At 64.4% G+C, this 54,612-nt stretch carries 58 protein-coding genes (2 of these 58 running past the window's edge); 35 read left to right on the top strand and 23 right to left on the bottom strand.

The genetic code is table 11. The features are described from left to right. Together Q9K02_RS06370 and Q9K02_RS06365 are read left to right on the top strand one after the other, a co-directional pair. A protein-coding gene (locus Q9K02_RS06370) for a hypothetical protein (protein ID WP_305932137.1) crosses the window boundary here: on the top strand, positions 1–318 show its 3' portion. It extends 201 nt beyond the left edge of the window; the window shows 318 of its 519 coding nt (coding positions 202–519); its start codon lies off the left edge, out of view; its stop codon occupies positions 316–318. After that, complete coding sequence (locus Q9K02_RS06365; protein WP_305932136.1) at positions 315–995, top strand: Crp/Fnr family transcriptional regulator; 681 nt, start codon at positions 315–317, stop codon at positions 993–995. The genes Q9K02_RS06370 and Q9K02_RS06365 overlap by 4 nt, the downstream gene beginning before the upstream one ends. Before the next feature lie 6 nt (positions 996–1,001). Here Q9K02_RS06365 and Q9K02_RS06360 read toward each other — a convergent pair whose 3' ends face one another. The 14 genes from Q9K02_RS06360 to coxB form a co-directional block, all read right to left on the bottom strand. Beyond that, entirely contained in the window at positions 1,002–1,427 is a 426-nt protein-coding gene (locus tag Q9K02_RS06360; protein WP_305932135.1) for a hypothetical protein, read from the bottom strand. A 74-nt stretch (positions 1,428–1,501) separates the two neighbouring features. Then, positions 1,502–1,969 carry a molybdenum cofactor biosynthesis protein MoaE gene (locus Q9K02_RS06355; protein WP_305932134.1) on the bottom strand — a complete coding sequence of 156 codons (468 nt, stop codon included), beginning with the start codon at positions 1,967–1,969 and terminating at the stop codon, positions 1,502–1,504. Beyond that, positions 1,962–2,204, bottom strand: coding sequence for a MoaD/ThiS family protein (locus Q9K02_RS06350; protein ID WP_305932133.1), 243 nt, complete (start codon positions 2,202–2,204; stop codon positions 1,962–1,964). Before Q9K02_RS06350 ends, Q9K02_RS06355 begins: the two co-directional genes overlap by 8 nt. A 3-nt stretch (positions 2,205–2,207) precedes the next feature. Beyond that, a complete protein-coding gene (locus Q9K02_RS06345; RefSeq protein ID WP_305932132.1) occupies positions 2,208–2,507 on the bottom strand; it encodes a Rossmann fold domain-containing protein in 300 nt (99 codons plus the stop codon). After that, on the bottom strand, positions 2,504–2,878 hold the full coding sequence (locus Q9K02_RS06340; protein WP_305932131.1) for a dihydroneopterin aldolase: 375 nt from the start codon (positions 2,876–2,878) through the stop codon (positions 2,504–2,506). The genes Q9K02_RS06345 and Q9K02_RS06340 overlap by 4 nt, the downstream gene beginning before the upstream one ends. 10 nt (positions 2,879–2,888) lie before the next feature. Further along, positions 2,889–3,779 carry an RsmD family RNA methyltransferase gene (locus tag Q9K02_RS06335; protein WP_305932130.1) on the bottom strand — a complete coding sequence of 297 codons (891 nt, stop codon included), beginning with the start codon at positions 3,777–3,779 and terminating at the stop codon, positions 2,889–2,891. Then, complete coding sequence (thrC, locus tag Q9K02_RS06330) at positions 3,779–5,170, bottom strand: threonine synthase (protein ID WP_305932129.1); 1,392 nt, start codon at positions 5,168–5,170, stop codon at positions 3,779–3,781. Before thrC ends, Q9K02_RS06335 begins: the two co-directional genes overlap by 1 nt. Before the next feature lie 50 nt (positions 5,171–5,220). After that, positions 5,221–5,856, bottom strand: coding sequence for an SURF1 family cytochrome oxidase biogenesis protein (locus Q9K02_RS06325; RefSeq protein ID WP_305932128.1), 636 nt, complete (start codon positions 5,854–5,856; stop codon positions 5,221–5,223). 78 nt (positions 5,857–5,934) lie between these two features. Further along, a complete protein-coding gene (locus tag Q9K02_RS06320; protein WP_305932127.1) occupies positions 5,935–6,756 on the bottom strand; it encodes a cytochrome c oxidase subunit 3 in 822 nt (273 codons plus the stop codon). A 67-nt stretch (positions 6,757–6,823) separates the two neighbouring features. Further along, positions 6,824–7,396 (bottom strand): cytochrome c oxidase assembly protein, encoded by a 573-nt coding sequence (locus Q9K02_RS06315; RefSeq protein ID WP_305932126.1) that lies wholly within the window; start codon positions 7,394–7,396, stop codon positions 6,824–6,826. A 123-nt stretch (positions 7,397–7,519) separates the two neighbouring features. Continuing rightward, positions 7,520–8,452, bottom strand: a complete 933-nt coding sequence (locus Q9K02_RS06310) for a heme o synthase (RefSeq protein ID WP_305932125.1) — start codon at positions 8,450–8,452, stop codon at positions 7,520–7,522. Between the two features lie 8 nt (positions 8,453–8,460). Then, positions 8,461–9,420 (bottom strand): alpha/beta fold hydrolase, encoded by a 960-nt coding sequence (locus Q9K02_RS06305; RefSeq protein ID WP_305932124.1) that lies wholly within the window; start codon positions 9,418–9,420, stop codon positions 8,461–8,463. Between the two features lie 76 nt (positions 9,421–9,496). Beyond that, the gene (gene ctaD / locus Q9K02_RS06300) at positions 9,497–11,221 is read right to left on the bottom strand and encodes a cytochrome c oxidase subunit I (protein WP_305932123.1); all 1,725 of its coding nucleotides are present in this window, start codon (positions 11,219–11,221) and stop codon (positions 9,497–9,499) included. 35 nt (positions 11,222–11,256) lie between these two features. After that, complete coding sequence (gene coxB / locus Q9K02_RS06295; RefSeq protein WP_305932122.1) at positions 11,257–12,354, bottom strand: cytochrome c oxidase subunit II; 1,098 nt, start codon at positions 12,352–12,354, stop codon at positions 11,257–11,259. A gap of 222 nt (positions 12,355–12,576) precedes the next feature. Between coxB and pyrE the strand changes: the two genes are divergently transcribed. The 10 genes from pyrE to Q9K02_RS06245 are packed head-to-tail and all read left to right on the top strand — an operon-like array spanning position 12,577 to position 20,038. Beyond that, positions 12,577–13,158, top strand: coding sequence for an orotate phosphoribosyltransferase (pyrE, locus tag Q9K02_RS06290; RefSeq protein WP_305932121.1), 582 nt, complete (start codon positions 12,577–12,579; stop codon positions 13,156–13,158). A gap of 17 nt (positions 13,159–13,175) precedes the next feature. Then, positions 13,176–14,237: a serine hydrolase domain-containing protein gene (locus tag Q9K02_RS06285; RefSeq protein WP_305932120.1), complete on the top strand. Its 1,062-nt coding sequence runs from the start codon at positions 13,176–13,178 to the stop codon at positions 14,235–14,237. Then, the gene (locus tag Q9K02_RS06280; protein ID WP_305932119.1) at positions 14,234–14,992 is read left to right on the top strand and encodes a pyridoxine 5'-phosphate synthase; all 759 of its coding nucleotides are present in this window, start codon (positions 14,234–14,236) and stop codon (positions 14,990–14,992) included. Before Q9K02_RS06285 ends, Q9K02_RS06280 begins: the two co-directional genes overlap by 4 nt. Next, the gene (acpS, locus tag Q9K02_RS06275; RefSeq protein ID WP_305932118.1) at positions 14,989–15,390 is read left to right on the top strand and encodes a holo-ACP synthase; all 402 of its coding nucleotides are present in this window, start codon (positions 14,989–14,991) and stop codon (positions 15,388–15,390) included. The genes Q9K02_RS06280 and acpS overlap by 4 nt, the downstream gene beginning before the upstream one ends. Next, positions 15,387–16,271 carry a signal peptidase I gene (gene lepB, locus Q9K02_RS06270; protein WP_305932117.1) on the top strand — a complete coding sequence of 295 codons (885 nt, stop codon included), beginning with the start codon at positions 15,387–15,389 and terminating at the stop codon, positions 16,269–16,271. Before acpS ends, lepB begins: the two co-directional genes overlap by 4 nt. A gap of 26 nt (positions 16,272–16,297) precedes the next feature. Further along, complete coding sequence (locus Q9K02_RS06265; protein ID WP_305932116.1) at positions 16,298–17,401, top strand: AI-2E family transporter; 1,104 nt, start codon at positions 16,298–16,300, stop codon at positions 17,399–17,401. 4 nt (positions 17,402–17,405) lie between these two features. Continuing rightward, complete coding sequence (locus tag Q9K02_RS06260) at positions 17,406–18,647, top strand: DUF3089 domain-containing protein (protein WP_305932115.1); 1,242 nt, start codon at positions 17,406–17,408, stop codon at positions 18,645–18,647. Further along, entirely contained in the window at positions 18,626–19,111 is a 486-nt protein-coding gene (gene ruvX, locus Q9K02_RS06255; protein WP_305932114.1) for a Holliday junction resolvase RuvX, read from the top strand. The genes Q9K02_RS06260 and ruvX overlap by 22 nt, the downstream gene beginning before the upstream one ends. 59 nt (positions 19,112–19,170) lie before the next feature. Beyond that, entirely contained in the window at positions 19,171–19,629 is a 459-nt protein-coding gene (locus Q9K02_RS06250; protein ID WP_305932113.1) for a PaaI family thioesterase, read from the top strand. Continuing rightward, a complete protein-coding gene (locus Q9K02_RS06245) occupies positions 19,622–20,038 on the top strand; it encodes a PaaI family thioesterase (protein ID WP_305932112.1) in 417 nt (138 codons plus the stop codon). Before Q9K02_RS06250 ends, Q9K02_RS06245 begins: the two co-directional genes overlap by 8 nt. Here Q9K02_RS06245 and Q9K02_RS06240 read toward each other — a convergent pair. Next, positions 20,035–22,260 (bottom strand): transglycosylase domain-containing protein, encoded by a 2,226-nt coding sequence (locus tag Q9K02_RS06240; protein ID WP_305932111.1) that lies wholly within the window; start codon positions 22,258–22,260, stop codon positions 20,035–20,037. The genes Q9K02_RS06245 and Q9K02_RS06240 overlap by 4 nt on opposite strands. A 49-nt stretch (positions 22,261–22,309) precedes the next feature. Then, positions 22,310–23,302: an AAA family ATPase gene (locus Q9K02_RS06235; protein ID WP_305932110.1), complete on the bottom strand. Its 993-nt coding sequence runs from the start codon at positions 23,300–23,302 to the stop codon at positions 22,310–22,312. A gap of 55 nt (positions 23,303–23,357) precedes the next feature. On the opposite strand from Q9K02_RS06235, the gene Q9K02_RS06230 reads away from it, so the two are divergent. After that, positions 23,358–24,203: an oxygenase MpaB family protein gene (locus Q9K02_RS06230; RefSeq protein ID WP_305932109.1), complete on the top strand. Its 846-nt coding sequence runs from the start codon at positions 23,358–23,360 to the stop codon at positions 24,201–24,203. Here Q9K02_RS06230 and Q9K02_RS06225 read toward each other — a convergent pair. Then, complete coding sequence (locus Q9K02_RS06225; protein ID WP_305932108.1) at positions 24,200–24,895, bottom strand: winged helix-turn-helix transcriptional regulator; 696 nt, start codon at positions 24,893–24,895, stop codon at positions 24,200–24,202. The genes Q9K02_RS06230 and Q9K02_RS06225 overlap by 4 nt on opposite strands. 82 nt (positions 24,896–24,977) lie before the next feature. Between Q9K02_RS06225 and Q9K02_RS06220 the strand changes: the two genes are divergently transcribed. From Q9K02_RS06220 to Q9K02_RS06210, 3 genes are read left to right on the top strand one after another with little or no spacing between them, the layout of a single operon-like run. Then, positions 24,978–25,340 (top strand): DUF1428 domain-containing protein, encoded by a 363-nt coding sequence (locus Q9K02_RS06220; RefSeq protein ID WP_305932107.1) that lies wholly within the window; start codon positions 24,978–24,980, stop codon positions 25,338–25,340. A 3-nt stretch (positions 25,341–25,343) separates the two neighbouring features. After that, on the top strand, positions 25,344–25,976 hold the full coding sequence (locus Q9K02_RS06215) for a glutathione S-transferase family protein (RefSeq protein ID WP_305932106.1): 633 nt from the start codon (positions 25,344–25,346) through the stop codon (positions 25,974–25,976). 17 nt (positions 25,977–25,993) lie between these two features. After that, positions 25,994–26,434 (top strand): SRPBCC family protein, encoded by a 441-nt coding sequence (locus Q9K02_RS06210; RefSeq protein WP_305932105.1) that lies wholly within the window; start codon positions 25,994–25,996, stop codon positions 26,432–26,434. Here the strand turns inward: Q9K02_RS06210 and Q9K02_RS06205 are convergent, their stop codons facing one another. Continuing rightward, positions 26,435–27,028, bottom strand: a complete 594-nt coding sequence (locus tag Q9K02_RS06205) for a J domain-containing protein (protein WP_278327238.1) — start codon at positions 27,026–27,028, stop codon at positions 26,435–26,437. A gap of 60 nt (positions 27,029–27,088) precedes the next feature. Here Q9K02_RS06205 and Q9K02_RS06200 point away from each other — a divergent pair, with 60 nt between their 5' ends. From Q9K02_RS06200 to Q9K02_RS06180, 5 genes are read left to right on the top strand one after another with little or no spacing between them, the layout of a single operon-like run. Further along, positions 27,089–27,361, top strand: coding sequence for a BolA family protein (locus Q9K02_RS06200; protein WP_305932104.1), 273 nt, complete (start codon positions 27,089–27,091; stop codon positions 27,359–27,361). Then, complete coding sequence (locus Q9K02_RS06195; RefSeq protein ID WP_305932103.1) at positions 27,358–28,089, top strand: glutathione S-transferase; 732 nt, start codon at positions 27,358–27,360, stop codon at positions 28,087–28,089. The genes Q9K02_RS06200 and Q9K02_RS06195 overlap by 4 nt, the downstream gene beginning before the upstream one ends. After that, positions 28,086–28,976, top strand: coding sequence for a pirin family protein (locus tag Q9K02_RS06190; protein ID WP_305932102.1), 891 nt, complete (start codon positions 28,086–28,088; stop codon positions 28,974–28,976). The genes Q9K02_RS06195 and Q9K02_RS06190 overlap by 4 nt, the downstream gene beginning before the upstream one ends. A gap of 10 nt (positions 28,977–28,986) precedes the next feature. Next, a complete protein-coding gene (locus tag Q9K02_RS06185; protein ID WP_305932101.1) occupies positions 28,987–29,799 on the top strand; it encodes an SDR family NAD(P)-dependent oxidoreductase in 813 nt (270 codons plus the stop codon). After that, on the top strand, positions 29,799–30,707 hold the full coding sequence (locus Q9K02_RS06180) for an alpha/beta fold hydrolase (RefSeq protein WP_305932100.1): 909 nt from the start codon (positions 29,799–29,801) through the stop codon (positions 30,705–30,707). The genes Q9K02_RS06185 and Q9K02_RS06180 overlap by 1 nt, the downstream gene beginning before the upstream one ends. Here Q9K02_RS06180 and Q9K02_RS06175 read toward each other — a convergent pair. Next, positions 30,704–31,768 (bottom strand): DUF2332 domain-containing protein, encoded by a 1,065-nt coding sequence (locus tag Q9K02_RS06175; protein WP_305932099.1) that lies wholly within the window; start codon positions 31,766–31,768, stop codon positions 30,704–30,706. The two genes, Q9K02_RS06180 and Q9K02_RS06175, sit on opposite strands and share 4 nt — an antisense overlap. A 41-nt stretch (positions 31,769–31,809) precedes the next feature. Between Q9K02_RS06175 and hisG the strand changes: the two genes are divergently transcribed. The 11 genes from hisG to Q9K02_RS06120 all read left to right on the top strand — a co-directional run bounded on the left by hisG (position 31,810) and on the right by Q9K02_RS06120 (position 46,607). After that, on the top strand, positions 31,810–32,466 hold the full coding sequence (gene hisG, locus Q9K02_RS06170; protein ID WP_305932098.1) for an ATP phosphoribosyltransferase: 657 nt from the start codon (positions 31,810–31,812) through the stop codon (positions 32,464–32,466). Then, positions 32,466–33,758 (top strand): histidinol dehydrogenase, encoded by a 1,293-nt coding sequence (hisD, locus tag Q9K02_RS06165; protein WP_305932097.1) that lies wholly within the window; start codon positions 32,466–32,468, stop codon positions 33,756–33,758. Before hisG ends, hisD begins: the two co-directional genes overlap by 1 nt. Further along, complete coding sequence (gene nusB, locus Q9K02_RS06160) at positions 33,755–34,207, top strand: transcription antitermination factor NusB (protein WP_305932096.1); 453 nt, start codon at positions 33,755–33,757, stop codon at positions 34,205–34,207. The genes hisD and nusB overlap by 4 nt, the downstream gene beginning before the upstream one ends. 61 nt (positions 34,208–34,268) lie before the next feature. After that, positions 34,269–34,769 (top strand): tetratricopeptide repeat protein, encoded by a 501-nt coding sequence (locus tag Q9K02_RS06155; RefSeq protein WP_305932095.1) that lies wholly within the window; start codon positions 34,269–34,271, stop codon positions 34,767–34,769. Positions 34,770–34,822: 53 nt separating this feature from the next. After that, on the top strand, positions 34,823–35,680 hold the full coding sequence (thiL, locus tag Q9K02_RS06150) for a thiamine-phosphate kinase (RefSeq protein ID WP_305932094.1): 858 nt from the start codon (positions 34,823–34,825) through the stop codon (positions 35,678–35,680). Between the two features lie 151 nt (positions 35,681–35,831). Then, positions 35,832–37,988, top strand: coding sequence for a sodium-translocating pyrophosphatase (locus tag Q9K02_RS06145; RefSeq protein ID WP_305932093.1), 2,157 nt, complete (start codon positions 35,832–35,834; stop codon positions 37,986–37,988). Positions 37,989–38,169: 181 nt separating this feature from the next. Then, positions 38,170–40,236, top strand: coding sequence for an alpha/beta hydrolase family protein (locus Q9K02_RS06140; protein WP_305932092.1), 2,067 nt, complete (start codon positions 38,170–38,172; stop codon positions 40,234–40,236). A gap of 181 nt (positions 40,237–40,417) precedes the next feature. Further along, positions 40,418–41,587 carry a GNAT family N-acetyltransferase gene (locus Q9K02_RS06135; RefSeq protein ID WP_305932091.1) on the top strand — a complete coding sequence of 390 codons (1,170 nt, stop codon included), beginning with the start codon at positions 40,418–40,420 and terminating at the stop codon, positions 41,585–41,587. Further along, positions 41,584–42,459, top strand: a complete 876-nt coding sequence (locus Q9K02_RS06130) for a cupin domain-containing protein (protein ID WP_305932090.1) — start codon at positions 41,584–41,586, stop codon at positions 42,457–42,459. The genes Q9K02_RS06135 and Q9K02_RS06130 overlap by 4 nt, the downstream gene beginning before the upstream one ends. 21 nt (positions 42,460–42,480) lie before the next feature. Beyond that, on the top strand, positions 42,481–43,386 hold the full coding sequence (locus Q9K02_RS06125; protein WP_305932089.1) for an acyl-CoA thioesterase: 906 nt from the start codon (positions 42,481–42,483) through the stop codon (positions 43,384–43,386). A 338-nt stretch (positions 43,387–43,724) separates the two neighbouring features. Next, on the top strand, positions 43,725–46,607 hold the full coding sequence (locus Q9K02_RS06120) for an Ig-like domain-containing protein (protein WP_305932088.1): 2,883 nt from the start codon (positions 43,725–43,727) through the stop codon (positions 46,605–46,607). Between the two features lie 107 nt (positions 46,608–46,714). On the opposite strand, the gene Q9K02_RS06115 is transcribed toward Q9K02_RS06120, so the two are convergent. The 3 genes from Q9K02_RS06115 to Q9K02_RS06105 all read right to left on the bottom strand — a co-directional run bounded on the left by Q9K02_RS06115 (position 46,715) and on the right by Q9K02_RS06105 (position 50,364). Further along, entirely contained in the window at positions 46,715–48,880 is a 2,166-nt protein-coding gene (locus Q9K02_RS06115; RefSeq protein WP_305932087.1) for a hypothetical protein, read from the bottom strand. Positions 48,881–49,109: 229 nt separating this feature from the next. Continuing rightward, entirely contained in the window at positions 49,110–49,853 is a 744-nt protein-coding gene (locus Q9K02_RS06110; RefSeq protein ID WP_305932086.1) for an anti-sigma factor, read from the bottom strand. Next, on the bottom strand, positions 49,846–50,364 hold the full coding sequence (locus Q9K02_RS06105) for a sigma-70 family RNA polymerase sigma factor (protein WP_305932085.1): 519 nt from the start codon (positions 50,362–50,364) through the stop codon (positions 49,846–49,848). Before Q9K02_RS06105 ends, Q9K02_RS06110 begins: the two co-directional genes overlap by 8 nt. Before the next feature lie 221 nt (positions 50,365–50,585). On the opposite strand from Q9K02_RS06105, the gene Q9K02_RS06100 reads away from it, so the two are divergent. Further along, positions 50,586–52,373, top strand: coding sequence for a DEAD/DEAH box helicase (locus tag Q9K02_RS06100; protein WP_305932084.1), 1,788 nt, complete (start codon positions 50,586–50,588; stop codon positions 52,371–52,373). Positions 52,374–52,388: 15 nt separating this feature from the next. Here the strand turns inward: Q9K02_RS06100 and Q9K02_RS06095 are convergent, their stop codons facing one another. Beyond that, entirely contained in the window at positions 52,389–53,216 is an 828-nt protein-coding gene (locus Q9K02_RS06095; protein WP_305932083.1) for a universal stress protein, read from the bottom strand. A 120-nt stretch (positions 53,217–53,336) separates the two neighbouring features. Between Q9K02_RS06095 and Q9K02_RS06090 the strand changes: the two genes are divergently transcribed. Beyond that, complete coding sequence (locus tag Q9K02_RS06090; protein WP_305932082.1) at positions 53,337–54,041, top strand: CDGSH iron-sulfur domain-containing protein; 705 nt, start codon at positions 53,337–53,339, stop codon at positions 54,039–54,041. A 46-nt stretch (positions 54,042–54,087) separates the two neighbouring features. Further along, positions 54,088–54,612, top strand: the 5' portion of a protein-coding gene (locus Q9K02_RS06085; RefSeq protein ID WP_305932081.1) for an EcsC family protein. It continues 213 nt past the right edge of the window; only the first 525 of its 738 coding nucleotides appear in the window; the start codon lies at positions 54,088–54,090; its stop codon lies beyond the right edge, outside the window.

The raw sequence follows: 54,612 nt of genomic DNA, 5'->3' as shown, positions 1-54,612 counted from the left end.
GCAGCGCTGGTCGCCCGGGCGACCGAAGCCCATCGCGCTTTCACGAGCGCCCTGCCGACAGCCGAGCGCCGGGTGGCGGCAGCTTCGGGCGCCGGAATCGGCAGCGATAGCTGGGCCGCCGCACAGGTCGCCCTCGCCGATCTCGATTCGAGTAGGAGCCTAGCCTCGGTGCCGCTGGGCGATCTCGACATATTGTACGCCGCAGCATCGGTGCAGGCGGACGACACGGCAGCGATCGAGGCCGCGCGCTCGCAAGTCATCGCGCTGGTCGCGGAAGAGGACGCTGCGCTGGAGCGACTGCGCGCGCGCGTTCAATGAGCCTCGCCTGTGCGACATGTCCGGTGCGCGATCGCGCAGCCTGTGCCGTACTCGACGAGGCTGAACGCGACGAGCTGGCAAGAGCCGGGCGCACGCGCAGGCTGGCAAAGGGCGAGACTCTGTTTTCGGCAGGCCTGAGCGATGCAGCCTGCGCCACGCTGGTTAGCGGCGCCCTGAAGATCACCTCGACGGACAGCGAGGGCCGCGAGCGCATCCTGTCGCTCGTGCATCCCAGCGGCTTTGTCGGCGAGATGTTCGGACCCTACGTCCAGCACGATGTCGTGGCGCTGGGCGAAAGCGAGGTCTGCGTGTTCTCCGGGCCCGCCTTCGAGCTGGCGATCGAGCGGTACCCGCGGCTCGGCACGGCGCTTTTGCGGCGCGCGCAGGAGGATCTCTATGCCAGCCGCGAATTGCTGTCGCTGACTGGGAATGCCTCGGCCGAACGCCGCGTCGCGGGCGCGATCCTGTCGCTGGCCCGATCGGCGAGCGATTCGCCTTGTCATCCGGCGCGGCGTTTCGACCTGCCGCTTTCACGAAGCGAGCTTGCCGATATGCTGGGCTTGACCATCGAAACCGTTAGCCGGACGCTTACCCGCTTCGAACGCGCCGGGGCGATCCGACGCGACGGAAAACGCGGGATCGAATTGCTCGACCCCGCGCTCCTCCCCAACACCTGAATTCGATCAGCGGACCAGGGCCGCAATCGTCACGGTCGTCACGCCCCAGCAGAAGATGATGACCGGCAGGATCAACATCTGAACGCTTGCATCCTTGGCCGTGAGCCGCCCGGTCAGCGTGGCGATGCCATCGCGGCGCAGCTTGGCGAAGCTCATCGGGCGCGACGCGGTACCGGGTGCCAGCCTGGTCCAGATCGCCGGGACGCCGAAGCCTGCCACGACGAACAACGTGAAGATGGCCATCGGAATGATGAGGCCGGGCGTCGATAGCCCCGCCGCCATCACGCCGAGGAACCCGAGGTAGAGCGCCACGGTCGCAGCATAGAGGCCCTTGGGCAGCTCGAACGTACGATCGACCTCGTGGCGGAATTTCGGCGCAGGAACAATGACGGCCTGCTGGGCAACGAGGTCGCGAGTAAGATGCTTGGACATGTTCGATCTCCTTGTTGGAGACCTTTTGGCCCGAGCCGGAGATCGATTCCTTGATCGAGATCAAACCACGCAAATTATTCCCAACGCGCGATATCTTCGTGATCTTGCCCGCGTGGCTCGATCCAGTGCCAGCCGTCTGCGCGTCTTTCGCGCTTCCACAGCCATGCGGCGCTCTTGAGATGGTCCATCAGGTAGTCGGCAGCGGCAAAGGCGTCGCGCCGATGCCGGGCAGCAGAGGCGACCAGCACGATGGTCTCTTTTGGCGTCATGATGCCGATGCGATGCCAGACCAAGGCTCCGTCGAGCGCGAATCGCTCGCGGGCCGCTTCCGCCAACTCTCGCATCCCTGGCAGGGTCAGCGGTTCGTAATGCGACAGCTCGAGCGCGCGGACATCGCCATCGGGCCTGACCTTGCCGAGAAACGACACGACACCGCCCGCGTCGCCATGGGCGGCATTGAACGCGGCCAGCGCCTCACCGACCGACAGCCCCTTGTCGAGCAGCCGGACATCGAGCGGCCTGTCGATGGTGAGCCTAGCCACCGCTCACCGGAGGCAGCAGAGCGACCTCGTCGCCATCCTCGGCATCCAACCGGGTCTTGTCGGCGAGGACCTTACCCGCGCAGGCCACATTGACGCGCTGCTCTGCCAATCGCTCCGCGACTTGCGGACCTACGGCTTCCAGCAGGCCGGACCAATCGAGTGGCGCCTGAACTTCAAGCGCCTGCTCTCCGGCCAGATCGCGCAGGGGGCCGAGAAAGAGGATCGTCACGGCCATGCCTCAGGTCTCCAGATATTGGCCGGTAACGCCGGGCGCGTCGGCGAGATAGGCGATAGTCGCGTCGAGCGCCGCGCCTTCGCCGGCTACCATGTTCACCCTGCGCGGCGCATGCTTGCGCGCGAGACCGGCGGTGACGGCCCGGCGCCACTCACGGTGCTTGTAGTCTGCCGCCGGTACCGTGATGGCCACATCGAGGGCGTCCTCGAGTTGGTGTTCGATATGGCTGAGCCAGTGTTGGTGGAACAGGCCCGCAGCGGCGAGGGGATCGTCGGGCAACTCGTTCACCGCGATGCGCTTCATTCGCGCCGCTCGCGGTGGAGCGTGATGCCGATCTTCTCGCCCGCCTCGGCGATGGCCAGCTTCACGATCTTGACCGTCACCGCTTCGACACGCCTGTCCTGCAGGAACAGCGTCTCGCACACATGGTCCGCGACCGCCTCGATCAGCTTGAAGTGCACGCCTTCGGGCAGCGCCTCGGAAGCGGCGAATTTCAGATCCATGTAGTTTTTCGACTCGTCCAGCGAGGTGTCCGCATCGTAATGAAGTAGCGGCTTCATCCGGACCTGGATGGTAAAGCGCAGCGGCTGGGGTTTGCCCGTCTCTTCGGAATAAATGCCAGTGAGCACGTCATGCTCGAAATCGGCCACTTCGAGGATCAGCGAATCGTCCATGCCTTGCCCTCTATCTTGGATTGGACCAGCGCGCGAAGATCGCGGTGGGGAGCAGGCGGCCGGACGTCTCTTCCTGCACCGCGAGATCGCCATGCTCCACCAAGCCTGGCAGGTCGGCAAAGACCTCCTCCAGCAAACCGCCGAGCGCGAGGCTGCTCATGCGCACGGCGTAGACGGTGAGGAAAAGAAAGCTGCTGTCGCCATCCAGCAATTGACGGCAATCGAAAACGAGATCGGGCAACCCCTGCTCTAGCCGCCACACCTCCCCATCGGGTCCGCGCCCGAACTTGGGCGGGTCGAGCATGATCCCTTCGTAGCGTCGCCCGCGCCGCACTTCGCGCGCGGTGTATTTCATCGCATCCTCTACCAGCCAGCGGATGGGGCGATCCTCCAGCCCGGCCAGCGCTGCGTTCTCGCGCGCCTGGGCGACGGACTTCTTGCTCGCATCGACATGGGTGACGCGGCCGTATCTGCTCAGCGCCTGCGTGCCGACGCCGGTATAGCCGAACAGGTTCATCGTCTCGGCATCGCGCGCATCGCCGAGCTGTTCGCCCATCCATTCCCACACGGGTGCCATGTCGGGGAAGAAGCCGAGATGGCGGAAGGGCGTGCATTGCGCGATGAAGCGCGCCTCCTCGCCCCAACCCAGTTCCCAGCCGCTTTCCGGCACATCCTCCGAATACTGCCAACGGCCGCCGCCATCCTCGTCGCTACCGGGGACGAATTCGCCATGCGCGTCCCAGTGGTCGAGCTGCGGCGTCCACATCGCCTGCGGTTCGGGCCGGATAAAGCGGTAGGGACCGTATTCCTCGAACTTGCGACCATGGCCGCTGTCGAGCAGGCGGTAGGCATCCCAGCCCTCACCCACCATCAACACGGGATCTCGGCGCAATTCGGCCATCAGGCGGCGTGCTCGAGTATGTGGTCGCGCACGGCTTCGTAGGTGCCCGAAAGCTCGGTGTAGGCTTCCTCGCGCGCAAACAGGTCGCCGACGCGGTTGGGGAGAGGCGGACGGATGCCCGTTGCACGTTCGACCGCGTCACGGAACTTCGCCGGATGAGCCGTTGCCAGCGTCACCACCGGGACCTGCGGCGCGAGGTCGGCGTGACGCGCGGCGTGAAGGCCGATAGCGGTGTGCGGATCGATAATCTCGCCCCAGTTCTCGTAGGCATAGCGGATTGAGGCCGCCGTTTCGTCCTCGTCCACCCGAGCGCTTGCAAACAGGCCTGCGGCCCCTTCCCGCTGGGCATTGCTGAGCATCATCGCGCGGCTGCCTTCGAACCCGCGCATCTGATCTCCGAGGGCGACCCCGTCGCGGCCGCCGACGTCGAACAGCAGCCGCTCGAAATTGGAGCTTACCTGGATGTCCATGCTCGGCGCGCCAGTGGGCGTGACGTTGCCTGCGGAATAGTCCCCGTTGCTTAGCGCGCGGTGGAGGATGTCGTTGACGTTGGTGGCGACGATCAGCCGCTCGATCGGCAGGCCCATGCGCGCGGCGACATGGCCCGCGAAGACGTCGCCGAAATTGCCGGTCGGCACGCTGAAGGCGAGTTTGCGGTCCGGCCCGCCCAGTTGCAGCGAGGCGGCGAAGTAATAGACCACCTGCGCCATCAGCCGCGCCCAGTTGATCGAATTGACCGCGCCGATGCGGTGCCGCGCGGTAACGCTTTCGTCGGCGAAGATGCGCTTCACCATGGCCTGCGCATCGTCGAAGCTGCCTTCGATGGCGATATTGTGGACGTTCGGTGCGCGAACCGTGGTCATCTGGCGGCGCTGGACGTCGCTCACCCGGCCCTTGGGGTGGAGCATGAAGATTTCGACATTGTCGCGGCCAGCGACGGCATCGATAGCAGCGCTGCCGGTGTCCCCACTAGTCGCGCCGACGATGGTCAGGCGGCTGTCTTCGCGGGCGAGAAACTCCTCGAACAGCAGGCCGAGCAATTGCAGCGCGACATCCTTGAAGGCGAGCGTCGGGCCATGGAACAGTTCGAGCAGCCATTGCCGTTCGTCCAGCTGGACCAGCGGCGTAACGGCGGTATGAGCGAAGCGGCTGTAGGCCTCCCCGGTCAGTTCGCGCAGGCGATCAGGCGTGAGGCTGTCGCCGACGAAGGGCGCCATGACCCGCGCAGCCAGCTCCGCATAGGGCAGGCCGCGCATGTCGCGAATCTCGTCCATGCCGAGTTGCGGCCAGCTCTCCGGCACGTAAAGCCCGCCGTCGGACGCGAGCCCGGCCAGCGTGACCTCGGCGAAATCAAGCGCAGGGGCGCTGCCACGGGTGGAGACGTATTTCATCGGAACACGCGGTTAGCGGCGGCGGCGCGCACGGGCAAGCAAGGCGGGCTTTAGCCTGCCCTAGCGTCCCTGCCCCGACGGCGAAGCACGAGGATATAGATGACTAGCGCCGTCAGCGCGAAAAAGAACCATTGGCCAGCGTAGCCCCAGGACGTGTTCTCATACTCCTCAGGCCGGGACGGCTGCGAAGGGAGCAGCCCAACCTTGGGCGTATCGGCGACGATCATCAGCGGCCGTTCGGGGCTTTGGAACGTCAACCGCTCCCAGAACCCGCGCTCGTCAGGCGCAAGAACGGCGACGCCCTCCACCTCTCCGCCCGACCATTGGGCTACCGCATCGGGCCTTTCGGCCACCCCGATCTGGGCCTGAAATGGGCGTCCCGAAGACGACAGGCAGGTAGCGATCTGTTTCCAGCCGGTCCGACCCGAAGCATCCCGGCCACCTGCGACCTGCATATCGACGACTTCGGCGCAAGTCGCATTCAGCTTGCGATAGAGCAAGGCTTCGCTCTGCGGGTCGGCAAAGGGATAGTCCGCGACCGGCATCGACGGACGGTCGATCATCGATTGCTTCATCTGATCCCGTTCCGCCGCGCGATCGAGTTGCCAGAAGCCGAGCGCGATCATCGTCGCGATAGCCACCGCGACCACGATTGTCGGAATGATGGGGACGTCCTTGGTCGTCATCTCATTCGCCCAATGCGAGAAGGGCAGCCGCGGCATGGCCGGGCTGCCCCTCGCTTGTTTCGGTCCTGCCGGATGGCATCAGTGGACGGCAGCGCCCCAGCCGCCCCAGACGTAAACGACGACGAAGAGGAACAGCCACACCACGTCGACGAAGTGCCAGTACCACGCAGCCGCTTCGAACCCGAAATGCTGGCGCGGGGTGAAGTGGCCCTTGTAGGTGCGCACGAGGCAGACGATCAGGAAGATCGTGCCGACCAGCACATGGAAGCCGTGGAAGCCGGTCGCCATGTAGAAGGCCGAGCTGTAGGTGTTGCCGCCGAATTCGAACGGGGCGGCCGCATACTCATAGGCCTGGATGGCGGTGAAGACCGCGCCGAGCAGGATCGTCGCCCACAGGCCTTTCTTCAGCCCCTCGCGGTCACCATTGATCAGCGAGTGGTGCGCCCACGTCACCGTGGTGCCGGAGCACAGCAGAATCATCGTGTTGAGCAGCGGGAGCGAGAACGGGTTGATCACCGCTTCGATCGCGTCGGGCGGGAAGGTCCCACCGATGACCTCGGAAATCTCCGAGGGGAACAGGGCGAAGTCGAACCAGCTCCAGAACCAGCCGACGAAAAACATCACTTCCGAGGCGATGAACAGGATCATGCCGTAGCGCATGTGCAGCTGCACGACCGGCGTGTGGTCGCCGCGTTCGGCTTCCTTCACGATGTTGGAGAACCAGGCGAAGAAGGTGGCGATCAGGCCGGCGATGCCGAGGCCGAGCACGAGGTGCGCGCTGGCCATTTCGTGCATGAACAGCACCATGCCGCTGGTGAAGGTGAGCGCCGACAGCGAGCCGAGGAAGGGCCAGATATCGGGTTCGAGAATGTGATATTCGTGATTGACGTTGCCGGCCATATGTCCCTGGTCCTGTATTCGCTATGCGCGCCTGCCCTTAAAGCGCCGAGGCGCGCGGGTCTAGGCCCTAGTCGGCAGATTCTATCGCCCGGTGGAAAGTGTAGGACAGGGTGATCTGCTCCACCCCGTCCATATTGGGATCGTCCAGCGCCTTCGGATCGACGAAATAGAGCACGGGCATCCGCACCTGCTCGCCGGGCTGCAAGGTCTGCTCGGTGAAACAGAAGCACTGGATCTTGTTGAAATAGGCCCCGGCCTGCTCCGGTTCGACATTGAAGGTCGCGGTCCCGGTGATCGGCTGGTCCGAATTGTTGGTGGCGAGGTAGATAGCCATGTCGCGCTGGCCGATCGTCACCGTGTCGGTCGATTGCTCCGGTCGGAAGCTCCAGGGAACGTCGCGCGCGGTCGAACCGTCGAACCGGATCGAGATCGTCCGCCCGCCGGCCGCCGCGCCGAGGCGCTCCGCGGTGGCGGCCTCGCTTTCGCTGGCGCGCTGGGTCGTGCCGCCGAACCCGGTCACCTGGCAGAACAGCTCGTACAGCGGCACGGCGGCATAGCCGAGGCCGAGCATTGCCAGCGCGCCGCCGAATGCCAGTAGCGCCGTTCGGGTCTTGCGGGTTTCGAGCGTGGCGGTGGTCACGATATCCTCACATCCGGGCGATGGTGATGAAATAGAACAGAAAGGCCATGAACAGCAGGATCCCGCCGAGCACGAGGTTCCGGCTCTTCTGGCGACGCTTGAATTCGGCTTCTTCTTCGGGGGTCATCCGATAACTCCTTGGGCGGCGAGGACCCGGTCGACGACCAGCGCCGCGAATAATGCGAAGAGGTAGAACACGCTGAAGCCGAACATGCGCTTCTCTGGCAGCATGCGATCGCCCTCGACCGGCTGGCGGAAGGCCACCGGCACGCTGAGCGCGAGAAAGGCCAGCGACAGGCCGAGCGCGGCAATCCCGTACACCCAGTCCGTCCCGCCGATGAACCACGGCGCGGCGGCAATCGGGACCAGCAGCACGCAATAGGCCAGCATCTGCAGGCGGGTCGATTTCTCGCCGCGGACGACAGGCATCATCGGGATGCCGACGTTTTCGTAATCGATCTTCACGAACAGGGCGAGCGCCCAGAAATGCGGCGGGGTCCACATGAAGATGATTGCGAAGAGCAGCACCGGCATCAGCGTGATGTCGCCCGTCACCGCGACCCATCCGATCATCGGCGGGAAGGCACCCGCCCCGCCGCCGATCACGATGTTTTGCGGCGTGCGCGGTTTCAGCCACATGGTATAGACGACCGCGTAATAGACGATCGCCACGGCAAGGACGATTGCGGCGAGCCAGTGGATCGCGACGCCCATGATGAGGACCGAGGCGACCGACATCACTATACCGAAATCGCGCGCATCCTCGCGCCGCATCCGCCCGGTGGGCAAGGGGCGCTGGGCAGTGCGCTTCATCCCGCTGTCAATGTCGGCTTCCCACCACTGATTGAGCACGGCCGAACCGCCCGCGCCCATCGCGATACACAGGATGGCGGTAAAGCCGAGGATCGGGTTGATGCTGCCCGGCGCGGCGAGCAGGCCGCACAGGCCGGTGAAGATCACCAGCGTCATCACGCGCGGCTTCGTCAGCGCAAAGAAATCGCGCCATTCCGCGGGGAGCTGGGTGGTGGTCGCCTGGGTCATTGGATCGCTGGCCATATAGGGGCTCAGAGCCGTTTTAGCCAGTCGATCAGCAGGCGGTTCACCGCATCGGGTGCCTCCTGCTGGGTCCAGTGGCCGATACCGTCCAGGATGCGTCCTTCGACCTGGGGCGCGAACATGCGCATCAGCGCAACCGGATCCTCGACCGCGCCGAACAGGAAGGTCGCCGGATCGCGCGTGCCGCCGATGAAAAGCGCTGGCTGTTCGATGCGTTTGCCGCTCCAGCCCTGGAGCCATTCGTAATCGGCGACGTGGTTGCGATAGCGGTTAAGCGGCCCGCGGAAGCCCGAAGCCTTGAACTCGGCTTCGTAGAAATCGAGGTCATCCTCCGTCAGCCAGCCGACCGGCTCGGGATCGGGCAAGCCTTCGAGGAAGGTCGCGCCATAGGGCTTTGACCAGTAATCGCCCGGCAACACATCGCCGCTTATCGAATACATCATGCGCTGGACGAAATCGCGCGGGTCCGCCTCGGCTTCCGCTTCGGCGACGCCTTCGGCCTGGAAATATTCCTGATAGAAGAACTTGCCCTGGCTGGTGAAGTGTTCGTGGAAGACCTCGGTGAAGGGGCGGCTCGGCACGCCTGCGAAAGGGACCGACATGCCCGCCACCGCCCGGAAGTGTTCGGGCTGGGTGAACGCGCTGTTCCAGACGATCGGCGCACCCCAGTCGTGTCCGATCAGAACGGCGGGCCCATCGGGAGAGAGCGCCTGCCGCAGGCCAACGAGATCGCCGACGATCCGCTCCATCGCATAGGCTTCGACCGGCTGCGGTTTGGCGGAGCCGCCATAGCCGCGCACGTCGATCGCGCAGGCGGTGAACCCCGCATCGGCGACCGGACCGATCTGATGGCGCCAGCTATACCAGCTTTCGGGAAAGCCATGGACCATGATGGCGAGCGGACCCTCACCCTCGATTGCACAGCGCAGCGAGACGTCGCCGACATCGATGGTGCGCATTTCTGGCATCGAAAGTCCTTTCGCCGGATGTGCGAACGGCCGACCCGCTGAGGGCCGGCCGCTGCTTTGCCTGAGGGACCCGCCCTTATGCCGAAGTGGGCTTCTGGTCGCCGATGGGCATGTGGTTGTGGTGGTCGTGATGCTCCTCGATCACCGGCAACTCGCTGAACTGGTGGAACGGCGGCGGGCTCGACAATGTCCATTCGAGCGTCGTCGCGCCTTCGCCCCAGTAGTTCGCCCCGACCTTGCGACCGGCGATGAAAGCATAGGCGATGTTCACGAAGAACAGGACCATCGATGCGGCCATGATGTGATAGCCGAACGAGCTGATCTCGTTCCAGTAGGTGTAGGCTTCCGCGTAGTCCGGATAGCGGCGCGGCATGCCCTGCCAGCCCAGGAAATGCTGCGGGAAGAAGATCACGTTCACGCCGATGAAGAAGCCCCAGAAGTGCAGGTGCGCAAGCAGTTCGGAGTGCATCCGGCCGCTCATCTTCGGGAACCAGTAGTAGAAACCGGCAAACAGCGAGAACACCGCGCCCATCGACAGCACGTAATGGAAGTGCGCGACCACGAAGTAGGTGTCGTGGACCACGTCGTCCACGCCGCCATTGGCGAGGTAGACGCCGGTCACGCCGCCGACGGTGAACAGGAAGATGAAGCCCAGCGCCCAGACCATCGGGCTCTTGAACTCGATCGAGCCGCCCCACATCGTGGCGATCCAGCTGAAGATCTTCACGCCGGTCGGGACCGCGATAACCATGGTGGCCGCGGTGAAATACATCTTCGTATTCACGTCGAGTCCGACAGTGTACATGTGGTGCGCCCACACGACGAAGCCGACCACGCCGATCGCAACCATGGCATAGGCCATGCCGAGATAGCCGAACACCGGCTTGCGGCTGAAGGTCGCGACGATCTGCGAAACCATGCCGAAGCCCGGCAGGATCATGATGTAGACCTCGGGGTGACCGAAGAACCAGAAGAGGTGCTGGTAGAGGATCGGGTCGCCGCCGCCTGCCGGGTCGAAGAAGGTCGTGCCGAAGTTACGGTCCGTGATCAGCATGGTGATCGCGGCTGCGAGTACCGGCAGCGCCAGCAGCAGCAGGAAGGCGGTAACCAGCACCGACCACACGAACAGCGGCATCTTGTGCAGGGTCATGCCTGGCGCGCGCATGTTGAAGATGGTGGTGATGAAGTTGGTCGCACCCAGGATCGAGCCGGCCCCGGCAAGGTGCAGCGAGAAGATCGCGAAATCGACCGCCGGGCCTTGCGAGCCGGAGGTCGAGAGCGGCGCATAGACCGTCCAGCCAACACCTGCACCCGGACCCGTGCCGCCCGGCACGAAGAGCGAGAACAACAGCGAAACGAAGCCTGCCACGGTCAGCCAGAACGAAATGTTGTTCATGCGCGGGAAGGCCATGTCCGGCGCGCCGATCATCAGCGGCACGAACCAGTTGCCGAAGCCGCCGATCATCGCCGGCATGACCATGAAGAAGACCATGATCAGGCCGTGGGCAGTGATGAACACGTTCCACATGTGCAGCGAGGTATCGAAGTCCGCGCTGCCGCCCATGAACTCGGCCCAGAACTGGAGGTACTGAATGCCCGGTTCGGCCAGCTCTGCACGCATGATGCCCGAAATCGCGCCACCGACGATGCCCGCGATGATCGCGAAGATCAGGTAGAGCGTACCGATGTCCTTGTGGTTGGTGGACATGAACCAGCGCGCGAAAAAGCCGGGCTTGTGATCGGCGTGATCATGCGCGTGGTCGTCGGTATGGGCCTGGAAGCTATCGGCGGTAGTGGCCATCGTGCTAATCTCTCGAGTCTATATTCAAGTCTGGCTTACGTGGTAACGTCTTCGACCGGCGGTGCGCCGGCGCCCGGAGCGCTCGGTTCGGCGCTTTCGGGCTCCTGCACGGCCGGCAGCGACGGATCGGCTTCGATGCCTGCCTCTTCCTCACCGGCGACGGTGCCGCCCTGGGCACGGACCCAGGCGTTGAACTGGTCGAGCGGCAGCGCCTCGATCGCGATCGGCATATAGCCATGGCGCGCGCCGCACAGTTCCGAACACTGGCCGTAATACACGCCCGGCTCGTTGATGGTGAGCATCTTTTCGTTGAGGCGGCCCGGGACGGCGTCGAGCTTGAACCACAGGCTCGGCACGGCGAAGGAGTGGATCACGTCGGCAGCAGTGGTCTGCAGGCGGATCGGCACGCCGACGGGGAGGACCATGCGATTGTCGACGGCCAATTGGTAAGGCTCGCCCCGCTCACGCGCTTCGGCGTCATCGAGCATGTTGGAGACGATCTCGAAATCGCCATTGTCGGGATAGGCGTAGCCCCAGTACCACTGGTAGCCGATCGCCTTGACCGTGATCGCGTCCTTGGGCGGGGTCTCGTACTGCTTGGCGATCAGAGTAATAGAGGGGATTGCAATGCCAAGCAGGATAAGCGCCGGTACCACGGTCCATATTACCTCGATCGTGGTATTATGGCTCGTCTTCGAAGGCACGGGGTTAGCACCCTTGCGGAAGCGCACGACAACGTAAACCATCAGCGCCAGCACGAAGAGGCTGATCGCGATCATCACCCAGATCAGGCCGACATGCAGGCCGTTGGCATATTCGCCGGTCGGCGAGAACTGAGATTGCACGTCCCACGCGCCGGGAATTGGCATGCCCTTGCCTTCGGTCGGGGCCATCGGAGTGTAGGCATCGCTGCCAGCCGAAACAGCTTCCGGATCCGCGACATCCGCAGCTTCTGCCGGATCGACACCTTCCAGCGCCGAAGCGGGGGTCTGCTCGGGAGCCGGAGCGACGAGATCGTCCTGCGTCAGACCTTCCTGCGCCAGCGCAGCCTGCGGAGCCACGGCCAGCATGCCAGCCATCGCCAGCCCGGCCATGGTGCGGTTCAAACCCTTGAAGAAGCCAGGAAAATTCATCGTCTGGACGCTCTTTCGTATCTCGTTTTCAGCTCGGCCCGGTGATCGTTGGAAAGACCATCGAGAATCGGCCGCCCATGGTACAACAACCCGGAAATGGGCGGGATTTGGGCTGCCCTATAGGCAGGGATGGCCTGCGCCTCAAGCGCCCAACCGACAAAATTATGCATTACCCTTTGTCTCTTGCGCAATCGCGCGCAACACGCTTTGAACCGGGACGGTATGACAGAAGACGAAATCCTCTCCGAATTCCGCGCCAGCGAAGCCTTGCTCGAAGGCCATTTCAAGCTCAGCAGCGGGCGGCACAGCGGGCATTATCTCCAATGCGCCAGAGTGCTGATGAACCCGGAACGCGCCGGGAACCTTGCCCGGGCACTGGCTCAAAAGATCCCGCGCGAATTTCGCAACGAGGTCGACGTGGTGATCAGCCCGGCGATGGGGGGCCTGATCATCGGCCATGAAATGGGCCGGGCGCTGGGCAAAGATGCGATGTTCCTCGAGCGGCCCGAAGGCGAATTCCACCTTCGCCGCGGGTTCCGCCTCGATCCGGGTGCCAAAGTGCTGATGGTGGAGGATGTGGTGACCACCGGCCTATCCAGCCGCGAAGCGATTACAGCAGTCGGCCGCGAAGGTGGCGAGGTGATAGCCGAATGCGCGCTGGTCGACCGCAGCAACGGGTCTGCCGATCTGGGCGTGCCCTTCTTCCCGCTGATCGACATCACCTTCCCGAGCTATGCGGAGGACGAGGTGCCGGACGAGCTTGCTGCCATACCCGTGACCAAGCCGGGGAGCCGCGCCGCTTGATGCGGCTTCTTGCAGGTATGCTAGCGCTCGTCTGGGCGAGCCTCGCCGGCCCGGCGCTGGCTTGCGCTTTGCAGCCTGTATCGGTGCTAGGCGACGAAGCTGCCGAGCCTGTCCGCCCGCCCTTCTACGCCGCACTCGATACAGCGATCGGCGAAGATTTCCCCGGCGAGGTCCAGCTGTATCGCGACGGCATGACCTATTGGGTCCGCAGCGCGCCTGACTGCGAAAACGCAACGTGGCCCTGGGCCTCGATCACCAAGCAGGTCGTCGCGGTGCTGGTCATGCAGGAGGTCGAGCGCGGCGCGCTGGAGCTGGATGCCCTGGCGACAAGCTACCTACCGTTCCCGCCTGCCCAAGATATCGCCGCGCCTACGGTCCGTGAGGTGCTCCAACACCAATCGGGGTTGCGCAATCCGGACGACAGCCCGCAGGATGCGAACGGCGTTCCAGACTTCTATTCGACCGGACCGAGCGGGGTCGAATGGTGCCTTGCCGGACGCAGCGCGCCCCCCGCCGAAGGCTGGACGTACAACAATTGCGACTACATCGTGCTCGGCGCGGTGCTGGAATCGGTGACAGGCAGACCGATTGGCGCGCTGATCGGCGAACGCTTTCGTACTGCCGGAATTCAGGGCCCGATGCTCGCCCCCCGGCGACCGCGCAGCCTCGCGCGCAGCGACGCGGACTTCCCTTTCGACATCTCTCGCTACGGCGCTTCGGCGGGGATCGTCGGTTCAATGAACGATATCATCGCCTTCGACCGCGCGCTGCTCGACGGCAGGCTCCTGTCACTCGAAGCGAGAGCCGAAATGTGGGAAAGCGATCCGGCGCTCGGCTACATGGCGCTGGGCCAATGGGTCTATGACGTGCCGCTTGCCGGTTGCGACGGGGCGGTAAGAATAGTCGAGCGGCGCGGTGCGATCGGCGGCTACCAGCTGCGAAACTTCATCCTTCCCGAGACCGAGATGGCGCTTGTGCTTGCAGTGAAGGACGAAAATTTCGATTTCGGCGAGCTGTGGCAGCAGCAGGGGCGCTCATTCGACATCCTGTCAGCCGCAGCGTGTGGAGACGCGACATGAGCAATGGCTCGAGCACCGGCAAACTCCGCCTCGGCGTGAACATCGATCACGTCGCCACCATCCGCAACGCGCGCGGCGGCGACCATCCCGATCCGGTGCGCGCTGCGGAGATCGTCGCCAGCGTGGGCGGTGACGGAATTACGGCGCACTTGCGCGAGGACCGGCGGCATATCCGTGATGCGGACCTTCGGCGCATCCAGCAGGCCACCGATCTGCCGCTGAACCTGGAAATGGCTGCGACCGAGGAAATGCTCGACATCGCCCTCGCCCACACACCCCATGCCGCCTGCATCGTCCCGGAAAAGCGCGAGGAGCGGACTACCGAAGGCGGACTGGATGCGGCCGGGCTGCACAACACGCTGACGCCGATCGTGTGGAAGCTGAAGGACAACGGCATCCGCGTCTCGCTGTTCATCGAGGCGGACGAACGGCAGCTGGACGCCGCCCAGCGCCTCGGCGTGCCGGTAGTCGAGTTCCACACCGGCGAATACGCCCATGCCGGGCTCGACGGCGATGCCGAGCGCGAGGGGCGCGAGCTGGAGCGCATCGCGACCATGTCAGCCGCTGCGCGCAGCGTCGGGATCGAACCGCACGCGGGGCACGGACTTACCTACGAGAATGTGAAACCCATTGCGGCTATTCCGGAGCTCGCCGAGTTGAACATCGGGCATTACCTCGTCGGCGAAGCGGTATTCGTGGGGCTGGAAGAAGCTGTCCGCCGGATGCGCAGGTTTATGGATGAGTCTCGCATATGATCATCGGCCTCGGCTCCGACCTCTGCAATATCGAGCGGATTCAGAACTCTCTCGACCGTTTTGGAGAGCGGTTCGAGAACCGCGTCTTTACCGAAATCGAACGCACCAAAGCGCGGCGGCGGCCGTTCACCGTCGCGGGCACCTATGCCAAGCGGTTCGCGGCCAAGGAAGCGTTCTCCAAGGCCGTCGGCACGGGCTTCCGGCGTGGCGTCTTCATGAAGGATATCGGCGTCGTGAACGCCAAATCCGGTGCGCCCACGCTCGCCCTGACCGGCGGCGCTGCAATCCGGCTTGCGGAAATGGTGCCGGAGGGCCATGAGGCGCGCATTCATCTCACCCTCACGGACGATCACCCATGGGCGCAAGCTTATGTGATCATCGAGGCCCTTCCCGCATGAGTACCGGCACACCGGCAATGAACGACATCGCCAAGTCTTCCGACAGCAAGGACGAAAAGGTCGACTGGCTCGCGGAAATCCGCGGTCTTGCGCTGATGCTCCTGGCCGTCTTCGCGTTCCACAGCTTCATTGCCAAGCCCTTCTACATCCCGTCGGAATCGATGATGCCGAACCTGTTGGTCGGGGATCGGCTGATCGTCAGCAAATATCCCTATGGTTGGAACTGGTCCTCGATCAGCTTCCACCTTGCCCCGCGCGGTGACTGGCGGGTGATGGGCGACACACCCGAATACGGCGACATCGTCATCCCCGTGCACCCGGAGCGCGACGAGGATTACATCAAGCGCGTGGTCGCCCTGCCCGGCGACCGGATCGCTGTGAGAGGCGGGCAGATCATCCTGAACGGGACGCCGGTCGAACAGCGGGTGGAGCCTGCGCTCGACCTTCCGCTGGATGCCAATTCGCGCTGCGACGGCTTCAATCTCGACAATTTCCGCGCCCGCAACGACGCCGGTGAACTGGTGTGCCGGGTGCCGGTGATGCGCGAAACGCTGCCCAATGGCGCGACCTATCTGGTGATCGACCATACCCGCACGGCGCTCGACAATTTTCCCGAGATCACCGTGCCGGAAGGCGAGGTCTTCGTGATGGGCGACAATCGCGATCATTCCTCCGACAGCCGCGAGCTCGCCAGCTCGCGCGGCCTGCTCGGTCCGATCCCGCTGGAGAACATCGGCGGGCGCGCTGAGTTCATCACCTTCTCGCTCGACGGCACTACGACGCTCAACCCGGTGAGCTGGTGGACGAGCCTGCGCGAAGGGCGCTCCTGGTCGACGCTGCGTCCTGCGGTGGTGGAACGCCGAAGCGCCACGGCGAGTTGATCCCTTCGAACAGGGGAGCAAACAAGATGTCCGACAGCGAGCGCAGCGACCTCGGCAGGAGCCCGACCCGGATCGACAGCAGGTCACTGCGCCTCGAAATCGGGAAGGCCTTCACCTGGGGGATCGTGATCGGCCTGCTGGTGCTGGCGGTTTACATTTCGCAATCGCTGCTCGTGATCTTCGGTGCCATGGTGTTCGGCGCGCTGATCGATGGCGGAGCGCGCCTCTTGGCTCGCATCCTGCCGATTGCTCGCGGTTTCCGCATCGCCATCGTGTTGTTGCTGACCGCAGCATTTCTCATCTGGCTCGGCTATTTCGCGGGTTCTCAAATCTCGCAGCAGGCGGCGCAGTTCCCCAGTATCGTCACCGAGCAGATCGGCCGCACCATCGGCTGGCTGCAGTCGAGGGGTTTTGCGGTCGAGTCCGGCGATATTCGCAGCTTCGCGGGATCGCTGGCAAGCGGCGTGGGGACGGTAACGCAGGCCATCGGCGGTGTCGTCGGCGGTCTCACGACGCTGTTCCTCATCATGATTATCGGCATCTATTTCGCCGTCGATCCCGACATCTACGAGCGCGGGGCGGCCTGGATGATCCCGGCGCGCCATCGCGATGCTTTTTACGACACCTTCAGCCACATGGCGAAGACCTTGCGCCGCCTGCTGGCAGGGCGCTTGCTCGGCATGCTGTTCGAAGGCTTCTTCACCTGGATCATGCTGGCGTTCGGCGGCATGCTGATCGGTATCGACCCGGTGCCGATGGCCGCCCTGCTCGGCCTGCTGACGGGCCTGCTCGCCTTCATCCCCAATATCGGCGCGATCGTATCGGGCGTGCTGATGGTGCTGGTCGGCTTTTCGGGCGGGACCGATATGGGGCTCTATACGATCTTCGTCTATTTTCTGGTCCAGAACTTCGACGGCTACGTCATCATTCCGATGATCGCGAAAAAGACCGTCGATCTCGCCCCCGCGCTCGTCTTGTCGGCACAGCTGATCTTCGGCGTGCTGTTCGGGATTCTCGGGATCGCGCTCGCCGATCCGCTGCTGGCGATGATCAAGACCGCTTTGCAGCGCCGCTCTGCTCGGATGGAGGATGTGGACGACGTGAAGACATTCGAACCGAAGGACGCCTGAACGCATGGTCCGCAAGTTTCTCTACATCGTCTCGTTCCTGATCGTGCTGGTCATTGTCGGCGGGATCGCGCTATCGATCTGGTCGCGTGAAGCGACCGAAATCGCGTTCGTACCGCGCGGCGATTTCGTCGAGCAGGAGCCGCTGGACCAGAACGCCTACCAGGACCCTGCGATGTGGTATTCACGCCCCGGCCTCGGCGCGAACGATCCGGCGCGCTATCAGCCGGCGGTCGCGGAGACTCCTCCCGATCCGGCGGAGCGCACGCCATCCCCAGATGCGCCCGCCGCAGAGCAAAGCCTCGACCGCGGCGCGCCTCAGGTGGGTGTCAATTCGCAGCCCGGCGAGGTCGCAAACCCGCGCGAGCTGCCCGATTTTGCGGTCTTCTTCGTGCCCCCTACCAGCTACACCAAGGGCGCCCTGGGTGACTGGAACGCGCCGCTGAACGATGCCGATACCGACCAGCTTGCCCGCGTTTTCCTGCGCGGCCTCGCCAGTCCCTTCAACCGCGCCGACGAGGTCTGGGCACCGAAGTACCGCCAGGCCGCGGTTGGTGCTTTCCTGACCGACCGCGAGGAAGCGACGCGCGCCATCGATGCGGCTTATGCCGATGTCGAGCAGGCGTTCCGCTATTTCGTCGAGAGCGTGGGACCGGACAAGCCGATCGTGTTGGCCGGGCACAGCCAAGGCGCGGCACATGTGTTGCGCTTGCTGCGTGACGTGGTGGCGGGAACATACCTCGAGCCGCGCATCGCGGCCGTCTACGCGCCCGGCTGGCCGATCTCGCTGGCGCACGATCTGCCTGCCCTGCCCCTTCCCGCCTGCGCATCGCCCGGTCAGTCCGCCTGCATCGTCAGCTACCTCAGCTTCGCGGACGATGGCGATCCGGGCCAGTTGCTCACGCGCTACAGCCAGATGCCAGGCCTCGATGGCCAGCCGCGCGGGACCGAGGACCCGGTGCTCTGCGTCAATCCGCTGACCGGCATGACCGGCGGCTCCGCGCTTCCCAGCGACAATCTCGGCACGCTGGTGCCGGAAGAAAGCCTCGCCACGGCAGAGTTGGTCGCCGGAGCAGTCGGCGCGCGCTGCGGGGACAACGGCATACTCTACATCGGCGATCCGCCCGAACTGGGCCAGGGCGTGCTGCCGGGCGGGAATTATCACGTCTACGACATCCCGCTGTTCTGGAAGAATCTACAGGACGACGTGGTGCGGCGGGTGACGGCATGGACGCCCGCGCAATCGTAACCGACAACGCGCTCGAATTCGGCGACGCGCTGCCGGACGGCGGTGCCTTGCTGGGCCTCGATGTCGGCACCAAGACCGTCGGCATCGCGACCTGCGACCGCGAGTGGCGCTTCGCGACGGCGGGCAAGACACTACAACGCGGCAAGTTCGGCAAAGACAGTGAGAGCCTGCGCGCGCTGGCGAGCGAGCGCGCCATCAAGGGCGTCGTCATCGGCCTGCCGCGCAATATGGACGGCAGCGAAGGCCCGCGCGCGCAGGCGAGCCGCGCCTATGCCCGCAACGTCGCGCTGGCGCTCGGCCTGCCGGTGCTGCTGTGGGACGAGCGCTGGTCGACCGCCAGTGCCGAAGGCGCGATGATCGCGCAGGACATGAGCCGCGCCAAGCGCGCCGCACGCATCGACAGCCACGCCGCCGCGATCATCCTGCAAGGTGCGATCGACACGCTGGCCGGCGGCGGTTTCTAAGCGGATTGGGCATGAAATCGATTGATGCCGGTTGATAACGCGCGCTATCGGGCACCGCAATGACCGGCAAAGTGCGCAAATTCGATCCTGCGGAGGCGACGAAGTTCTTCACCGCTCGCGGGCATTCGGGCTGGCTGGGCCTCACCTATTCCGACCATGGCGACGACTGGGTGGAGCTGGAGCTGCCTTGGCGCGAGGACCTTCTTGGCGAAGAGGGGCAGCGGGTGCTCGCTTCCGGCCCGATCCTCAGCCTGATGGATATGGCCAGCGGCATGGCGATCTGGCGCACGATGGACGAATTCAGCGCCATCGCAACGCTCGACCTCAGAGTGGATTACGTGCGCCCCGCTCGCGAAGGGGCCAGCGTTTTTGGTCGCTCGCAATGCTATCGTCTGACTCGCAGCGCCGCCTTCGTCCGGGGCCTTGCCCATGATGGCGATGCCGAGGATCCGGTCGCGCATATCCAGGCTGTTTTCATGAAGATTGCGCCGCAAGGTCCGGTGGTGCCTAATGGCTGAACCGACCGACATGGATGCGCTGACGCCCTACGCACGATCGCTCGGCATCCGGCTCGATCGCAGGGAGGATGACGGCACGCCCGTGATGCGGGTGGAGTTCGACGAGACGGTCGAGGGCCGTCCCGGGCACTATCACGGCGGGGCGACCGGGGGGTTGCTGGAAACGGCAGGCTATGCGCTGCTTAGGGCGGAGCTGGAGCGCCGGGATCGCTCGGCAGTACTCAAACCGATCAACATCACGGTGCAGTATCTGGCGGCGGGCAAGAGCCAGGCGACCTATGCCAAGGCCCGGATAACCAAGCTGGGTCGGCGCAGCGCGAACTTAACGGTCGATGCGTGGCAGGACGATCCGCAGCGCCCGATTGCCACAGCGGTCATGAATGTGCTGATGGCGGAGCCGCAAGGCTAGAAGCGAGCACTCTCCAAATCTCGCAGGCGTTCGTCGCGCTGGCGCCTGATTTCCTCGTAACGCTCCTCGGCCTCGATCTGGCGTTCTTCCGCCCGGCGACGTGCCTCTTCGATCGCCTGGTCATCGATCCCGATGCCGTCTTCGCCGATGCGGATATCGATCGGAATGCCGTCGACCTCGGTCGAGAACACTGCCTCGCCGTCGCGTATCCGAATACGCGAATTGCCATCGCCCACCGGGATATCGCCGATGTCGGGCACATCGAGCGGCTCGATGGGCGTGCCCGGATCGCGCTGTTCGCGCGGCGCAGGCTGGCCGGTCGCCTGTACGCCGAGCGCGCGGTTCATGAAGTCGCGCCAGATGCGGGCAGGCAGGCCACCGCCGGAAATCCCGTCGAGCGGCGAATTATCGTCGTTGCCGATCCATACGCCGACCACCAGATCGCCCGCATAGCCGACGAACAGCGCATCGCGATTGTCCTGAGTCGTGCCGGTCTTGCCGAAGTTCGGACCGCTCAGCATCGCCGCACGGCCGGTTCCCTCGTTGATCGCTGCCCGCAGCATCCGCTGCATCTCGTCACGCGTCGATGAAGAGAAACTGGACGGCCCGTCCCAGAGGTTCTCGAAGAACCCGCGTTCCGGCTTCGCGAAAGCGTGAGCCTCTGCCGGATAGGCATTGCCGGCCACGGCGGCATAGGCGGAGGTAAGCTCGAGCAGGCTCATCGTATTGGTACCCAGCGCCAGACTGGGATCGCCCTTGGCGAGCGGCGAGGTGACGCCGAGGTCGCGCGCCAGCTGGATCACCTTCTCACTGCCGACTTCTTCGAACAGGCGCACGGCGGCGACATTGCTCGACTGCGCGAACGCCTCTTCCAGCGTCAGGCTTTCCGAATAGCGATCGCGAGAATTCTTGGGGCGATAGCTGCCTTGGGTGAACGCGGTATTGGCGATGCGATCGTCGGGGTCCCACCCGGCCCGCAGCGCGGCGAGATAGACGAACAGCTTGAAAGTCGATCCCGGCTGGCGCTTGGCCTGCGTCGCGCGATTGAACGGCGACTTCTCGTAATCCTTGCCGCCGATCATCGCCACGACTTCGCCATTGGGCCGCATCGCGACGAGCGCCACCTGCGCGGAGCCGAGGGGCGCACGGCCGGTCACATCGCGCGCGATCGCCTGGAGGCGGCTGTCGAGCGTGGTGGTCAGCGTCTGCCGGGCGTAGCCACCGTCCGCCTCCTTGCGCGCTTCGGGCAGCGCCCAGTCGGCGAAGTAAGTGCCGGTCGGCAAGTCGCTCTTGAGCCGCACGTCGAGCGCCGGGGGTGCCATCCCGCGCGCCTCGACCTCGGTGATGTATCCCGCCGCCACCATCGACTTCACCACCAGGCCCATGCGCTGTTTGGCGCGGTCGTAATGCTTGGTGGGGGCATAACGCGAGGGTGCCTGGAGCAGGCCCGCCAGCATGGCCGCCTGGTTAGGCTTCAGGTTCTCCGGCTTGCGGTAGAAATAGTGCATGCTGGCCGCGCGCAGGCCGTAGACATTGTCGCCGAAATAGGCGTTCGAGAGGTAGCGTTCGAGGATCTCGTCCTTGGTCAGCCAGCTTTCGAGCCAGAACGCGATCAACGCTTCGCGCGCCTTGCGGGTCAGCGTGCGTTCGGGCGTCAGGAAGGTGAACTTTGCCAGCTGTTGCGTGATCGTGCTGCCGCCGCCGGTGCCCGTGAAGATCGCCCGTCCGATGCCGCGCGGATCGACGCCCCAGTGATCGTAAAACCGCCGGTCCTCGATCGCGAGGAAAGCCTCCACCACATGCGGTGGCAGGGTGTCCACATCGACCGGCTCGTCGACGATCGCACCATTGCGAGCGATCGGCGTACCGTCGGCCGCCAGCAGAGTGATCTGCGGCGGGGCGATCGGTTCGAGCGACTTGGACAGCGGAGCGGTGATCGCCAGCCAGCCGACCAGCAGGATAAACAGGGCGAGCAACCCCAGCGCGATGCGCCCCGCCCACCAACGCTTACGACGGCCCAGCCAATAGTCCCGCTGCCACCAGCGCAATCTACGGCGCTCTTCGGCTTCGAGCGCATGGTCGAGACCGGAGAGCCGGTCGTCCCAATCGTCATACGGGGAGTCGTCGTAATCGAACGCATCATGCGTCGCATAATAGCCTCTATGGCCCGATGGCTCGGGCCCGGCCTGCGGCCTGCGTCTGGAGGAATCGAATACGCCCATCGCCCACTGTGTTAAACGAACAACACAGTCATGGATAGGGGATGCAGGCTTAACCCTTGCCAACGACGCTTTCCGGCAGGTCTTCGCCAAAGACCCGCTGGTAATATTCGGCCACCAGCATCCGCTCTTCCTCGTCGCATTTGTTGAGGAAGGAGAGGCGGAAGGAGAAGCCGACGTCCTTGAAAATCGCATAATTCTGCGCCCAGGTGATCACGGTACGCGGGCTCATAACGGTCGAGATGTCGCCATTGATGAAGCCCTGGCGCGAGAGGTCCGCGACCTTGATCATGTCGGCCAGAACCTTGGGATCGATGTCCGGATTCTTCGCCTCGACGATATCCTGCTCGGTCTCGGCAGGCAGATAGTTGAGGCCGACGACGATGTTCCAGCGGTCCATCTGGCCCTGGTTGATCTGCTGCGTGCCATGATAAAGTCCGCTCGTATCGCCGAGGCCGACCGTGTTGGCGGTGGCGAACAGGCGGAAATTCGCATCTGGCCGGATCACGCGGTTCTGGTCGAGCAAGGTGAGCTTGCCCTGCTGTTCCAGCACCCGCTGGATCACGAACATCACGTCGGGCCGGCCTGCATCGTATTCGTCGAACACCAGCGCCACCGGATGCTGGAGCGCCCAGGGCAGCAGCCCTTCGCGGAATTCGGTGACCTGAAGCCCGTCGCGTAGCACGATCGCATCCCGCCCGACCAGGTCGATACGGCTGATATGCGCGTCGAGATTGATGCGGATGCACGGCCAGTTGAGCCGCGCAGCGACCTGCTCGATATGCGTCGACTTGCCCGTGCCGTGATAGCCCTGGACCATCACGCGGCGGTCGTGCGCGAAGCCGGCCAGGATGGCGAGCGTGGTGTCCGGATCGAACACGTAGTTCTCGTCGAGATCCGGCGTACGCTCGTCCGGCTTGGAAAACGCCGGGACTTTCCAGTCGATGTCGATCCCGAAGGTTTCGCGCACATCGACTTGCGTATCGGGCGCGGAAAGCACCGTCTTGGCGGAGGCATCGAAGCTCTTGTCGGTCATGTCGTTCATCGCCTGCGCGACCTAGGCATTTATATCCGCTGCGCCAAGCCTATATTGGCTGGCGATGCCGCAAGACCCCCTTTCAGAGAAACTTCGCCTCAAACTGGTCGAGCGGGTGCGCGGCGTGTTCAACGATGTCGAGGGCGGCGAACAGCCGGTGCCGGTTTCGGACGAGGCATTGTTCGAGAAGGATTCGCCGATCCGCCTGGTCCATGCGGACATCGTCGGCATGATGGTGGGCGGCATTCGCGGGCTGTTGCTGCAGATGCTGCATCCCCACGCGTTGCAGGGCGTGCTCGACCATTCGAATTTCCGAGCCGACATGCACGGGCGCCTGCGCCGCACCGCGCGATTTATCGCCGTCACCACCTTCGGCCACCGCGATGACGCCATGGCGGCGATCGAGCGGGTGAATCGCATCCATGCGAAAGTCGGAGGCACGCTGCCCGACGGCGCGCCTTATGAGGCGACCAATCCGCGTACTCTCGCCTGGGTTCATGTGGCCGAGGCGACCAGTTTCCTCGCCGGCTACCTGCGCCATGTTCGCCCCGACATGCCGGGCAGCGAGCAGGACGAATACTATCGCCAGTTCGCCGTCATCGCCCGCGCGCTGGGAGCCGATCCGGTGCCGCTGGACCGGCGCGAAGCGGAGGCTTTGTTCCGCGAATTGCGCGGCGACTTGCAGACCTCGCCAGCGGCGCGCGAAGTGGCGCAGCTGGTGCTGACGCAAAAGCCCGAGGGCTCACCGTCAGCGGTGCAAGCGATGCTCGGCGCAGAGGCGGTCGCACTCCTGCCGCCCTTCGCCCGCTCCATGCTCGGCCTCGAACGGCCCGGGCTCGCCAGCATCCCCGCACGAGCGGCGACCTGGGGCATGGGCCGGACGCTGCGTTGGGCTTTCCGTCAGGGCTAGGCCAGCTTGTCCGGCAGCTCGAAGATTTCGGCATAGGCGAGCGCACGCTCGCGATCCCCCTCAATGACGAGTCCCGCTTCATTCTCGAGCTGCGAGACCGGAACCCCGGCGTACAGCAACGCGGCCATGACGGGTGCAACAGGAGCCCGAAAAACCGCGTCCGCCCCTCCCGGCTCGCCCCGCGAAATTCGAATCGTTCCATCATGCAGCGTCGCCGAAAATTGCTCTTCCGCGATGTCGAAACCGATCACCGTGTCGATACTGTGCGCCTTCTCCCGATTGAACATGGTCCGCATCGATAGCATCAGCGAGACCGGCGACAGCGGCAGCGTCGGATCATGCTGCGCGGACATCGCGGCCCAACGACCGAGTTCCTGGATCAGCGCCTCGGCTGCATATCCCCACTCGGAAAGTTCGTAGACCTGCGCAGAAACCGGCGGTGGGAGCTTGCGCCGGATCAGGACCCCCGCATCGGACAGGCCAGCCAGTCGCTCGGTCAGAACCTTGGCCGAAACACCCGGGAGGCTGGCGCGCAAGTCCGAAAAGCGCCGCGGGCCGAACATGAGTTCACGAATGATGAGCAGCGACCAGCGCTCGCCGATGAGTTCCATCGCGAAGGCCGTACCGCAAGCATCATCATACCAGCGACCATGAACGCCCCGACCCGGATTGGTTTCTTTTGGTAACTTCATTGTTGCTTTTTGTAACCCAAAGGAGAATGTTTGGCAAATGGCGAGTCGCAGCCGGCTCGCTTGTTGGATGAGGAGAATTTGAGTGACCTATGTCAGCGGCTTCGTGCAGCCAGTTCCCGACAGCAACCGGAAGGCCTACATCGCCGCAGCCGAAGCCGGCTGGGTCCTATTCAAGGAGTACGGCGCCTTGTCGATGATGGAAAACTGGGGCGACGATGTTCCCGAGGGAACGCAGACCGACTTGCGCCGCGCCGTTGCTCTCGACGAGGGCGAAAGCGTGGTCTTCAGCTGGATCGTCTGGCCCGACAAGGCCACGGCCGACGCCTGTTACGCGACGATGGAAACAGACGAGCGCTGGCAAAAGCTCGACATGCCGTTCGACGGCAAGCGGATGATCTTCGGCGGGTTCGAAACCGTCTTTACCGCGACAGCGAAAGGAGCTTGAGCCATGGCCGACTACACTTTCTTCACCAACCCGATGAGCCGCGGGCAGATCGCGCGCTGGGCGTTGCACGAGGTCGGCGCAGATTACGAAACCGAGCTGGTCGACTGGGAGAGTAAGCCGGAGGCGCTCATGCGTGCCAATCCGATAGGCAAGGTCCCTACCCTAGTCCATCACGATGGCGACCACATCCATGTGATTAGCGAGGCGGCTGCCATATGCCACTACCTTGGCGAGATGCATCCCGAACGCGGCTTTCTGCCCGAGCATCACGAGAAGGCGGATTACTATCGCATGCTGTTCTTCGCAGCTGGCCCCGTGGAGCAAGCGGTGACGAGCAAGGCCATGGGCTGGGAAGTTGCGGACGAACACACCGGCATGGCCGGCTTCGGCACTTTTGACCGGGCGATGGACACCCTCGAAACCCTGTTGTCGGACCGCGATTACGTCTGCGGCGATCGCTTCACCATGGCCGATGTCTATGTCGGCAGCCAATGCGCTTGGGGCCTCGACTTCGGCACCATGCCGAAGCGCGATGTCTTCGCCCGCTATGCCGAGCGCGTGACCAGTCGCGACGCCTGCCGCGAAGCCCGTGCCATTGACATGGACCTGATCGCGCAATCGCAAGCGAACGATTGATTCCAAGGAGATTTGCGATGCACGAACTCTCGATCACCCGCAGAATTAACGCAGCGCCAGAGAAGGTGTGGGACGTCCTCGCCAACCGGCAGGACGAATGGTGGTGCCCCAAGCCCTGGATGATCGAGATGGTCGCGCAGGAAAGGCGGCCTGGAGGGCGCAGCGCGATGATCATGCGCGGTCCCGACGGCGAGGAAATGCCGCAGGAGGGCATTTTCCTCGCATGGGACGAGGGCCGTCGCTTCGTGACGACCGACGCCGTAAAATCTGACTTCGAACCCTCCGATCCCTTCATGATCGGAATCTGGGAGATCGAGGCCTATGGCGACGGCACCCGCTACACCGCCCGCGCCCGCCACTGGACGGAAGACGCGATGAAGCAGCATGCGGACATGGGCTTCGAGGAAGGCTGGGGTGCCTGCGCGGACCAGCTCAAGGCGCTGTGCGAAGCGGACTGATCAGGCGATTGCGCGCGATTTCCTCAGCAGCTGGTAGGCTTCCACCACCCGCCCCAATCGCGCCTCGTGGCGCCGGTCCCCGCCATTGCGGTCGGGGTGGTAGCGGCGCACCAGTTCGGAATAGCGGCGACGCAGCCGTTGGCGGTCGATATTCGTGCCGAGGCCCATGGTCTCCAGTGCCTCGGCCTCCTCGCGGCTGAAGCGCCCATCCATCGCCATCTCCGCTTCGCGCCGCGCGCGGCTGCGGATACCTGCCGCCCGCGCGGAGATCGCATCGAGCGGGTCGTCGTAATCGGCCCAGCGCGGCATGCCGTCGACACCGGCGGTCGGGCGGTACGCCGGTTGTTCCGTCCGCCAACCCGCACCGGGCGCTTGCGCGTGGTAGATTTCCTCCGCACTCATGCCTTCGAACCAGTCGTATCCCGCGTTGAATTCGCGCACGTGATCGAGGCACAGCCATTGCCACTCGCCCGGACCGTCGAAACCGTGCCCGCGGCCACCGGGGGCGCGAAATTCGCCGGGCTCCTCGCAAGTGGGGTGGGCGCAGACCCTGCCGGTATCTTCGTATCGTCCGTGGAACCTCGTCTGGCGCATTCGTTGTAGAATGGGGAGCGATGCTCGCCATGCAAACCCCGCAAGAGGAGAAATTGCCCGATGGCCGGAAAAGTACAGCAAGAAATGGAAGCGCTTCTGACGGAGGCTTTCGAGCCTACGCGGCTGGAAGTGATCAACGACAGCGCCAAGCACCACGGCCACGCGGGCGACGACGGCAGCGGCGAATCGCACTTTACCATCGTCATCGAGGCGGCGGCCTTCGCCGAGAAATCCCGGCTCGAACGCCAGCGGATGGTCAACAAGGCGCTGGGCGACATTCCTGGCGAGCGGGTTCATGCGCTCGCCATTCAGGCCTCGGCGCCGACGCCATGACGTCGCCCGCCTACGATCTCTGGTATTGGCCATCGATCCAGGGACGCGGCGAGTTCGTGCGGCTATTCATGGCAGCCGCCGGGATTCCATACCGCGACCGGGCGCGAACCGATGATGCGCAGGCGCTGGTCGAAGATATGGAGGCGCGCGAAAAGAGCGGCCAGTTCGCGCCCTATGCGCCGCCCTATCTGGTCGAGCGGGAGATGGGCTTCGCTATCGCTCAGGTCGCGCATATTCTCACTTGGCTGACCGACAAGCACGATCTGGACTCCGGCGATCCGGCGACCGATCTCCACCTGATCCAGTTGCAGCTCACGATCACGGATATCGTCGCCGAGGTGCACGACACTCATCACCCTGTGGCGAGCGGCCTGTATTTCGACGACCAGAAGGATGCGGCAAAGCGTGCCGCCAAGGCATTTCGCGAAGAGCGCATTCCGAAGTACTTCGATCATTTCGAAGCGGCCCTGTCCGTCAAACCGGGGCCTTTCATGGTAGGCGCGACGTGGAGCCATGTCGACACCTCGCTGTTCCAGCTGGTCGAAGGTCTGCGCTATGCTTTCCCGCTCCGGATGGCCGCGATCACCGACGACTATCCCAAGCTCATGGCCTGCCGCGACGCGGTGGCAGAAATCGAAGGCGTCGCGAGCTATCTGGACAGCGAGGCGCGCATCCCCTTCAATGAGGATGGCATTTTCCGCCATTACGAGGAGCTGGACGCCGCATGAGCCAGATCACCGAGACCCTGATCCCAACCACCCACGATCTCGGCCAGTTCAAGGTGCGCCGCGTGCTTCCGGCGAAGGCACGATCGATGGTCGGGCCCTTCATTTTCGTCGACCAGTTCGGCCCGGCGCAGCTCGATCTCGGCAGCGGGATGGACGTGCGGCCGCATCCGCATATCAACCTCGCAACCGTCACCTGGCTGTTCGAAGGCGCGATCGACCACCGCGACAGCATCGGCAGTTTCTCGACCATCCGGCCGGGTCAGGTAAACCTGATGACGGCGGGCAAGGGTATTGTTCATTCGGAACGCTCGCCCGAAGAGGAACGCCGCGCAGGACCGAAGCTCTACGGCATGCAGACCTGGCTCGCCCTGCCCGACGGGCGCGAGGAGATCGATCCGGCTTTCGAAGCCATGAAGGATCTTCCCGTAATCGAAGATGGCCGCGCGAAGGCCGTGGTGATCATGGGCGAATTATGGGGCGAACGAGCTGCCACGACGACCTATGCAGACACGATCTACGCAGAAATCGTGCTCGAAGCAGGCGGCGCGATCCCCATCGAGGACGAGGCGGACGAACGCGCCGTCATGCTGGTGGGAGGCGAGGCGGAGCTAGACGGGCATAAGCTCGAGAAGTTTGCTCTTAACGTGCTGCAACCGGGGCGCGACATGACACTCGAGAGCAAGTCCGGCGGGCGGGTCATGCTGCTCGGTGGCGAGGCGTTCGAAACGCAACGCCATGCGTGGTGGAACTTCGTCAGTTCGAGTCGCGATCGCATCCAGCAAGCCAAGGAAGACTGGCGCGAAGGACGCTTCGCCGACGTGCCGGGCGATAGCGAAGAGCGAATTCCGCTGCCCGATGGCGCACCCAAAACCGTAACCTATCCTTGAGGGGGATCATATGAACTTCGAAGGCAAGACCGCCTGGATCACGGGCGCGAGCAGCGGCATAGGCGCAGCACTGGCGCGCGAATGGGGACACCGGGGCGCGCGGGTTATTCTCTCGGGTCGCGACGAGGCGCGGCTGGCCGAGGTCGCGGACAGCATCTCTACCGAGACGCTCATCCTGCCCTTCGACGTGCGCGACGACGACGCCATGAAGCACGCGACCGACAAAGCCGTCGCTTGGCACGGCGTCGATATTTTCGTCGCCAATGCCGGCGTGTCCCAGCGCAGCGCGGCGGTCGACACCGACATGCAGGTCTATCGCGAGATCATCGACATCGACCTTACCGCGCAAATCGCCGCGACGCAGGCGCTGCTGCCGCATGTGACCGAGCGCGGCAGCGGACATTTGCTGTTCATCAGTTCCATCGCCGGCAAGGTCGGCGTGCCGATGCGGACGGCCTATTGCGCGGCGAAATTCGGGCTTGCGGGATATGCGGACGCGCTGCGCGCCGAACTGTCGCAGAGCGATGTGCAGGTCCATGTCATCTACCCCGGATCGGTCGCCACCGATGTCAGCCGCAATGCCCTCACTTCCGACGGCAGCAAGCGCGGGCGTTCGGATAAGGTCATCGACAACGGCATCCCGCCGGGCGAGGCGGCGAAATGGATCGTCGATGCCGTCGCCAAGGGCGAGCGCGAAGTGATAGTGGCACAGGGCATGGAGCAGGCGATGGGCGAGGCACGCCGTACCCCGGAGCAGTTGCTCGACCAGGTCGCGGCAATGGTCGCGAGCGGCTACATGGAAAAGATGAAGGCCGAGGGCTGATGACCGGGCTGGAGCAGAAGCGCGTCACACTTGCCAACGGAATCGAGCTGGACGTCGTCGGTAAGGGGCCACGCGACGCCCCGGCGCTGATCTTCCTCCACGGCTTTCCCGAAAGCCATCGAACCTGGCGCAACCAGATCCCGGCATTCTCCGACCGCTATCGCTGCATCGCGCCCGATCAGCGTGGCTATCGTGGTTCGTCCAAACCGCAGGAAGTCGAGGCCTACACGCCGGACAAGCTGATCGGCGACGTTTTCGCGCTCGCCGATGCGCTGGAGATCGATCGCTTTACCATCGTCGGCCACGACTGGGGCGGCGCGATTGCATGGGGCGTCGCCTATGCTGGGATGATGAACGGCCGTGTGACGCGCGCGGCCATCGCCAATGCCCCGCATCCGGTGCTGTTTCCGAAACTGCTCTACACCAACCGCGCCCAGCGTGAGGCGAGCCAGTATTTCTCGACTTTCCGCGACCGAGCAAACGATCCGCTGATCCGCGAGCATGGCCTCCTCCCCGTCCTGATGAAGGCTTTCGAAGGCCGCGAGGTCGCCTCCACCATGGAGCCCGAAGAGCAGGCCCGGCTGCTACAGGACTGGTCCGATCCCGATGCGGCGATGGGGATGCTGAATTATTATCGCGCTAGTCCGATGGAGGTCCTCCCGCTCGATGCCCCATACGAGCTACCAGCAGACTACCAGCCCTTCCCCCTGCCCAAGCTGACGATTCCCACGCTGGTCATCTGGGCGATGGACGATCAGGCACTGCCGCCCGCTAATCTCGACGATCTCGATACCGTCATCGACAATCCCGAGCTCGTCCGCATTCCGGACTGCGGCCATTTCGTGCAGTGGGAAGCGCCCGAGGCCTATAACCGGGCGCTGGCCGAGTTTCTCGAACGGACCGACTAGCCGAGCCACTCCACCCATTCGCCATGCGCATGGGCATTGGCGAGATGCACCGCCTCCTCGCCACCGGGCCAGTAGCGCACATGCAACTCATGCGCGAAAGTCTCGCGATTTGTTTCGAGCGACAGCCAGGCGAGCGGGCGGTCGGCGTCGGCAGCCTCGCCCGCCTTCTCCATCGCAGCGATTATCCGCGTTTGTGTAAAGTCCGGCAGGTATTGCCACATGATCGAATGCATGAGCACGCGCGTGACGCCCTCCTCCTGCGATTTGGCGAGTTCGTGCTCGACCCAATCGCCCGCGTCCATCCGCTCGATTTCCGGCGGCATTCGCTCGGCCAGGGCAATGGCGGCGTCGATCCGGGCCATGCGCTGGAACGCCTCGTGCCAGACATAGCTCTTGAGGCGCAGCGCCTGCGCTTCGTCCGTCAGGTCGACCGGAGCGATGTCGCTGCCGCGCGCGTCGACCAGCATCGGCTCGCTGTCCGGCGGCGGCGATCCGCGCCATTCGGGTTCGATCTTCATGCGGCTCGCCGAGGGTCCCACCTGAACGCCGCCGAGATCGTAGCGATAGCGCCCCATCATTGTGTTGATGCCCGCGCTCGCGCCGATCTCCAGCAGCTCGAATTGCGGCGCGACCCGGCCATCGGCCAGCCACAGCAGCCCCGCCATCAGGCTCGCAGAACGGCCCGCCTCGTTCGTCTGCGGCGGCCCGTCCAACCACGGCATCAGCCGCGCATCGTAAGTCTCGACCAGTTCGCGCACCAGCGCGTCGACCTGCCCCTGGTCGCTCATCCGACCAGCATAGACATCCTCGAGCCGCGGCTCCTCGCCCGTCAGCAGAAGGTTGTGAATGCCGCCCGCGATCCGCAGCGGCATGGCATCGCGCAGGCTCAGCCCTTGCCAGCCGTTAATACGGCGCGCGGTCGCAGCCTGGCTATCCTCCAGCGCGAGCAGGGCGCGGACGATCCGCGCGGTTCCGGGCGCGCCGTTCTTCTCCGCATGTTCGGCCTGCCACGCGATCGCTTGCGGAACCGAAACAATATCCATGACCGCCTGGTCTGCCATTCGTGTTGCCCTTTGTCCCTTCGCTGCCTATCTGCGCGGCCATGAGCGACAGCCTGACCTTTGCCGTGCCCAAGGGGCGGATCCTCGACGAGGCCCTGCCCGTCATGGCGCGCGCCGGCGTGGTGCCCGAAGAGGCGTTCCACGACAAGGCCAACCGCTCGCTTACCTTCGGCACCACGCGCGACGACATGCGCCTGATCCGCGTGCGCGCCTTCGATGTGGCGACCTTCGTGGCGCATGGCGCGGCGCAGATGGGCATCGTCGGCTCCGACGTGATCGAGGAATTCGACTACGCCGATCTCTATGCGCCGGTCGATCTCGACATCGGGCACTGCCACCTCGCAGTGGCCGAACCGAAGGAAGGCGCAGCCAGTGTCGACGGAGCCAGCCACGTAAGGGTCGCGACAAAGTATCCGAACCTCACCCGACGCTTCTTCGAGCGTCAGGGAGTGCAGGCGGAGTGTGTCAAACTTAACGGCGCCATGGAGATCGCACCATCGCTCGGCCTGTGCGGGCGGATCGTCGACCTCGTCTCTTCGGGCCAGACGCTCAAGGAGAATGGGTTGGTAGAGACCGGGCACATCATCGACATCACCGCGCGATTGATCGTCAATCGCGCCGCGCTCAAGACCGACCCGCGGGTCGCCGCGCTGGTCGAGGCTTTTCGCCGCGACGCGACCGAGCGTAAAGCCGCCTGATGCAGTTGCTCCGCACCTCCGACGCCGATTTCGAGGCGAAGTTCGACAAGGTCGTGCGCGACCGGCGCGAGAGCGACACCAATGTCGCCCGCGATGTCGCGAACATCCTCAACGAGGTGAAAGAGCGCGGCGATGCGGCGCTGGTGGATTACACTGCGCGGTTCGACCAGCACCGGCTGACCAGCGATAGCGATTGGCGCATTTCCGCCGAGGATTGCAAGACGGCTTACGACGCGCTCGATGGCGAGCTGCGCGACGCGCTCGAACTCGCCGCGAGCCGCATTCGTGCCTATCACGAAAGCCAACTGCCCGAAGACCGCGATTATACCGACGATATCGGCATGCGTCTCGGCGCGCGCTGGCTTCCGGTCGAGGCGGCGGGCCTTTACGTGCCGGGCGGTCGTGCGGCCTATCCCTCTTCGCTGCTGATGAACGCCGTTCCCGCGAAGGTCGCGGGGGTCGAGCGGCTCGTGGTTGTCACGCCGACACCCAAGGGCGAGAGCAATGCGCTTGTCCTTGCTGCAGCTCATATCGCGGGCGTCGACGAGGTCTGGCGCGTCGGCGGCGCGCAGGCCGTGGGCGCTCTCGCCTATGGCACGCAGCGCATCGGAAAAGTCGATGTCATCACCGGACCCGGCAATGCCTGGGTCGCGGAAGCCAAGCGCCAGCTCTACGGTGTCGTCGGCATCGATATGGTCGCAGGTCCCAGCGAGATCCTCGTCATCGCCGACAAGGACAACGACCCGGACTGGATCGCAGCCGATTTGCTGAGCCAGGCGGAGCACGATCCGACCAGCCAGTCGATCCTCATCACCGACAACGCGCCGCTCGCAGGCATGGTCCGCGACAGTATCGACCGCGCGCTTTTGTCGCTACCCACCGGCAAGACGGCGCGCGCCAGCTGGGACGCGCACGGCCTGATCGTCATCGTCGACAGTCTCGAGCAGGCCCCCGCCCTCGCCGATCGCCTCGCCGCCGAACATGCCGAACTCATGGTCGCCGATCCGCAGGCGATGTTCGCCAAGCTGCGTCATGCCGGCAGCGTCTTCCTCGGCAAGCATACACCTGAAGCGGTCGGCGATTATGTCGCCGGCCCCAACCACGTCCTTCCCACAGGGCGCCGGGCGCGTTTTGCCAGCGGGCTGTCGGTGCTCGACTTCATGAAGCGCACCAGCTTCATCGACGCCTCCGACGCGGCGCTGGCCGCCATCGGCCCCGCCGCCGTCAAGCTGGCCGAGGCCGAGGGCCTCCCCGCGCACGCCCTTTCGATTTCCGTGAGACTGAACAAGTGACCCAGACCAAACGCAGCCTGGCCCGCAGCGCCGCCCGCCTCGGCGCCGTGCAGGCGCTCTACCAGCAGCAGATGGAGGGCACGAAGCTCGCCAAGCTGCTCGACGAGTTTCACCAGCACCGCCTCGGCCGCGTGATCGAAGACGACGAATACGCCGAGGCCGACGTCGATTTCTTTGACGATGTCGTCGCCGGTGTGGATGCGCGGCGCGAGGAGATCGACGGTTTGCTGACCGCCCGCCTCGCGCAAGGCTGGACGCTGGCGCGGCTCGACAAGACCATGCTCCAGATCCTGCGCGCCGGAACCTACGAACTGCTCGCCCGGCAGGATGTCGGCAAGGCTGTGTCGATCAGCGAATATGTCGACGTCGCCAAAGCCTTCTTCGACGACCGCGAGGCGAAGTTCGTGAACGGCATCCTCGATGCGATTGCGAAAGAGGTCGGGCGCTAAATCTTGCTTTCAGTTCCGTTCCGTGGTCCCATGGCTTGGATCGCATTAACGAGGTGAGCCGATGTTGAAAGCATTCGCATTCCTTGCAGCATCAAGCGTTGCCTTTCTGCCGAACGCCGGTTGGGGAAACACGCATTCGTCGAATGATACCTCGACCATCTCGAATATTCGGCCGGGTAATGCCACCGAGCATTACTCCTCGGACTCGTCGCTGCGACGCAATATCGAAGCATGGTTAAGGCAAGGCAATTTTGATATTGCCATTTCTTCACTTCGGTCGCTGGCAGAAACTGGCGACACATGGGCGATGCGCGAGCTTGGCTGGCTGTCCGCCAATGGCAAAGGCGTAGCATATTCATCTGCCGCTGCGATCGACTGGTTCACCAAAGCAGCAAATCGTGGCGACCACCGCTCGATGCTGCTTCTCGGCACCGCTTATGCCCGCGGGATGGGAGTGAAGGAGGACGTAACTATGGCTCGCAGATGGTTGCGCCTAGCAAGTGAATCCGACGAGCGGGACGTAGCACGTCCCGCTATCGACGAGTTGAGAAGACTCCATTGACCTCGCCCTGGCAAGCACTTTTAGCGAACGCTAAGCGCTGATTTCCGATAGAGATGTCTGCGGAAAACACATTCATCGCCTCGCTTCGTGCATTGGCGAAAGCGCCCGAAGCTCGCGGCTTGGAAGACGACGCAGCGGTTATTAATCTCGGCAATCAAACGCTTGTCATCACGCATGACACGATTGTCGAAGGCGTCCATGTGCGCGATACCGACGATCCGGCCGATATCGCTTGGAAGCTTATTGCGGTAAATCTCTCGGATCTTGCCGCAAAGGGCGCGCGCCCCTTGGGCGTTCTCGTATCGCATATGCTCGGCGAGGACGACGATCGCTTCGTTCTGGGACTGAGCGAAGTCCTTGCACATTACGACGTCTCCCTTCTCGGTGGCGATACCGTTGGAGGTGCAGGAAGACGTGTGTGGGGCTGCACCGCAATTGGCAGTGCTGCACACTGCCCTGTGCCCGACAGGCGCGGTGCTAGGCCGGGCGATGCCATCTTCGTTACGGGCGTACTCGGAAAAGCTATGCTCGGTTTCAAAGGCGTTAGAGGGTTCGAACCAGCCTATCTTCGCCCAAAGCCATTGCTCGACGAAGGGATCGCCCTGGCCCCGCATGTCAGCGCCATGATGGATGTCAGCGACGGTCTGTTGCTGGACGCCGCACGAATGGCGCGCGCTAGCGGCACGGTTTTTGACCTTCAACGCGCTTGCATCCCGGTCGCAGCGCAGTCTCGCTTCGAAGACTGCATTCGCTGGGGCGACGACTACCAATTGCTCTTTACCGCGCCTTCCAACGCCGTGTTCCCAACCGCGGCTACGCGTATCGGGACCGTATCGGAAAATGGCACTGCCCCCCTCTTGCTCGACGGTTCACCGCCGGACGCAAGCAGGCCGCTCGGCTACCAGCACTGAATACTTGCGCGCAACGCCGTCGATAAGCGCTGATCGCTGCGCTTTTCGGCCTTGTCACGCAAGACATGGCCCGTATACCTCTGCCCGCAATCGCCCGCATTCCAAACGACGGGCGTAGTAAGACATAAACAATCGGGAGGGGAAATTTTCCGTGGACCTAGTTCTCATATCTATCGGGTTGGGACTGCTGGCCGTCATTTACGGCTTCGTTACCAGCCGCCAGGTGCTCAATTCCGGCGCCGGCAACGAAAAAATGCAGGAAATCGCCGGCGCCATCCAGGAAGGCGCGCAAGCCTATCTGAAGCGCCAGTACACCACTATCGGCATGGTCGGCGTGGTCGTCGCCGTGCTGGTGTTCGTGTTTCTCGGCCTCATGCCGGCGATCGGCTTCGTCATCGGTGCGGTGCTGTCCGGCGTTGCAGGCTTCATCGGGATGAACATCTCGGTGCGCGCAAACGTCCGCACTGCAGCTGCCGCGCAAAGCGGTCTGCAACAGGGGCTGACGCTGGCGTTCCGCGCAGGAGCCATCACGGGCATGCTCGTGGCAGGCCTTGCCCTGCTCTCGATCGCCGTCTTCTTCTGGTATCTCGTCGGCCCGGCAGGCTTCGCCCCCGATAGCGACGAAGTGGTCTACGGCCTCGTCGGCCTTGCCTTCGGTGCTTCGCTGATCTCGATCTTCGCGCGTCTGGGCGGCGGCATCTTCACCAAAGCTGCCGACGTCGGCGCCGACCTCGTCGGCAAGGTCGAGGCGGGCATCCCCGAAGACGACCCCCGCAACCCCGCCGTGATCGCCGACAATGTGGGCGACAATGTCGGCGACTGCGCCGGCATGGCAGCCGATTTATTCGAGACCTATGTCGTCACCGTCGGCGTGACGATGGTGCTCACCGCGCTGCTGTTCAGCGATGTGCTGGGCGACCTGCTGCTGCCGATGATGGCGCTTCCGCTGCTGATCGGCGGGGCTTGCATCGTCACCAGCATCATCGGTACCTATTTCGTGAAGCTCGCCAAGGGCGGCACGAATGTGATGGGCGCGATGTACAAGGGCTTCATCGTCTCCGCCGTCCTCGCCATTCCGCTGATCTATCTCGTCATCAGCTTTGCGCTGGGTGGGATCGGCACGGAAATCGGTGGTGCGGTGGCAGGCGTCGATCCGGGCGCTCCGCTGGCCGAGGAAGGCACGGCAGAGCAGGTCACCGCCTTCACCGGCATGGACCTGTTCATCTGCTCGGTCATCGGCCTCGCGATTACCGGCCTCATCATCTGGATTACCGAGTATTACACGGGCACAAACTACCGCCCGGTACGCTCGATCGCCAAGAGCTCGGAAACGGGCCACGGCACCAATGTGATCCAAGGCCTCGCGATCAGCCTTGAATCGACTGCCCTTCCCACGCTTGTGATCGTGGCCGGCATCATCGCCACCTTCCAGCTCGCCGGCCTCATGGGCATCGCCTATGCGGCCACCGCCATGCTGGCATTGGCGGGCATGGTCGTGGCGCTCGACGCCTATGGCCCGGTGACGGACAACGCCGGCGGCATCGCCGAAATGGCCGGTCTCGACGACAGCGTTCGCGAGAAGACCGACATGCTCGATGCGGTCGGCAACACCACCAAGGCCGTGACCAAGGGTTACGCCATCGGCTCGGCGGGCCTCGGCGCGCTCGTGCTGTTCGCCGCCTACACGACCGACCTGGCAAAACTGTTCCCAGAGGCGGACGTCGATTTCAGCCTCGAGAACCCTTACGTCATCGTGGGCCTGCTGCTCGGCGCGCTGTTGCCGTATCTGTTCGGGGCGATGGGCATGACCGCCGTTGGCCGCGCTGCGGGTGACGTGGTGGTCGACGTGCGTGAGCAATTCGCCAACGATAAGGGCATCATGGCCGGCACCAGCAAGCCGAACTATGCCCGTACGGTGGACCTCGTGACAAAGGCCGCGATCAAGGAAATGATCCTGCCTTCGATGCTGCCCCTGCTGGCACCGATCGTGGTCTATTTCGCGATCCTGTTCCTTGCCGGGCAGGAGAACGCCTTTGCCGCCGTCGGGGCCCTGCTCCTAGGTGTGATCATCGGTGGGATCTTCGTCGCGCTATCCATGACTGCCGGTGGCGGCGCATGGGACAATGCGAAGAAGTACATCGAAGACGGTAATCACGGCGGCAAGGGCTCCGAAGCCCACAAGGCCGCTGTGACCGGCGACACGGTCGGCGATCCTTACAAGGACACCGCGGGCCCCGCCGTGAACCCGATGATCAAGATCACCAATATCGTCGCTTTGCTGCTGCTGGCAGCGCTGGCGGCTGGCTGAACGCCTTCCGCCTTCGTGGGAAAAGACCCCGTCCGGAGCGATCCGGGCGGGGATTTCACTTGAAGTTCAGCCGCCGAGTTGCATTATAGGTAGTGGACAGGGGCGGTCATTTCACGATCGAGCGAGGGGTTTGCTCAGGATCTCTGTCCTTGGGACTCACTTAGGGACGCAGGACTGCATCATGATTATTGCCAAGCTCGCTCTGCGCGCGTCGAGCGCCGTAGCGCTCGCGCTCGCCACCACTTCCATCGCGGTCGCACCGCAGGCCGCCGCTCAGGAAGCGGCACCGCAGGTGCCCGAACTCGTCGACGGCCGCATTCCGGTCGCCGAGTTCGTCAAGCAATCGAATATGAGCGGCACGCGCATTTCGCCCGACGGCCGCCATCTTGCCTATCGTACCGGACAGGGCGGTCGTGAAGTCCTTGTGCTTCTCGACCTGGAGAACCTCGGCACCCCGCCGAAGCTGATCCTCGCCTCCGAAGAAGCGCGCGAGGCTGGCGAGCGGACGATGACCAGCTTCCGCTGGGTCGGCAACGATCACGTCGTCATGACGGTCATCAGCCGAGAAAACATGAACGGCCAATTGGCCGATTTCCGCCGCCTGGTCGCCTACGATATCAATAGCGGTGAAATGGTGCAGCAAGCCTGGCGCGATGCCGGCTTCGATGCAGGCCAGATACTGAACATCAATCACGACAACGGTACCTATCTGCTCCAGCGCGACAGCGTGGCCACCAGCACGGAGCGCTGGGGCATCCCCGAAGTCGTCGAAGTCGATGTGTCCGATGGCAGCTACAAAACCGTCCAGCGCACCAACCCGGTCGTCAGGGGCTGGGTAGCCGATGGAAATGGCATGGTCCGCGCCGGCTTCAACAGCGACAGCAAGAACGGCAAAGTGCGCATGCTCTATCGTTCGGAAAACGATGCGAATTTCAAGACGGTCTACAATGAGGCAGACGAAACCTTTACCAGCACGCTGCCCAGCCCGCGCATGTTCATTCCCGGCACGGACGATGCCTATGTCATCAGTCGCGAGGACGGTTATGACAAGCTCTACCGCATGAACATGAACACCATGCAGCTTGGCGAGCCGATTTTCGAAGTCGAAGGCTACGACTTGCAGGGTATCATTACCAATCAGGACAACACCAAGGTCGTCGGTTACTATACCTTCGATGGCACCATGCGCCGCGTCTTCACCGATCCGACCCTGAAAGCGATCAAGGGCGGGCTGGAAGAGGTCTTTGGCCAGGACGAAGCGGTAATCGTCGATTACACGGACGATTTCAGCAAGGTCATCGTGTACGGCGGCGGAATGCGGCGCGAAGGCGGCTATTATCTCTACGACACGCAGTCGGGTTCGCTGCGACTGTTGAACTGGACGCGGACCGCACTCAAGGACGCGCCGCTCAATCCGGTCAAGGCGGAATGGTATACCACCAGCGACGGCACCCGGATCCAGGCGATCGTGACCTATCCGCGCCATCGCATGGGCGAAAAGAACTTGCCCGTCGTGGTCATGCCCCATGGCGGACCATTCGGCGTCCAGTCGGCCACAAACAGCACGGAGCCGTGGAACCAGCCGCTCGCCGAGCAGGGCTATGTCGTCATTCAGCCGAACTATCGCGGTTCGGGCGGCTATGGCCGCGCTTTCGAGGAAATGGGCCGTGAGCCAGGTGGCTACGGCAAGCGTATGCAGGACGATCTCAACGACATCCTCACTGCCTATGGCGAGAAGGGCGTGATCGATCCGAACCGCGCTTGCATTATGGGGTGGTCATATGGCGGCTATGCGGCCGCTCGCGGTGCCCAGCGCGATCCGAATGTCTGGAAATGCGCGATCGCCGGAGCCGGCGTTTACGATATGCCGCTGATGAACAAGTGGGACGAGCGGAACCTCGGCCGGTTCAACAGTGGCTTCCAAGCAACGTCCGAAGATCCGGAGGGCATTTCGTCCGCACGGAATACCGATGGGCCCTGGGCCCCGATCCTGATCGTGGCGGCCAAGCGTGACGCGCGTATCCCGATGGAACAGTCCGATACTCTGGTCGACAATCTGAAAAAGTCGGGGAAGGTCGAAGGCCGGGATTTCCGCTACATCGTACAGGAGCAGGGGACTCATAATCTCCCCTATGACGACGTGCACATCCAGTGGATCGAAGAGGCCTACGCTTGGCTGGAGAAGTACAATCCGGCGTACATTCCCTCCGACGGCGACAGCGCACCGGCGCTCGTCAATTTCGACTGATCCGAAAAATCGGTAATCACGTTTGCCCCGTCCGGAGCGATCCGGGCGGGGCTTTCATATTCACCACCAAGTTTGCCCCGTTACGGTACGCTGCGAGTTCGCAAGCTGTATCTTAACCCCTGCCCTGATATGAACCTGGCATCGACAAGCGGTTGCATGCGTGTCGAGGGAGGCAAGAACAATGCACAGGGGCGGTCTCGCACAGGCGAGCAAGCTCGGCGCGATGCCGAGAGCCGCATCGTGCGGTCTTCCCGATGGGTTTCATCTGCTCGATTGGCGAAAGGTGGATCTGGACGGGCTCCAGGCATCTTGGAGGCGGCTCGGCGACCATGCATTGGCTCCGAACGCGTTCTTTGAAGCGGGTTTCCTCGTGCCATCGCTCTCCATCTTCGATCCGGAGGAAGAGGTTTCGCTCGCCCTGCTGGTCGAGGGCGGCCAGCTTCGCGCGGTGATGCCGTGCACCTCGAGAAGCGTCTACCACGGTCGTCGGCTGCCACATCGTGCAAACTGGCTACACGCCAATATGTTCTGCGGCGTTCCGCTCGTCGAAGCGGGCTATGAGGAGACCTTCTGGACCGCCTATCTGGCAACCTGCGACCAGCAAGCCGGCTCCTCGTGGTTCGCGCATTTCTCGCGCCTGCCTGCCGACTGCGCGGTCACTCGCGCACTTGAGAAAGTCAGCCTTTCGCAGCATCGCCAAATGCAGATCGTGCACCGTGAAAGTCGGGCTGTTCTCAATCGCGGCAGCACGCCTGAAACCCATCTGGCACAAGCCATGACACCGAAAGTCCGCAAAGAGCTCCGTCGCCAGCGAAGGCGCCTCGAAGAGCTCGGCACCGTAGAAATCGCGCGGTCGCGGTCGCAGGAAGGCCTGCAGCGCTGGATCGAGGACTTTCTTTTGCTCGAGACCAAGGGCTGGAAAGGCGACAGCGGTTCGTCGCTGGCTTCGGACACGCACACGACCGCGCTTTTCATCCAGTCGCTCACCCGTGCTGCGGAGTTGGGCCGGCTCGAACGCCTTTCGCTGACCCTCGACGGCACACCGATTGCCATGCTGGCCACTTTCCTCGCACATCCCGGCAGCTTCTCTTTCAAGACCGCGTTCGACGAGAACTATGCGCGGTACTCGCCCGGGATGCAGCTGCAGATCGAGAACCTGGCCCTGCTGGACGATCCGGACCTCGCCTGGTGCGATAGCTGCGCTGCAGAGGGCCATCCGATGATCGAACGGATCTGGCGCGACAAGCGCGAGATGGTTTCGATCACGGTCGAGGCCGGCAGCGGCTGGCGGCGGCAGATTGGGAAGCTCTGGGCACGCATCGAAGCATGGAGGATGGAGCAGCGGCGATGACAGTCCACGACCCCGATCTCGCACAGCAGCGGACGACGCAGGTGTTTCCCCAGGATACGCTGGCGACCTTCGCCGCCAACTATCCCGAGATGCCGCACACCCTCGCCCATCGCCTCCAGCTAGACGAGCGGCTGACCCTCGACGCGCTGGCCTCGCTTGCCGCGCACCTCCCCGACGCCAGCATCGAGTACAACCGCGGCGACCTCCCCGTCGGGGTCGACGGCAAGCCCGGAAGCAACGGCCTCACAATCGAGGAGACCATCCGCAACATCGCCACCAGCGACAGCTGGGCGGTGCTCAAGAACATCGAGCAGGTCCCCGCCTATCGCGCCCTGCTGCTGGACCTGCTCGAAGAGCTGCGCCCCGCCATCGAGGCAACGACCGGCCCGATGCTCACCCCGCAGGCCTTCGTCTTCATCTCCAGCCCCGATGCCGTCACGCCCTATCATTACGACCCGGAGCACAACATCCTGCTGCAACTGACCGGCACCAAGACCATGACCCAGTTTCCCGCCGGCAACCCCCGCTTTGCGCCCGACACCTGCCACGAGAACTACCACCGCGGCGGCGCGCGCGAACTGCCGTGGTCCGACGACCTGCTGACCGGCGGCACCCCCTTCACCATCCACCCCGGCGAGGCGGTCTACGTCCCCGTCATGGCCCCGCATTTCGTCCGCAACGGGCCGGCAAGCTCGATCTCGCTCTCCATCACCTGGCGCAGCGGCTGGAGTTATGCCGAGGCCGAGGCGCGTTGCTTCAACGCCGCGCTGCGCCGCATCGGCCTCAGCCCCCGCGCCCCTGGCCGGTGGCCCGCCGCCAACCGCGCCAAGTCGACCGGCTGGCGCATCATCCGCCGCTTGACGCGAGCGTAAGGTCCCCGCAAAGCCACGCGGGTGAGCGACACCCAGACTCCCGAGCAACTCGTCGCAGGCCTCGTCCGCCTGCTCACCGTCACCCGCGATGGCGAGGACGCGTTCAGCGCCCCCCAGCAGCCCGGCGGCGTCGGCCGCGTGTTCGGCGGCCAGGTCATCGCCCAAGCGCTGCAGGCCGCCCAGGCCACCGCACCCGAGGGATTGGAGGCCCACTCGCTCCACGCCTACTTCCTACGCGGCGGCAAGGAAGGCGTCGACATCGCCTATGCCACCGCGCGCGATTTCGACGGGCGCAGTTTCGCCAACCGCCGCGTGGTCGCAAGCCAGGAGGGCAAGCCGATCCTCAACCTCACCGCCAGCTTCCAGCGGCCCGAGGACGGCCTTGCCCACGACGACACCACCATGCCCGACGTCCTGCCGCCCGAAGAGCTTAAGCCCGACATGGAGCAGCGCCGCGCCATGGTGGAGCGGATGGGCGACCGCATGAGCGAGGACCAGCGCAAGTTCGTCCTGCGGCCGCGCCCGATCGATATGCGCACCAACGACAAGCTGCACTGGATGAACAGCGAACCGCGCCCGCCGCGCGCGCACAGCTGGTTCCGCACGTGCGCGCCGCTGCCCGACGACGCCGCGCTACACCGCGCGGTGATCGCCTATGCCAGCGACTACACGCTGCTCGGCACCAGCGCCCTGCCCCATGGCCTCAGCTGGATGCGCGGCGAGTTGGTCGGCGCCAGCCTCGACCACGCGATCTGGTTCCACCGCCCCGCGCGCGCCGACGAATGGCTCCTCTACGCCACCGACGCCCCGTGGAGCGGATCGGGCCGGGGCTACAACCGCGGTCGCATCTTCAATCGCGCCGGCGAGCTTGTCGCCAGCGTGGCGCAGGAGGGGATGATGCGGAAGCGGGTTAGGAAAGAGGCGTGATTCGTTCAGGTGCCGAGGCCCAAGTCTTAATAAGATCTCGTGATCTTGCCTAAACTCACACGAGTGAGCGATGGAAGTTAAGTTTCGACCGCAAACGTGGCCGGGGTGAGCGCGGATCGACGGTTTGAAAGAGCCGACGCGAAGTTAGCACTGGGCGGGGATGTAGGAAAACCGAGCAAATCGGCGCCCACGTGCAGGTACGAAAAATTAACCACACTCGCGCCTAAAATCTTAACCATCAAACCGCGAAATCCCTTGATTCTGCGGTTTTTGCGTAGTCCTTCGTTTACCTTTGCGTCGTAGAGCGGCAAGCCTGATCAACTATTCGGGCCCCGTCCATGTCGGAAATCGTAGCTTCGCGTTTTACCTATCTCGAACGCACCACTTCGGCCTATCGCACTTCGCAGATCGAGCCCGACGCCCCCGCTACATGGGGTGGCTACGACCTGATCGCGGCCGCCACGCTGCTCGGCAAACAGTCTGCCGGCCTTCAGGTGCCGACACTTCCCTCTTTGGAAATTTACGAGATCCAGGGCGCAGGCCACGTATCCGCTCATGTCGGCGCGACGGTTTCGACCCAGGGTATCATCACCGCCATCGACCGCGGCGGCTTCTGGCTACAATCGGCCGTGGGCGATGGCGACAGTGCCACCTCGGACGCAATCTTCATTCGCCATTCTGTCGCCGGTGTAGCCGTCGGCGATGCGATCACAGTCACCGGTGTCGTGGGTGAGCAGGCGCGCGGAGCGGGCCTGACCATAACGGAGATTACCGCACAGACGGTCAATGTGCACAGCCATGGCAACGCTCTCCCCGAGGCAATCCTGATCGGTGCCAACGGCATTCTTCCGCCGACCTCGGTTATCGAGGACGACTCGCTCGGTTCCTTCGATCCGGAGACCGACGGCCTGGATTTCTGGGAATCGCTCGAAGGCATGCGCGTGACGCTGGAAACGCCGCAGGCGATTTCCAACACCAACAGCTATGGCGAGACCTATCTCGTCGCTTCGCATGGCATCGGCGCGACCGGCATGACCATTCGCGGCGGACTTGCCATCGCCGAAGGCGACTGGAACCCCGAGCAGATCCAGCTCGACGACCGGCTCTACGACCAGCCTTACCTTACTGTGGGAGACCAACTGGCAAGCGTCACCGGCATCCTCGGCTATGGCTACAATCACTACGAGCTGGTTGCGACCGAGCGCGCCGTCGTTACGCGTGATGCCACCCTCACTCGCGAGACCGCAGATTTCGGGGGCGATGCCAATCACCTGACCGTCGCGACGTACGATCTGTCGAACCTCGACCCCTACGATGCACGCTTCGCTTCGGTCGCCAACGACATCGTAAACCGGCTCCAGTCCCCCGATGTCATCGCCGTCCAGCGCGTGCAGGATGCCGATGGCCAAGGCACCGGAACCGATCTGTCGGGCCATGCGACCGCCGACCGCCTGATCGAAGCGATCTTCCAGCAAACCGGCGTGCGATACGTCTATGTCGAGATCGCGCCGGACGAGATCAATTCGACCGCCGGGCAGGAAAACGGCAATGTCCGCAACGGCTATCTCTACCGGCCCGATCGCGTGGAACTGGTCGAAGGGAGCCTGCAGGTCATCGACCACGCAATCTTCGACGGCACGCGCAGCCCGCTGGTGGCGACCTGGAGTTTCAATGGCGAGGAAGTAACGACGATCAACGTCCACTTCACCACGCGATATGGCAGCGACCCGCTGTGGGGCGCAGTACAAGATCCGTACCATGCGGGCACGATCATGCGGACCAACCAGATTGCCGCGGTAGACGAATATATCGAAGCGATGCTGGCTGCCGATCCGGACGCCAACGTCATGCTCACCGGTAGTTTCGGTGGTTATACGTGGGAAGCAGCGCAGCGACAGCTGACCGACGACGGCTTGCTGACCAATCTCACGAACTGGCTCGACGCAGGCGACCGCTATACCTCCATCGTCGATGGCAATACGCAGCAATTGCACCACACACTGCTGAGCGGTGGGCTGCTCTCACGCGCCGAGTACGATATCGTCCATCTCAACTCGGAGTTCGCTGGCCTCGGCCGAAATTCGGCCAACGATCCGCAAGTCACGCGCTTCTATATTCCGAATGCGCCGGATAACCTGCGCCTCGCCGGTAGCAGCGTGGTAGAGAACGCAGCCGCTGGTACGGTGGTCGGACGGCTCGTGGCCGACGACACGCTCGGCGATCGGCTGACTTACGAACTGCTCGACGATGCCGGGGGCCTGTTCGCGATCAACGCAGCGACCGGCGTCATCACGACCACCGCTCCCTTGAATTTCGAAGAGCTGGCGCAGTACAGCCTCGAAGGCCGCGTGACGGACACGGCAGGTTTGAGCACCTCGGGCAGCTTCACCGTGTCGGTACTCGACACGCACGAGGCACCGGTCGCGGCTAACGATAGCCTCTCGGTCGTCGAGGGCGGAGTCGCGAACGATCTTGCCGCACTTCTGCTCGGCAATGATGCGGATCCGGACGGCGGTGCCTTGCGAATCCTGTCGGTCGATACGGACGGAACGACCGGCAGGGTGGAATTCGATCCCGAGACCCAAAGCCTGCGCTATTTCGCGCGTGGCGGGGCGATCGACGAGCTTGCTCAGGGCGAAAGCCTGCTCGACACCTTCACCTATACCGTTGTCGACGCGAATGGCGCGACCCATACCGCACGCGTGACAATCACCGTCGATGGCGCGGTGGATGGCGTGACCCTGTATGGCGGGAACGGCAATGATGTGCTGCACGGCAGCGAAGGCGACGATTTTCTCTACGGCGGCAACGGCACCGATACCCTGATCGGCTACGGCGGCGACGATTGGCTGGAGGGTGGCCGCGGCAACGACATCCTGACCGGCGGCGAGGGTTCGGATATCTTCGTTGTCGAGAAGGCCGGAGGCCACGACTTCGTCACTGATTTCGATATTCATGAAGACATGATCCACGACCGTGACGATCTGGGCCTGAAAGCCTGGTGGCTCGAGGATTACGACAACGACGGCACGCTCGATCTTACGCTGATGTTCAACAAGGGCGCGAAGATCACCCTCGCCAATGTCTGGGACATGGTTTTCCAGGGACAGGATGGCGCGGATGTCGATGCGCTGGTGGACCAGATCGCCTTCTACCACATGACCGATGCCGGCCTGGCCGGCTTCGACAATCTGGGTGCCGTCAGCGAATTTACCGTCTGAGCGCGCTGCGCTCCATCTATCTTACAAACGAAAAAGGGGCGGAGCGCTTTTCGCGCCCCGCCCCTCCCTGCTGGTCCGCAGGGAAGCTTGCGGACCGGACCTGGGGCTTACCAGGAAGCCTGGAAGCCGGCCCGGGCGCCTACCTCGCCGGAGTCGAAGCCTACGCCGACGCCGCCGGTGAACACCGTGCTGTCGCTGATGCGGTAGCCGAAGCTGGCCGAGCCCGCGACGCGTTCGTTGAAGTAGCCGAAGCCGCCGGCCACGCCGAAGGTCTTGCCGGGCATGATGATCGGCGATTCCATCGCCAGAGCCAGCGCGACGCCTTCATTGGCGCGGCGGGCCTGGGTGTTGTTCTCGTCCGCCAGGTCGAACAGGATGCTCGTCTGGTTCTGGAGGTCCGAGATCGCCGCCGAATTGGCCGCGATGGCGCCGGTGTTGTTGGCGATCAGCATCGAGTTGGTCATGATCGCCGCCGAGTTGGCCTGCACGTCGCTGAAGCTGGCAAGATTGCTCAAGCCGTTGGCGCTGCTGACACCGAGGGTGCCGTTGGCGTCCGCAGTGACGAAAGCGATCGGGCCGACCTGCGAACCGCTGCTCGCATCGAGTGAGGCGACGACGACCTGGCCATCGTTCGTGGCGGTCGCGCCGTTACCGATGGCGACCGAGTTCGCACCCGAGGCGACGGCTTCGTTACCCATGGCGACTGCGCCGTCGCCGCTTGCTGCGGCTGCTTCACCGACTGCGACCGAGCGCACGCCCGATGCATTGGCGAGGTGGCCCAGCGCGGTGGCGCGTTCGGCCCCGGCGCTCGACTGCCAGCCATAGGCGGTTGCGCCCGGACCGGTGGCAACACTCTCGCCGCCGACTGCAGTGGTCGAGTTGCCCATCGCCATGGCGGTGTCGCCGATGGCCAGTGCGTCGATACCGTTGGCGACAGCCTCGTTACCGATGGCGGTGCTGAAGTCGGTCTGCGCATCGGCATTCTCGCCGACCGCTACCGAGCGGACACCCTGCGCCGTGGCGAGGTGGCCGACAGCCGTGGCACGCTCTGCTCCGGCAACCGACTGCCAACCGAAAGCGCTAGCGCCCGGACCGGTGGCGACGCTCTCGCCGCCGATGGCCGAGGTCGAGTTACCCGTCGCCATTGCATCGGCACCAAGTGCCAAAGCGTCGACACCATCGGCTACCGAACCGTCGCCGTCGCCGTCGCCGTCGCTACCGATGGAAATCGCTCCGACGCCGCGCGCTTCAGCGTCGCCCCCAAGGGCAATGCCGGCATCGTCGGTCGCCAGCGCGCCGAATGCGCCGCCGTCGGTGTTGCCGCCGATGGCGATGCCGCCGCGGCCCTGGGCCGCGGCCGCTTCACCCACGGCTACCGAAGCGAAGCCGTCGGACGTGGCGAGGTGACCCAGCGCGGTAGAGCGTTCCGCATTGGCGCGGGCCTGCCAGCCATAGGCCGAGGCACCCGGACCGGTCGCGACGCTCTCGCCGCCGACAGCAGTCGTGGAGTTGCCCATCGCCATGGCGGTGTCGCCCACTGCCAGCGCGTCGATGCCGTTGGCGATCGATTCATTGCCGATGGCTGTGCTGAAATCGGTCTGCGCGTCGGCATTCTCGCCGATGGCGGTGGAGCGTTCGCCCTGTGCCGTGGCGAGGTGGCCCAGCGCGGTGGCACGCTCTGCGGTGGCTTCGGCGCGCCAGCCGAAGGCGCTTGCGCCCGGACCGGTGGCGATGCTTTCACCGCCGACGGCCGAGGTCGAGTTGCCCATCGCCATCGCGCTATCACCGACTGCGAGAGCATCGATGCCGTTGGCTACCGATTCGTTGCCGATCGCCGTGCTGAAATCGGACTGCGCGTCGGCATTCTCGCCGACTGCGGTCGAACGTTCGCCTTGCGCGGTGGCAAGGTGGCCGACAGCCGTGGCGCGCTCGCCGGTCGCTGCCGAACGCCAACCGATGGCGCTGGCGCCCGGACCTTCGGCAAATGCTTCGCCGCCGATCGCCGTGGTGGACGGGCCGCGAGCCGTGGCGGGCGCGGTACCTTCGTCGTCGCTGCCGACAGCAACGGCATCGGTGCCGTCTGCAATCGCGCCGGTACCGACGGCAACGCCGCCGTCGCCGGTCGTGGTCGCATCGGTGCCGCATTCGGTCGAGTTGGTGTTCGCGTCGTTGCATTCGGGCGTTTCGTCGGCCTGTGCCGACGTTGCCATCGCGAACATCGCAGTGCCGGCGAGCAGCGCGGCTGCCAGGCGGGTGTTGGTTGTCTTGATCATATGCTTTCTTCCTATTCGGACCAGAAAGCCGATCTGCGCGGGTCATCCCCTCCCACAGCGGACGGCGATCACCATCCGGGCTGCGCGAAGACCTGCGGGTCTCGGCTGCCGTCCCGACCGGGACAGCGCGCGCAGCTACCCGGACGGTGCACGATCGGATGCACCGTCAATGAACAAAGTTTTCAGATAAACGGTAAGTGGTTGTTTCTTAGAGAAAGAAACTGAAGCGTCAGACCCTGTCGAGCGCGCCGGCAATAAGGATCGGCGGTGTCGGAGCCTCATGCGGAACGCCCGTGTCCTCTTCGAACGTGACCGCTAGCGTAGAACCTGCCACCAGCAGCTCGGCCTCGCGTGCCGAGAGATCGCGCGCGAAGCTGCCGCTTTGCGGGATCGATCCAAGCGAGACCGGTGCGCCGCCTTCGGGAATGACCCACAGTTCGGGCGCCTGGCCCTCGCCCGCCGTAAAGCCGTCGATCGATAGCGAGAGGCGCCGGTTCTGCGGATCGACCACACCTGCAAGCCTGCGGCCGGCCTCCTCGTCCTGCAATTGCGCGACGAACTGCTCGCTGGGCGCGAGTGCGACATCGGGCGGCAGCGTTTCGACCGTTTCGGGCGTGGAAAGGAACAGCACTAGCGCGGCAGCCGCCGCACCCAGCCCCGCAATCGCCGTCGCGATGCTCCAGCCAGAAGGTCCGCGCGACGGCTCCGGCATAGTCGCAACATCCGCCGGCGTATCCGCATCGAGCCGCGCTTCGATCCCGGTCCAGACGGACGGCGAAGGCAGCATCCGACCGGCGGCCTCACCCATCGCACCCAGTCGGCGTTCCCACCACGCCACGGCTTCGGCGAAATTCGCATCGCTCAGCATGGAGCGCTGCGCTGCGCTGCGCTCGTCGCCCTCGAGCACGCCGAGAGCATATTCGCCTGCGCGGACGAAGGGATCGTCTTCCACAATGGCGGTATCGTCAGCCACCGAGGCACCCTTTCAGCCCGGCAAGCCCGCGCCTGATCCAGCTCTTCATCGTGCCGAGCGGCACGTTGACCTTCTCCGCCAGTTCCGAATGCGAATAGCCTTCGAAAAACGCCAGCTTGATCGACCGGCGATGGTCGCCCTGCAATTCCTCGAGACATCGGGCGAGCGCGCGATTGTCTTCCATGTCGCACAGCCATTCGTCGGCCGGCTTGATGTCGTCGTCTTCCACCTCTGGCAGCGTGTCGCCCGCCAGTTCCTCCCCGCGCGCACTGCGGCGCAAATCGTTGAGAGCCGTGTTGCGGGCGATCGCGCAAAGCCATGTGATCGGGCTGCCCTTGGCCGGGTCGAAGCGACCGGCGCGTTTCCAGACCTTGACGTAAACGTCCTGCAGCAGGTCTTCGGCGCGCTCGCGCTCTCGCACGATCCGCACGATGGTGGCGAACAGCTTGGCGGACGTCATTTCGTAGACGGTATGAAGCGCGGGCCGGTCGCCCCTGGCGACCCCCGACATGGCATCCAACAATTGTGCGCGCCTGTCGATTAGGCTGGCTCCCCTTGATCCGGCCGAAACTGTTTGAGTCCAAGGGCTTTGTCAACAACCGAAGCACGCCTTCGCACTTGCACAAAAAACCACAAGCCAAACGCGTCACTTTGCGCTATAGGGTCCGCACTACCCGCGCGCCCAGAGCCGTGCCTCCTTGCACCGCAGCGCCGGACAACGCACGAGATTCCATGTCCTTCGAAACCCTTCCGCCGGTGATCGGCGATGCGCTCGCCGCACGCGGCTATGATGCGCCCACTTCCGTCCAGGCTGCCGTCATCGAACCTGAGGCCAAGGGCCGCGACCTCATCGTTTCGGCGCAGACCGGCAGCGGCAAGACCGTCGCCTTCGGGCTCGCGCTGGCAGACGAGTTGCTGACCGAACTGGGCGGCACGCCGCTGGCCGAAAAGCCCCTCGCCCTCGTCATCGCACCCACACGCGAGCTGGCGCTGCAGGTCAGCCGCGAGCTCGGCTGGCTCTATGCAGGCGCAGGGCTGCGCATCGCGACCTGCGTCGGCGGGATGGATGCGAGCAAGGAGCGGCGCAATCTGCGCGGCGGCCCGGCAATCGTCGTCGGCACGCCGGGGCGCCTGCGCGACCATATCGAGCGCGGCGCGCTGGACCTCTCCGGCCTGATCGGCGTGGTCCTCGACGAGGCGGACGAGATGCTCGACATGGGCTTTCGCGAGGACCTGGAAGAGATCCTCGACGCGACGCCCGATGCGCGGCGCACGCTGCTGTTCTCGGCCACCATGCCGCGCCAGATCGAGCGGCTGGCCGAACGCTACCAGCGCAATGCGCTGCGCCTCTCCCTCGTCGGCGAAGAGCGCGGTCATGGCGACATCGCCTACCAGGCGATCACCGTCGGCCCGTCCGAAATCGAGAATGCGGTGGTGAACCTGCTGCGCTTTCACGAGGCCGAGACGGCCATCGCCTTCTGCGCCACGCGCGAGAGCGTGCGGCGGCTCCACGCCACCCTGCAGAACCGCGGCTTCGGCGTCGTGGCGCTGTCCGGCGAGCATTCGCAGAGCGAGCGCAACAGTGCGCTGCAAGCGCTGCGCGATGGCCGCGCGCGCGTATGCGTCGCGACCGACGTGGCGGCGCGCGGTATCGACCTGCCGAGCCTCTCCCTCGTCATCCATGTCGAGATCCCGCGCGACTCGGAGACGCTCCAGCACCGCTCGGGCCGGACGGGGCGCGCCGGGCGCAAGGGCACCGCGGCCATCGTAGTCCCCTATAACCGCCGTCGCCGGGTCGAAGGCATGCTGCGCGGTGCAGGGATCGACGCGCAATGGATGGATGCGCCGACCCCGCAGGCGATCCGCAAGAAGGATCGCACACGCCTGATCGAAGCGATCACCGAACCGCGCGAATTCGAGGACGACGACCGCGAGATCGCCGCCGACATCATGAGCCGGATGAGCCCGGAGGACATTGCCGCCGCGCTGGTCCATGCTCACCGCGCGGACCTGCCCGCGCCCGAGGAGTTGCTCGCCAACACCCCCGAAGCGCGCGAGAAGTCGAAGGCCGAAAAGCACCGCCCCGGCTTCGAGGATGTGGTGTGGTTCAAGATGGATATCGGCCGCCGCCACAATGCCGAACCGCGCTGGATCCTCCCGCTGATCTGCCGCCGCGGGCATATCACCCGCAACGAAATCGGCGCGATCCGCATCGGCCAGCACGAAAGCTGGTTCCAGGTGCCGCGCGCCGTCGCCGCCAAGTTCGCCGACGCCGTGGCCCGCACCGCCTCTCCCGACGACGAGCAGGATGCCATCGCCATCGTCGAGTCGCCGGAGGGGCCCCGCGTGGAGGCGCGCCAGAACCGCAAGCATGGCGGAGCAAAAGTCCAAGCCCGCCCGATGGGCAAGCGGGATCACGGCGGTCCGGGCAAACGCCCCGGCGGCAAGCCTCCCTTCAAGAAGGGCAAGCCGGGCGCTGGCAAACCCTTCAAGGGCAAACGCAAGCCTGCGAAAGGCTAAGCTGACCGCCCACGCTCAGTGCGTGAGCAGGAGCGGCACCGTCACATCGCCCAGCATGGCGCGGGTCGTTCCGCCGAAGATCCGCTCGGCAAGTCGGGTGCGGCCATAGGCGCCCATCACGATCAGCCCGACCTTGCGCGCTTCTGCGGCCTTGCGCAGCGCGGCGTCGACACCGTCCTCGTCCTCGCCGATCTCGACCATCTCGCAAGCGATGCCGTGGCGCGAGAGGTAGTCCGCTCCGGCGACCGGAGGCAAATCCGGCAAGCTGCCCGCGCGTCCCTTGCGCGACTTCTCCTTTGCGGTTGCCAGATAGACGTGGCTCGCCTGGCGCAGGAAGGGCACCGAGGCTTTCAGCGCATGGCTCGCTTCCGCCGATCCGTCCCAGGCGACCAGCACCGGTGCGCCCACTTCGAAACGCTGGCAATTCGCCGGCAGCACCAGCACCGGGCAATCGGCGGTCACCGCCAGCTCTCCGGCGGTGAAAGACGCACCTTTCGCATTGGTGCGCGGTTCCTGCGCGCCGACCACGACGAGATCGTTGAGCGAGGACGCGTGTAGCAGCGCGAGGGCCGTCGGCCCGGCGGCATCGACCCAGTCCCACGCGACGCCCTCGTTGGCCATGTCCTTCTGCGTCGTTTCCTTCAGCGCAGCCGCCTGCTCGCGCCAGACCGGCACCATCGCGGCAAAAGCGGCGCCGTAGGGATCGACTGCGCCCGCGGCCTCGTAAGGTATCGCGTGCAATAGGGTGAGATGCGCGTCGAACGCACGCGTAATGTCGAGCACCGAGTCGAGGCGCCTCGAAAAGCCCTCGTCGCCGGTGGCGTTGAACAGGATGGATTTCATGGCGTGTCTCCCCTGCAGGTGGTTGCCGGGACAACACTATACACTATCCGGACCTCGTTCCTTGATCTGGCGCAAATCCGGCGCGCGGAACCGTCGGGTCTGCAGAGGGATTGATCTGCCATGGCAGAAGGCAAAAGCAGCGAACCCGTCATCACCGTGACGAAAGACGGACCTTACGAGGTCGAAGGCCGTGTGCCGTTTATCGAACAAAGCATCGCGGTGAACGAGGCCGGGGAATCGCTCGAATGGGCGCAGACCGGCGAGTTCGAAAGCAAGGACACGATGTACCTGTGCCGCTGCGGCAAGAGCGGCAACAAGCCCTTCTGCGACAACAGTCACAAGCGCGAGGGCTTCGACGGCAAGGAGGTCGCCGACCGCGCGCCTTATGCCGAACAGGCCGAGGTGCTCGACGGACCGCGCTTCAAGTTGATGGACCAGGAGGATCTGTGCGCCCTCGCCCGCTTCTGCGACACGCACCAGACAGTATGGGACGAGGTCGAGAAGACCGACGATCCGGAAGTCGCCGCCATCTTCCTCGACCAGATCAAGAACTGCGTTTCCGGCCGCCTCGTCGCCATCGACACGCAGACCGGCGAGCCGGTCGATGCGCCCCGCCCCATGCGCATCAGCACCACGCAGGACCCGGCCGAGGAGTGCTCCGGCCCGCTCTATGTCGAAGGCGGCATTCGCGTGCTGAGCGCCGACGGCGAGGAATACGAACGCCGCGCCCGGATGGCGCTGTGTCGCTGCGGCCAGAGCGGTAACAAGCCCTTCTGCGACGGCACGCATACCAAGATCGGCTGGAGCGACGGTAACCCCGCATAACGCAAGGCGAATTGGAACGGGCGGGCTCGCCGGCCATTGCCCGTGTATGGACATCCAACGCGAGCAGCGGAAATTCCGCCAGAGCAAGCCGTCGCGCCTCGGCAGGGGCATCGAACGGCTCACCCACCCCTTGGGCAAGACCCTCGCCGATCTGGTGCCGAAGCGCGCGGTCGAGATGATTTTAAACGGTCTCGATCGGGCGGTCGACGCGCCGCAGTTGGTCCGCTTCGATCATGACCCCAAAGATATGGACGCGGCCCATCGGGCTGCCGAGAAGGTCACCCGCGCGGCGCGCAGCGTCAGCGCGACGACCGGCGCGGCGGCGGGCCTTGGCGGCGCATTATCGATGAGCGCCGATATCCCCGCCACCATCGCCATCGCCTTGCGGGTCATCCGCGATACGGGCCGCGCCTATGGTTTCGAAGGCCAAGGCGAAGCGGAGAAGCTGTTCCGCCTCCAGATTCTCGAACTCGCCGCGCTGAACGATCCCGAGCAGCGCAAGGCCCGCATCGCCGATCTCGAACAGGGTATCGGCGGCGAAGGCCAGCTGGTTCATGCAGACCATGAGCAC

The sequence above is a fragment of the Qipengyuania profundimaris genome, assembly GCF_030717945.1.
In the GTDB taxonomy this organism is placed as follows: domain Bacteria; phylum Pseudomonadota; class Alphaproteobacteria; order Sphingomonadales; family Sphingomonadaceae; genus Qipengyuania; species Qipengyuania profundimaris.
Note: the sequence above shows the minus strand (reverse complement) of the source record. Positions and strands in the feature narration are given on the sequence as shown.

What these genes read in the sequence shown, in the direction of transcription:
- Q9K02_RS06365 (WP_305932136.1), top strand. Translation starts at nt 315, where the DNA reads ATGAGCCTCGCCTGTGCGACATGTCCGGTGCGCGATCGCGCAGCCTGT.
- Q9K02_RS06360 (WP_305932135.1), bottom strand. Translation starts at nt 1,427, where the DNA reads ATGTCCAAGCATCTTACTCGCGACCTCGTTGCCCAGCAGGCCGTCATT.
- Q9K02_RS06350 (WP_305932133.1), bottom strand. Translation starts at nt 2,204, where the DNA reads ATGGCCGTGACGATCCTCTTTCTCGGCCCCCTGCGCGATCTGGCCGGA.
- Q9K02_RS06345 (WP_305932132.1), bottom strand. Translation starts at nt 2,507, where the DNA reads ATGAAGCGCATCGCGGTGAACGAGTTGCCCGACGATCCCCTCGCCGCT.
- Q9K02_RS06340 (WP_305932131.1), bottom strand. Translation starts at nt 2,878, where the DNA reads ATGGACGATTCGCTGATCCTCGAAGTGGCCGATTTCGAGCATGACGTG.
- Q9K02_RS06335 (WP_305932130.1), bottom strand. Translation starts at nt 3,779, where the DNA reads ATGGCCGAATTGCGCCGAGATCCCGTGTTGATGGTGGGTGAGGGCTGG.
- thrC (WP_305932129.1), bottom strand. Translation starts at nt 5,170, where the DNA reads ATGAAATACGTCTCCACCCGTGGCAGCGCCCCTGCGCTTGATTTCGCC.
- Q9K02_RS06325 (WP_305932128.1), bottom strand. Translation starts at nt 5,856, where the DNA reads ATGACGACCAAGGACGTCCCCATCATTCCGACAATCGTGGTCGCGGTG.
- Q9K02_RS06320 (WP_305932127.1), bottom strand. Translation starts at nt 6,756, where the DNA reads ATGGCCGGCAACGTCAATCACGAATATCACATTCTCGAACCCGATATC.
- Q9K02_RS06310 (WP_305932125.1), bottom strand. Translation starts at nt 8,452, where the DNA reads ATGGCCAGCGATCCAATGACCCAGGCGACCACCACCCAGCTCCCCGCG.
- Q9K02_RS06305 (WP_305932124.1), bottom strand. Translation starts at nt 9,420, where the DNA reads ATGCCAGAAATGCGCACCATCGATGTCGGCGACGTCTCGCTGCGCTGT.
- ctaD (WP_305932123.1), bottom strand. Translation starts at nt 11,221, where the DNA reads ATGGCCACTACCGCCGATAGCTTCCAGGCCCATACCGACGACCACGCG.
- coxB (WP_305932122.1), bottom strand. Translation starts at nt 12,354, where the DNA reads ATGAATTTTCCTGGCTTCTTCAAGGGTTTGAACCGCACCATGGCCGGG.
- pyrE (WP_305932121.1), top strand. Translation starts at nt 12,577, where the DNA reads ATGACAGAAGACGAAATCCTCTCCGAATTCCGCGCCAGCGAAGCCTTG.
- Q9K02_RS06285 (WP_305932120.1), top strand. Translation starts at nt 13,176, where the DNA reads ATGCTAGCGCTCGTCTGGGCGAGCCTCGCCGGCCCGGCGCTGGCTTGC.
- Q9K02_RS06280 (WP_305932119.1), top strand. Translation starts at nt 14,234, where the DNA reads ATGAGCAATGGCTCGAGCACCGGCAAACTCCGCCTCGGCGTGAACATC.
- acpS (WP_305932118.1), top strand. Translation starts at nt 14,989, where the DNA reads ATGATCATCGGCCTCGGCTCCGACCTCTGCAATATCGAGCGGATTCAG.
- lepB (WP_305932117.1), top strand. Translation starts at nt 15,387, where the DNA reads ATGAGTACCGGCACACCGGCAATGAACGACATCGCCAAGTCTTCCGAC.
- Q9K02_RS06265 (WP_305932116.1), top strand. Translation starts at nt 16,298, where the DNA reads ATGTCCGACAGCGAGCGCAGCGACCTCGGCAGGAGCCCGACCCGGATC.
- Q9K02_RS06260 (WP_305932115.1), top strand. Translation starts at nt 17,406, where the DNA reads ATGGTCCGCAAGTTTCTCTACATCGTCTCGTTCCTGATCGTGCTGGTC.
- ruvX (WP_305932114.1), top strand. Translation starts at nt 18,626, where the DNA reads ATGGACGCCCGCGCAATCGTAACCGACAACGCGCTCGAATTCGGCGAC.
- Q9K02_RS06250 (WP_305932113.1), top strand. Translation starts at nt 19,171, where the DNA reads ATGACCGGCAAAGTGCGCAAATTCGATCCTGCGGAGGCGACGAAGTTC.
- Q9K02_RS06245 (WP_305932112.1), top strand. Translation starts at nt 19,622, where the DNA reads ATGGCTGAACCGACCGACATGGATGCGCTGACGCCCTACGCACGATCG.
- Q9K02_RS06240 (WP_305932111.1), bottom strand. Translation starts at nt 22,260, where the DNA reads ATGGGCGTATTCGATTCCTCCAGACGCAGGCCGCAGGCCGGGCCCGAG.
- Q9K02_RS06235 (WP_305932110.1), bottom strand. Translation starts at nt 23,302, where the DNA reads ATGAACGACATGACCGACAAGAGCTTCGATGCCTCCGCCAAGACGGTG.
- Q9K02_RS06230 (WP_305932109.1), top strand. Translation starts at nt 23,358, where the DNA reads ATGCCGCAAGACCCCCTTTCAGAGAAACTTCGCCTCAAACTGGTCGAG.
- Q9K02_RS06225 (WP_305932108.1), bottom strand. Translation starts at nt 24,895, where the DNA reads ATGAAGTTACCAAAAGAAACCAATCCGGGTCGGGGCGTTCATGGTCGC.
- Q9K02_RS06215 (WP_305932106.1), top strand. Translation starts at nt 25,344, where the DNA reads ATGGCCGACTACACTTTCTTCACCAACCCGATGAGCCGCGGGCAGATC.
- Q9K02_RS06210 (WP_305932105.1), top strand. Translation starts at nt 25,994, where the DNA reads ATGCACGAACTCTCGATCACCCGCAGAATTAACGCAGCGCCAGAGAAG.
- Q9K02_RS06205 (WP_278327238.1), bottom strand. Translation starts at nt 27,028, where the DNA reads ATGCGCCAGACGAGGTTCCACGGACGATACGAAGATACCGGCAGGGTC.
- Q9K02_RS06200 (WP_305932104.1), top strand. Translation starts at nt 27,089, where the DNA reads ATGGCCGGAAAAGTACAGCAAGAAATGGAAGCGCTTCTGACGGAGGCT.
- Q9K02_RS06195 (WP_305932103.1), top strand. Translation starts at nt 27,358, where the DNA reads ATGACGTCGCCCGCCTACGATCTCTGGTATTGGCCATCGATCCAGGGA.
- Q9K02_RS06190 (WP_305932102.1), top strand. Translation starts at nt 28,086, where the DNA reads ATGAGCCAGATCACCGAGACCCTGATCCCAACCACCCACGATCTCGGC.
- Q9K02_RS06185 (WP_305932101.1), top strand. Translation starts at nt 28,987, where the DNA reads ATGAACTTCGAAGGCAAGACCGCCTGGATCACGGGCGCGAGCAGCGGC.
- Q9K02_RS06180 (WP_305932100.1), top strand. Translation starts at nt 29,799, where the DNA reads ATGACCGGGCTGGAGCAGAAGCGCGTCACACTTGCCAACGGAATCGAG.
- Q9K02_RS06175 (WP_305932099.1), bottom strand. Translation starts at nt 31,768, where the DNA reads ATGGCAGACCAGGCGGTCATGGATATTGTTTCGGTTCCGCAAGCGATC.
- hisG (WP_305932098.1), top strand. Translation starts at nt 31,810, where the DNA reads ATGAGCGACAGCCTGACCTTTGCCGTGCCCAAGGGGCGGATCCTCGAC.
- hisD (WP_305932097.1), top strand. Translation starts at nt 32,466, where the DNA reads ATGCAGTTGCTCCGCACCTCCGACGCCGATTTCGAGGCGAAGTTCGAC.
- Q9K02_RS06155 (WP_305932095.1), top strand. Translation starts at nt 34,269, where the DNA reads ATGTTGAAAGCATTCGCATTCCTTGCAGCATCAAGCGTTGCCTTTCTG.
- thiL (WP_305932094.1), top strand. Translation starts at nt 34,823, where the DNA reads ATGTCTGCGGAAAACACATTCATCGCCTCGCTTCGTGCATTGGCGAAA.
- Q9K02_RS06140 (WP_305932092.1), top strand. Translation starts at nt 38,170, where the DNA reads ATGATTATTGCCAAGCTCGCTCTGCGCGCGTCGAGCGCCGTAGCGCTC.
- Q9K02_RS06135 (WP_305932091.1), top strand. Translation starts at nt 40,418, where the DNA reads ATGCACAGGGGCGGTCTCGCACAGGCGAGCAAGCTCGGCGCGATGCCG.
- Q9K02_RS06130 (WP_305932090.1), top strand. Translation starts at nt 41,584, where the DNA reads ATGACAGTCCACGACCCCGATCTCGCACAGCAGCGGACGACGCAGGTG.
- Q9K02_RS06120 (WP_305932088.1), top strand. Translation starts at nt 43,725, where the DNA reads ATGTCGGAAATCGTAGCTTCGCGTTTTACCTATCTCGAACGCACCACT.
- Q9K02_RS06115 (WP_305932087.1), bottom strand. Translation starts at nt 48,880, where the DNA reads ATGATCAAGACAACCAACACCCGCCTGGCAGCCGCGCTGCTCGCCGGC.
- Q9K02_RS06105 (WP_305932085.1), bottom strand. Translation starts at nt 50,364, where the DNA reads ATGTCGGGGGTCGCCAGGGGCGACCGGCCCGCGCTTCATACCGTCTAC.
- Q9K02_RS06100 (WP_305932084.1), top strand. Translation starts at nt 50,586, where the DNA reads ATGTCCTTCGAAACCCTTCCGCCGGTGATCGGCGATGCGCTCGCCGCA.
- Q9K02_RS06095 (WP_305932083.1), bottom strand. Translation starts at nt 53,216, where the DNA reads ATGAAATCCATCCTGTTCAACGCCACCGGCGACGAGGGCTTTTCGAGG.
- Q9K02_RS06090 (WP_305932082.1), top strand. Translation starts at nt 53,337, where the DNA reads ATGGCAGAAGGCAAAAGCAGCGAACCCGTCATCACCGTGACGAAAGAC.